Origin of the sequence: Pseudomonas sp. FH4 (genome assembly GCF_000510915.2) — a bacterium.
Lineage (GTDB): Bacteria > Pseudomonadota > Gammaproteobacteria > Pseudomonadales > Pseudomonadaceae > Aquipseudomonas > Aquipseudomonas brenneri.
On sequence record NZ_AOHN01000019.1, the window covers coordinates 1 to 57,671 of the forward strand.

The following is a 57,671-nucleotide window of genomic DNA, read 5'->3' on the forward strand; positions in this document are numbered from 1 at the left end:
GCGTTCAACGATAACGCGGGAAGCCTGAAGAAACGCGGCGACCTTGGGTTTTTCGCGAGCAAGCTCGCTCCTACAGGGAAAGTGCGGTATTTACACCACTTCCAGGTACGAGCTGTGGATCGCCCGCGCCAGTTCGCGCACGGTATCGATAAACTCGGTCAGCCGGCTGTGCAGGCCTTCCTCCAGGATTTCGTCGATGCCGGTATAACGCAGCCGCGCCTCGAACTCGGCAGCCAGGCGCTGGGCGGTACGGCCGTAGCTACCCGGCAGGTCGGCGAGGATATGACTCAACTCCTCGATACACGCATGCAACGAGCGCGGTACGTCGCTGCGTAGCAGCAGCAACTCCGACACCGAACGTGCGTTCAGCGCATTGGGGTACAGCTCGGTGTAGGCCTCGAATGACGACAAGGCACGGAGCAGGGCGCTCCACTGGTAGTAGCCGCGGGCCGAGAGGTCGCTGACTTCTTCGGACTCTTCGCCAAACATTTCGTAACGCGCATCCAACAGGCGCAGGGTGTTGTCGGCACGTTCGACAAAGGTACCCAGGCGGATGAAGCGATAGGCATCGTTGCGCATGATGGTGCCGGACGTGGCCCCACGGAACAGGTGTGAACGCTGCTTGACCCAATCACAGAAGTGGCTGATGCCATGACGCGCCAGGCCGCCAGCGGCGATGCTGCGCATTTCCAGCCAGGTAGCGTTGAGGTTTTCCCACATGTCGGCGGTGATCCGCCCACGCACGGCATGGGCATTACCCCGGGCAGCGCGCAGGCAGTTGTAGATACTGGCCGGGTTTTCCTCGTCGAGGGCGAAGAAGTGCAGCATGCGCTCGGCGTCCAGTTGTTGATGGCGCTCCAGGTAGCTGTCCAGGGTGCCACTGCTGAGCAGCGACATCGCCAGTTCGTCCAGGCCATCACTGCGCCCCGCCTGGGGCATCAGTGACAGCGAATAGCTGACTTCCAGCATGCGCGCCAGGTTTTCCGCGCGCTCCAGGTAACGTGACATCCAATACAGATCTGCGGCGGTTCTACTCAGCATACTCAGCCCTCCACCACCCAGGTGTCCTTGGTTCCGCCGCCTTGCGACGAGTTGACGATCAATGAGCCTTCGCGCAGCGCCACACGGGTCAGCCCTCCCGGCACCAGGCGGGTTTCCTTGCCCGACAGCACAAAGGGCCGCAGGTCGATATGCCGTGGCGCGATGCCGTTCTCGACAAAAGTCGGGCAGGTGGACAGGCTTAGCGTCGGCTGGGCGATATAGGCATGGGGCCGGGCCTTGATGCGTTGACGGAAGTCCTCGATCTCAGCCGCCGAGGCGGCCGGCCCCACCAGCATGCCGTAGCCGCCGGAGCCCTGGGTTTCCTTGACCACCAGCTCAGGCAAGTGCGCCAGTACGTGGGACAGTTCCTCGGGTTTGCGGCACTGGAACGTCGGCACGTTTTGCAACACCGGTTCTTCATCCAGGTAGAAGCGGATCATCTGCGGCACATAGGGGTAGATGGATTTGTCGTCGGCCACGCCAGTACCGATGGCATTGGCCAGCACCACGTTGCCGGCGCAGTAGGCGGCCACCAGGCCAGGAACGCCGAGCATGGATTCGGGGTTGAAGGCCAGCGGGTCGAGGAAGGCGTCGTCGATACGCCGGTAGATCACATCCACGGCTTTCGGGCCGTCAGTGGTACGCATGAACACCTTGAGGTCGTGCACGAACAGGTCGGCACCTTCCACTAGCTCCACCCCCATTTCCCGGGCCAGGAACGCGTGCTCGAAGAACGCGCTGTTAAAGCGCCCTGGGGTCAGCACCACCACATTGGGGTTGTCCAGGCGGCTGGCGCTTTTCAGGGTCTTGAGCAGCAGGTTGGGGTAGTGATCCACCGGCGCGATGCGCTGCTTGGCAAACACTTCCGGGAACAGGCGCATCATCATCTTGCGGTCTTCGAGCATGTAGCTGACGCCGCTGGGCGTGCGCAGATTGTCTTCGAGCACGTAGTAGGTACCATCGCCGTCGCGCACCAGGTCGACACCGGAGATGTGGGAATAGATATCGCGGTGCAGGTCCAGCCCGATCATGGCCTTCTGATAGCCTTCATTGCCGAGAACCTGATCGGCCGGAATGATCCCGGCCTTGATAATGCGCTGGTCGTGGTAGATGTCGGCGAGGAACATGTTCAGCGCAGTGACGCGCTGGATACAGCCGCGCTCGATGACGCTCCACTCACTGGCGGGGATACTGCGCGGGATGATATCGAAGGGGATCAGGCGCTCGGTGTCTTGCTCGTCACCGTACAGGGTGAAGGTGATCCCGGCACGGTGGAACAGCAGGTCGGCCTCACGGCGGCGCTGGGCCAGCAGTTCCGGTGGCGTATTGGCCAGCCAGCGGGAAAAATCCTGGTAGTGCGCACGGCAGACGCCATTTGCGTCATTCATTTCATCAAAGAAAGATCGAGCCATTCCAATTACCTTGTCAGTGCCGGGTGAAAGGTTGCAGGCACTGCCGCTTTAGAAAACGCATTGTTATGAGCCCGTGACTTTTGGCGCCAACGGACCGGGTCCTTACTTTCTTTTGGAGTCGGCTCTGAGTCGGGGGGTAACATTTACTCCTGTGTTCACCTGGGCAGGCAGGGTGTTTCAGGAGTAAAGCAATGGCTGTGCCGAAACCGTGTTTGTAGGGATTACACGGTGTATCAGCCCGTTACTGGAGCGGCCTGCGCACGTTCAGTGCGTGATGCGCGCGGTACTTGCTCCAGAACGGTGCAGGCGGTGGGATGGTGCCGGATCCAGGTGGATAACCGCGGAGGGTGATTGCGGTTTCAGGGCCTGAACCTCCAGAACGTCTGCCCGTTGAATTGCGCGGGGATGAAGCGTTGCCGTTCAGCAGGCGCGGCGTCATTGCGGATCAGGCTATGGATATCACTGAGCAAGGCATCGGCCTGGGCGAAATAACCATGGCCGAGCATGTCCACATCAAAATCCGGGACGGCCACGGTGTCGATATTTGCCGTGATGGTGTACGGACTGTAGTAGCCGGCGCGCGGTGAGTCGTGGAACTTGGCTGACATATGCACGGCCTTGTCGGCATCCGAGGCATACAGGGTGACCCGTTCGGCATGGGCGCTGTACAGGGCGGACAAATCAAGGAACAGGTCGCGATCAACATCGGGGGCGGCCAGGAAGATCTGCCCGAACTGCACGGCCGCACTGGTCTGTGCATTGCCGGCAATTCGCTGCAACGCTCGTAGCAGGCCGCGATTGCCCATGCTGTGGGCGATGATATGAACCTTGTCGGCGCCGCACTCGCGGGAAAACTTCACCAGGAACTCGGTGATCGCTGCCTCGCTGGCTTCGATGCTGGCTTCGTCGATGGTATAGGCCAGGGCTGAACCCCGGGAGGGCCAGCTGAAAAAGGCCGTCGCACCGCTGACATTGAGGTCAACCCCCAATTGCGCGGCGCGGATTGCGGCCTGCTCGAAGCTGGTGTTATAGCCATGCAAAAACACCAGGGCATGGGGCGTCTCGCCGTTTTCCCGTGCGGCCTCCATTTCATCGCGCAGTTCGCTAAAGAACGTGTCTTGATCCCGAGGGTCTGCGCATTGCAGGCGCAAACGGTCGTCGCGCAAATCAAAGCGGCGCATACGCTGCCAGAGGCTGGAGCCGGTCTCGCCGAAGCGGTGGGCCTCTGGGACATGCACCAGTGCTCTGCCGTAAGTCACCGTTGGGTGACGCTGGCCACTGAAACCATCGCCCGGTGGCTGACGATTGGTGCCGAACCAGACGGGGTAGACCAGGTCTGCGGCGCTGCGCTGCTGTTGCAAATCTTTGAGGGAAAGTGGCCTGTTGGCCTGGATGGGATGTTCCAACTCACTGAGCAGGGCGCGGACCTGGCGTTCGATATCGGCGCGGTCGCAAGCCTCCTGTAACAGGCGTTGTTCGATTTGACGGGACAGGTCCAAGGCTCGGGCACGGTTGCCAAAATGCACAGCGGTTTGGAGGTCTGCGAGCAGATCTTCCAGGGGTATAGCGGGGGCGGTGTCAGGCATCAGGGGCGGGCTCGGAAGAGGTGAGTTGGCTCAATATCGCGGCGTGACAATGTTCAGTGAAAGAGTCCGCTTGGGCTTGAAGGTCCTCAAGATTGATCTGGCGCGAATCAAGCCAGTGGCTCAGCGCTGAAAAACCGGGAGTATTTATTACTTCAGAGACTGTGGGCGGGGTCGTGTCTCTACCCGCGGCAATGGCGCGCCGCACATCCAAGGAGTACCCACGCATGGCATCAATCAGGTCCTGCCCTAGTCCGGCAGCTACGCAGTACGTAATGCTGGCAATTCGGTGAAGTGGCAATTCCTTCAGGTCCGCGGGTGTCCCTCGTTGGGAAAGATAATTCGCCAGGTTGCTATGGGAGCCCGCTCGGATGTAAGGATTGGGTAGCTGTTCGTGTAGAACCAGAGCCCGTCGTTCCTGGGCGATTGCTGACTTAAAATCACCTTGCTTTTGAGCCAGGTTGGCGAGTGCGGTCAGCGCCCTGGCACGCATATCCGGGACATTATGGAAATGCTTGCTACATTCCTCCAGCTCATCACGTGCCTCATCCAGATGGTTCGGTAGCTCCATCAGAATGTAGGCCCTGTCGAACCGAGTTGTCGTGATGTATTCCGGCGGTCGGGATATCGAACGTTCTATTTCCAGAACCTTATCCACTTTTTTCAGGGCGCCAGCCCAATCGCGCTTGTCAGCGTCGATACGAAGGGCGATGTTCAACGCACCGATGACCGCTCGCGCCAGCAACTCAGCGTTGGGTGCCTCAGGCACTGGTTGACCTGCCTCATGGCGGTTCCACCACTGCGTTACGATTTCAAGCCGTTCGGCCACCTGGGGCTCGGCGCGTTCGATGTAACCCTGGCGTACATCCAGATGCAGCATTTGTAACTCATTGATCATCAGGTTGACGATGGGGCGGGCGCCGCGTTTTTCTGCTTCGGTGCTTTCAACATAACATTCACGTGCATCGTCAAATTTGCCCAGCGTGGAGTACACGATTGCTCTGTTGCAACACACCACGGCGAGTCGTCCCCAGGCCTCCTGAGTATCGCCTTCATCGTCCTCAGTGGCAGCTCGGGCAAGGGACACAGCCTGAAGATAGGCCTGTAAGCTGGCATCCAATTGACCGGCAGACACCAGGACATCAGCCAGGCAGTTCAAAAAGAACAAGCGCTGCTGATCTTCAAGTACTGTTTCAGCGGCGGTTTGCAGATGTGGGATCAACGCATTAACCATGACAGGGTCACGGGTACTGGTGACAAGACTGCTGACGAAATCCTCCATCTGGTCCCACGCCTGGGCTTGTACGCAATAGATAAGTGCCTGGCTGCCAGCTTGGAGCGCCGACGCCATATCCTTATGACGCATGGCCAGAAAATAGCTTTTGAGCAAGTGCGCGTAAGCCAGCCGGATCACGTTTTCGTCCAGCCCACCACGCTCATCGGCAGACTGCTCCATCCACAGCTGAATACGTTCGCGAACCAGCTCATGACAGGTCAGGCGTGGGTTGTCGTCGACGGGATCTCGTCTGCTTTCATTGACCAGGCCTACGCTGACCAGAGTGCGAAGCAATGCTGCTATCTCTTCGCCCGGAGTTGATTCTTTAGCCAGCTTGAATTCGGCAGTGACGATCTTCAACAACACTAGGGTAACGGGGTCGTTTGCCAGGGAAACCACCCATAGCAACTGACGTCGTTCAACGCTCAAGTGCTGGATAAACTGGTCCAGCGATACAGCCAACGCATTATCAAGGTAACTGCGCTCCTGCTGGTTGTTGGGCGTGGTGGCGAAGAGATCCGGCAGGCTGGCGAAATTCCCGGTGTGCTCCAGGGTTTCCAAGGCTTCCAGTAACTGCTCATGCAGCGCCGGATCGGCAGCCAGTCGCGTCAGGCGATCCATCAGTAATGGATGAAAACGGCTGGCGTTGAGCAGACGCATGGCCAATGAACTGACGGTTTCATCGCTGCTGCTGGCCATCTGGCTAAGGACTGGATGGGCACGCAGATACAGCGCTGCTTCTTTTGCTGGCAATGGCCCCAGCAGTACCGCAAACGCACCGTCGCCGTCCAGCGCGCGAAGGGGCAGGCGCGAGGTGATCAACACCCGTGAGCGCGAGCCCTGCAGTTCGCTGCAAAGGGTGCGCAGGCATGCGTCCCACGCGGGATCCTGAGAGGCCCACAAGGTCTGCCCATTCACAGTCTCGCCGGCTGGCTTGAGGTTGCTCTCGAAGTTGTCGAAGACCAGCAGGATCGCCTCTTGCTGCAGCGCCCGGATCAAATTTCGGATCAGCCGTGTAACCCGTTGGGGCCCGGTGAACTCGGGAGTGGCCTCGCGATAAATCCTGTCGGCCAGATGGGCTCTCACATGCTCGTGGTAGACGCCTAGTTCGCCGTCCAGCTTGCAGTGGATATCCAGCAGGGTGGCCTCAAATGCCAGGGCGGTGGGTTTGGCCTGGTAGAGCAGGGCCCAGTCGAAACGATCGGTCCACAAGTCCAGCGCTTCGGCCACCAGGGCGGTTTTGCCCATGCCACCCAATCCCGTGATAACGGCGACAGGTTTGACCTCGTTACCCGTACGCGAACCGATAAAATCGGCGCCCAGGCCTGCCAGTTCCCATGTGCGGCCGACAAAGTGTTCATGACTGACACTGGTCAGTTCGCCAATGGCATGCAAGAGTCGATTCTGCGCCTGGATGTCGGGACTGGGGCCCTTTACCAGCGTCAGGCCAGGCTGTTCGACGCCATACAATACCGCTGTGGCGTGGTCACAGGAGGCGAACCGTGGCGTGTTGTTGCTATTACGATTGGCCAGTTCTTTACGGGCCTGATTGAGTGCCGCTGCTGCGTCCTTTGGCGTGGAGTCGGCAAGCAGGGCCCGGTAGAAACGGATTGCCAGCTCCCGTGCATAGTCGTCATTCACGGCAAAGCGCATGGCCACGACCGAAGGAATACCGCCATTAAGCAGCGCATACGCAGTGCCTGCGGCGCCCGATGGCTCGTTATCATGGGGCTTGATCGGCCGGTCATTACCCTGGGCGATACTGAAGAAGTCACGCCAGCCACTGGGTTGCAGGCTGTCCCCGGACTGGCATGCCCCGAGAAACACCAGCCTGGGCAGGAAGCCCCCAGCCTCATTGAACACTCGTACCAATTCGTCACCGCTGATGCTGTCCTTGGCACCACCGGGGCTGGCGAGTTCCAACTGGTTAAGCCGGCCGTGCCCGCTCCAGTGAACTATATGGTAGCCGGCATGTTGCTGGATCTGGTCGAACAGCCGTTGGCGGGTTACGCCATGGGTCAGGAAATGCACGATGACGCGTCGGTTGGGGTAGATCTCTTTCTTGAATAGCCGCAGCAGCTCGCGCCTTTCCAGCCGTGCACTCAATGGATGTGAGCCACGGGATTCGGCGAAGACAAACAGCACGCGCAGTGCTTCATCGGGTTTCAGGGGTACCGGTGAGGAGGGCTTGTGTGCGAGGGTGTGGGTGACCCGCACCAGTAGATTATGCTCACCCAGGGTCTTCGATAGGGCGTCGGGCCGGGCGATTTCCCAGGCGACGCGGGCCATCGTGGCGGCCAGGCTGTCTTGTTCCCCGGTCACCGCCGGCAAGTGCACGCACAGTGTGCGTTGATGATGCCCCTGCTGTAGCTTTTCGAAAATCTGCGGGCCCAACAAATGTTGGGCAATAGCGACACCAATGTCAGCAATCGCCAGGGATTGCTCGCTTGCCGCAACGTACTGATCCAGGTAGTCACGCAGGTCGAACAGGCCACGCTTTAGGCTTGCCCCCAACTGGCGCAGATCCGCCTGGTGGTACGCCACTTGGGCCCCACGCTCGTTCTGAAGATGGAAGTCGATGACGTCCTTTGTAGGCGTCGTGGTGATGAACAAATTAAATTGACTGGACAAACCGATCATCCGTGAAGAGCCTTAAGCGTAATTGCAACATGATGGCACAGCTGACGCAGGCATCGTAGTGCAAATCCCCCATCATCCATCTGACAACGGCGGCAGCCGGCGCTTGACCGGGGTTTTCTTGACAATGGCGGTGTTGGTTTCGGCATAGGCGTTGAGACGGTCAAGCAAGGTATCCAACTGATCCATGGTGCGCACGTGCAGGCGTGCGATAAAGCAGTCGTCGCCAGTCACCTTGTCGCATTCGGTAAATTGCGCGATTGCCTGGATCTGCCGCTCCACCTCCTGCAATTGGCCGGGCAGGGGACGGATACGCACGATGGCTTGCAGCAGGTAGCCAAAGTGTTTCGGGTCGATATCCACGGTGTAGCCCTTGAGGACGCCGCGCTCTTCCAGGCGTCGCAGGCGCTCGCCAACGCTGGGCGAGGACAGGCCGGTAATGCCTGCCAGGGTCTTTAGCGAGCAGCGTGAATCGTCCATCAAGGCTGCAATCAGTTGTTGGTCGATCAGGTCAATCATCGCGGTCTCCAAAAGAAAATTGGCCAATTTGCCTAATAAGAATAGGTGATCACGCGCTTTTGCCTTTTTGAAGGGCTGGAGGCGGATTAACGCAGATTGCCATAATCAAGCCTCATCCGAGGAGCTTGTTCATGGACAAATTGATGCGTCGCGGTTCGTGGGAAATGGTCGGCGCGATGCTGATCTCCGGCACGATCGGCTGGTTTGTATTGGTCTCTGGCGTGCCGGTGATCGAGGTGGTGTTCTGGCGCTGTGTGATGGGTGCCTTGACCCTGCTGCTGGTGTGCTGGCTGCTGGGCTATCTGCGCGTTGAACTGTTGAGTTACTCGACACTCGGCTGGGCCATGCTCAGCGGTGTGGCCATCGTCGGGAACTGGCTGTTGTTGTTTGCTTCCTATGACAAGGCCTCCATCGCCATCAGTACGGCGGTCTACAACGTTCAACCGTTTATGCTGGTGATGCTCGCCGCAGTGTTTCTCGGCGAAAAAATCACCCTGCAAAAGCTGACGTGGCTCAGCCTGGCGTTTGTAGGAATGCTGGCCATTGTCACCGCGCATGGCGAACAACCCGGCAGTGGTGGGGATTACCTGGTGGGTGTGGCGCTGGCATTGGGGGCGGCGTTTTTGTATGCCATCGCGGCGCTGATCATCAAGCGCTTGAAGGCCGTGCCACCGCACCTGATGGCCCTGATTCAAGTGAGTACCGGCGCGGTGCTGCTGGCGCCGCTGGTCTCGTGGCAGAGTCTATCGGCCCCCGTGGAGGCTTGGGCCGCGCTGTTGACGTTGGGTGTGGTGCATACCGGCTTGATGTACGTGTTGCTTTACGGCGCGATCCAAAAGCTGCCGACGGCGATGACCGGGGCGCTGTCGTTCATCTATCCCATTGCCGCGATTCTGGTTGACTGGATTGCCTACGGGCATCGCCTGGGCTGGGTGCAGTGGCTGGGCGTGGCGGCGATTCTGCTGGCGGCGGCGGGGTTGCAGCGTGGCTGGTGGTGGCGCATGAAGCACAGCAGAGTCCAACGGTTGTGGAACAAACGCTTGCGTTAATGCCACAACGCTTTTGGCTGAACAAGCAATCCTGTACAGCAGGTCAAACAAACCCTGCTGCGCGGGATCGCCCTATCGCCCATCAAGAAAGATAACTAGTGGGCGCCGCGAGGAATGGTCTTGAGTAGATCGGCAGGGCTGATATGCCCCACGACCTGCTGCACGCCACTGCCCGGTAACGGCAAGTCAAGGATATGCCCCTTGATCTTACCCACCACATGCATTTCACAAGGCTTGCAGTCGAACTTCAACGTCAGCACTTCATCACCGTGGATCAGTTGCATTGGCGCGACCTTGGTCCGCACGCCGGTCACGCCCTTGGCCTGCTTGGGGCACAAGTTGAAGGAGAAGCGCAGGCAGTGCTTGGTGATCATCACCGGCACTTCACCGGTTTCTTCGTGGGCCTCGTAGGCCGCGTCGATCAACTTCACGCCATGACGATGATAGAAGTCGCGTGCCTTCTGGTTATAGACGTTGGCCAGGAACGACAGGTGCGACTCCGGATACACCGGCGGCGGTGTGGTTTCGGCTTTGCGGCCACCACGGGGATGAGCCTCGACACGGGCGATGGTCAACGCCTCGATCACGTCGCGGCGCAGGGCCTTGAGTTGCGAGTTAGGGATGAAGTACGCCTGCGGTGCGTCCAGTTCAATCGCTGTGGCGTGATACTGGGTGGTGCCCAGTTGGCCAAGCAGGTCACGCAAGGTGTCCAGCGCCTGCTCCGGCTTGTTGGCCACGCCGAACGGACCGGGCAGGGTGGTGCTGGCACTCACGCCTTCTTCGCTGGTGGCGGTCAGTTGTAGTTGATCTTCACGCAGGCTGGCCTGCCAGGACACGCCAATCCGGCGCTCGGCCGACGTCTTGAGCAACGCTTGCTGCCAGTTATGGTCCAAGTTGCGATTGAGCGGGTGGTTCGCACGCAATTGGTGCAGGCCCGCCGGCATCTCGTTGGGCTCGACGCGGTAGCGGTAGCGTTTCTCACCGTCTTCCTCGAACTCACCCTTGGGCTCGGCGATATTGGCCCGAAACCCCACGACTTCACGCTTGATCAGCACGTTGAGACCATCACCGTTGGACAGCGGCTCATGGGTGATCACCTGCAAGTCGCGCTTGCCGGCCTTTTCCACCACGCCTACCGGCAGGCCGGTAAAGGTCGGGGTGTCGAAGGCGCCGATATCGATCTTGCGGTCACTGACAAAGTAGTCGGTGCTGCCACGGTGGAAGGTTTTTTCCGGGTCCGGCAGGAAGAAATGCGCGGTACGGCCGCTGGAAGCGCGAGCGAGGTCCGGGCGGTCTTCGAGGATCTCGTCCAGGCGCTGGCGGTAATAGGCGGTGATGTTTTTCACATAACCCATGTCCTTGTAGCGGCCCTCGATCTTGAACGAGCGCACGCCTGCATCCACCAGGGCGCGCAGGTTGGCGCTCTGGTTGTTGTCTTTCATCGACAGCAGGTGCTTTTCAAAGGCCACGACCCGGCCCTGGTCATCCTTGAGGGTGTAGGGCAGGCGGCAGGCCTGGGAGCAGTCGCCACGGTTGGCGCTACGGCCATTCTGCGCATGGGAAATATTGCACTGGCCGGAAAACGCCACGCATAACGCGCCATGGATGAAGAACTCGATGGCGGCCTCGGTCTCATCGGCAATCGCACGGATTTCCTGCAGGTTCAGCTCGCGGGCCAGTACCAGTTGGGAGAACCCGGCCTGATCGAGGAACTTGGCCCGGGCCAGGGTGCGGATATCGGTCTGGGTACTGGCATGCAGTTCGATGGGCGGGATATCCAGCTCCATCACCCCCAGGTCCTGGACGATCAGCGCATCGACGCCGGCATCGTATAACTGGTGGATCAGCTTGCGCGCCGGCTCCAGTTCATCATCGTGCAGGATGGTGTTGATGGTGGTGAACACCCGGGCGTGGTAACGACGGGCGAACTCCACCAGTTGGGCGATCTCGCTCACGTCGTTGCAGGCGTTGTGGCGCGCACCGAAGCTTGGGCCGCCGATATACACGGCGTCGGCGCCGTGCAGGATAGCCTCGCGCGCGATGGCGACATCGCGGGCAGGGCTGAGCAATTCCAGATGATGCTTGGGCAAGGACATAGTTTTTTAGTCAGGCTTGTCACGGTTGAGGGGCGCATTGTAGCCGTGATTCGCCTGAAATAGTGCGCTGGACTTAGCCCTTGGCTGCCATTGCCGTGACTTCTACTCGCATCCCCTCAACCGCCAGCGAAGCCACGCCAACGGCTGCACGCACCGGCCAGGGTTTGGCGAAGAAACGTTTGTACACCTCGTTGAAGGCGGTACGGTCGGCCATATCGGTCAGGTAAATGGTCAAGTGCATTACCCGGTCGATGGAACTGCCAGCGCGCTCAAGGGCGACCTTGAGTGCTTGCAGGGTACATTCGCTTTGCGAGGTGATATCGCCCAGCTCCAGGCTGCCGTCGGCGCGGGTGGGGATTTGCGTGGAGACGAGAATCCCGTTGAAACCGATGACATCGGAGGAGATGGAGTCCGGGTCGAGGTCGGGGGTAAAGCGCAGATCGTGATTGGCCATGAGGAACCCTGATTGAATTAAATGCACGCTATTAAGTAAGTTGTTTTCTGTTTTTTCAAGAAAGAGTTTCTGGGAGACGTTCATTGACGGTGGTTGACGTCACGGTAAGACTCGACTGCAACTAACACCGCCGAGAACAATCGGCATCACCATCGAGATGATCGTCGACTATGTGCCAGGCGTTCGGATGGTTGGCCAGGTGATGCCCAATCTTGCCATCGGGCACTCAGCAGAAGAGCCCCGTCTGTCGCCTCAGATCTATCCGTAGGACTGACTGAGACAAATCTTATTTTATGGTGCCTACCTCTTAAATACTATTGCACTCCCAGCCAACATGCGCTCAATTTCCACGGTGTGTAAAGTGTCAAAGTTTACTGTTGCTATAGTGTTCAGCTATTTGTTTTCTGATTATTTATTCGCTTCGACAAAACAAAGCCTCCCTGTTGAATCGGCGGAGGGCAGCCAGCACCAGGGTGTTGAACGTGACACTTCAGGTTATATGGAAAGTCTGGTAAGGCGTGCTCATGAATTGATTGGTACGCCTTATCAGTGGGGTGGCATCTCAGAGAGTAAGGGGTTCGACTGCAGCGGATTGCTTTTTTATCTGTTTCGCAGTGAAGTGGGAATTAAGATCCCCCGAACAACATCCTCGATGCTCAACTCTACGGCCACAACGGTTTTTCGTGATGATTTGAAAACCGGAGATGCCATTTTTTTCCAGCACAATGGTGGTAGCCGAATGAGGCATGTGGGGATTTATATTGGTGATGATCGGTTTATTCATGCCCCTAGAAAAGGCAAAAGTGTCCGTATCGATTCATTGAGTAATCAATACTGGAGTAAAAGTTATTTTTCCGCGAAGCGTTTTTACTGAATTATAATAATCCCTGAATAAATATTCGCATGTGTTCTGATTGTTTTTAATATTTGGTAACCCCTCCCCAAAGCTCGCTTGCGAGCTTTTTATATTGGCCTGTTCCAATCCTTTCTGTGGCTTCATCCCGCGTCACTCTACTCACGTCCAGTTAATGAGCCAGCGTGTGCTGCGTCTGTCTCTTATCCATTGACTGAGGCATTCAGGGTTACACGCGGCTATCACCTGTTCGGCAAGTGCTATTTTATGTATGGCAAGCTGTGACAGTCGGCTGACATCAGGTGAGTCAATATCGGTGTTGGATAACAGGTCGGCTTGGATAAGAACGGCAAAGGCTGCCTTGACCTCGCTGACGGCCACGGTGAACGACTCGGGTTTGTTTTGTAGTTGTGTAAAAAGCTCACGTGCTTCTATGAGGTCGGGATGTATCGTCGATTGGGTACATCCGGCAAGACTCAAACCCCAGACGATGATAAATGGTAAGCAGGCGTTCTTAATCATGACACAGTCTGCCGACTATCATTTACCGCGCTCTTTGTTCGGACCTTTTATCCACGCCAGATCTTTCAAACACGCCCAAGGGGAGGGCGGATCGATTTCTGCCATAAAGTGTTGTACAAGTTCAATATCAGGCGGGGAATCCAGGCAGTCATACAACAGCGTAGGGTTTGTTTTGTGGGGTATGGGCTGGAGCAGTGATGCAGAGGTGGTTTTAATATTCGATGCCAGCGCCTTGTTTGCAATCAGCACATCAAAATAGTCGATAAGGCTATGACTCATCAGCCGAAGGTCTTCGGAGCTTTGCAAGGCGAGGACCCTGTAGTAACCCAGTCTGTTCAAGTATTTTTCAATCTGGACCAGCCTCGGCAAGCTGGAGTCTGCGACGAGTATTTTCAATTGTTTATTGGGCATGGCGATTACCTTGTTCTAAGCTGTCGTCGCTGCCCGTTACGGGCAGCGGAACAGTTGCTCAGTCGGACAACTTCGAAGCCAATGACTGAACGCGAAACAGATCGCCTTTGACGATCTTAGTGACGCCAGTGCCGTACTCCGGATCAGCCTTGTAGAGGAAAGACAGAATTTTGTGCTTACTCTTGTCGTCGGCACTGGCCAGTGAGTTGCCGAAGCTTTCGATCAGATCCTGGCGTTCTTTGTGGCTGAATGAGCGATACAGATCGCCCGCTTGCTTGAAGTTCTGCTCACGCTGGATTTTGACCTGCTGGGTACTGCCCGACAGGGGCAGCATGCTGTAACGAGCCTGGGTAGACTCTTCACGCGGCAACAATCGACTTGGCTGGTAGTTGATGCCTGTCGTGGTGCTGGCTACGTTCATCGCCCCGTCCTGGTTGCCATTGTTGATGACATTTTTCGGCGTGTTGATTGGCAGTAACAGTGCATTGGCACCCAGGCGATACATCTGGGTATCGGCGTAGGAAAACAGCCGGCCCTGTAGAAGGCGATCTTCCGATGGCTCGATGCCCGGAATCAGATTGGAGGGGGCCATCCGACCGTGCCTCCATGGAAATAGCCGCAGGCGCTGCCAGAGAACTGCACAATCTGGTGGGTGACATTCTGGATGTAGTGCGCATCGAATCCGGCCAACTGTCATTGACGCCCTCCGGGGTGTTCCTGCATGAGGTGGTAGGTTCGGTCATGCGCATGTTTGCAGGCGGGGCTCGGCTGAAGGGGCTACACCTGAGCCTGCAGTTTGACCCGGCAGCGGATCACTACGTGTTGTTGGACGCGCTTCGATTCAAGCAAGTGTTGTCGAACCTGGTCAGCAATGCACTGAAATTCACCCACGAAGGCGAGGTGACCCTGAGTGTCCAGGCGCTACCCGCCAGTGATGAGGACCAACTGCAACTGTCGGTGCGGATCAAAGACAGCGGAATTGGCATCAGCGCGCAAGATCAGCAAAAACTGTTCAGCCCTTTTACTCAAGCGAGCAACAACACTTTGTCCGGGCGCAGCGGGTCCGGGCTCGGCTTGGTAATCAGCCGCAACTTATGCGAAATGATGGGAGGCAGCCTGGACCTGAGCAGCCAGCTGGGGACGGGAACACTGGTCACGGTGACGCTGAAGCTGCCCATTCTGCCGCCTCCCGCGCGAATCAGGTTACCCGTCGTCGAAGACCACACGTTGTCCCGGGCACTGAGCATTCTGGTGGTCGATGACTATGCCGCGAACCGTGAACTGCTGCGCCAGCAACTGGAGTACCTGGGGCACCGGGTGGTGGACGCCGAAGACGGGGCAGAAGGCTTGTCGGCTTGGCGCCGTGGGCACTTTGACGTCGTCATCACGGATATCAGCATGCCAGTAATGGCGGGCGGCGACCTGGCACGTATCATTCGCCACGAAGAGCGTACCTCCGGGACCGCCGCGTGCCGAATCTACGGTTTTACGGCGAATGCCCAGCCTGAAGCCAGGCTCAATTGCATTGAAAACGGGATGGACGATTGCCTGTTCAAACCCCTGAGCCTGATGGACCTCAGCAGCCGCCTGGGGACTGCCGCCGCGTATGAGCCTGACATAGCGCCAGCGCCACCTGCGCCAGCACCGTTGCCGAAGATCGACTTCTCTGGCATCGAACACATGGCCAGGGGTGACCAGGCGGCAATCAGTCGCCTGCTGGTTAAATTGGCCACCAGCAATCGCGACGACCGCCATGGCTTGGCCAGGCACGCACAAGCCCGTGACCTGAAGGGCCTGGCTACGTTGGCCCACCGTGTCATGGGCGGTGCGAAGAAGGTCCGGTACCAGGACCTGATCACGGCTTGCGAACGCATGGAGTCGGCGTGTGAAATGCAAGACGACACCGCGGTGCAGGGCGCTATCGATGCGCTCGAACAGGCGATGCTGCACCTGAGTGAGGCGTTGATTGCGCGCATCTAGCAAGGCTAGAAATTTCTTCGCATCACAGAGAAAGTTCATGGCTGATAAAACCTCAAAAAGATTGAGCATATGCACCTCGCTTGAGGGCTGGTGCGGTGCACTGGTCAATTCAATCGATGAGTGTCCACAATCCTCTGAGGTTCAGCTATGCAACGTAAAACCCTAGTTCTTGCCATGTTGGCAACCGCCCTGGCAGCGCCCTTTGCCAACGCATCGGACGGAACGGTCAATTTTAGCGGTACTGTCACGGATACCACCTGTACCGTGTCGGTCACCGGTGCGGCGACCAAAGTCACTACCGTGACCTTGCAGACCGTTTCCGCCACGGCCCTGGCAACTGCCGGCCAGACAGCAGGCCTTGCGCCTTTTACCTTGCGCCTGAGCAATTGCAGCTCTGCGAAAACCCTGGCCAGCACTTCTGCGGCTTACTTTGAGGCAGGCCCGGGGGTAGACCCCGCCACCGGCTATGTAAAGAACACCGGCACGGCAACCAACGTCGCCCTGCAATTGGTGGATGCAGCCAACAACAAAGCGATCAAGGCCGGTGACTACAGCCAGGTTGCCGGTAACAGCCGCGCGGCCATCGACCCCACCACCAAAGCTGCCGATATTCCTTATGCGGTCCAGTACATCGCGACACAGGGTGCAGGCAGTGCCGGTACGGTCGTCGGTTCTGTGACTTACGCCATCAACTACCAATAACAATCATGCGCTTGTCACGTGCGTCGGTTGCTCCGACGCAGGTGTACAAGCCGCAGGGGCTCGCTGTGCTCAACACAACATTTCTACGCGCCTGCCTCGGGGTAGTTGCTGCGCTGGGCTGCGTCTACGTCAAGGCCGAGGTGGTCATCACCGGCACTCGCCAGGTGTACCCGGCCGAACAAAAAGAAATCACGGTGCAATTGAACAACACCGGCACGCAACCGGCGTTGGTGCAGTCGTGGATTGACAGCGGGGATCCGCAGTCGAGCCCGACCAACGCCACCGCACCTTTTGTACTGTCGCCGCCGGTGGCGCGGATTGACCCGGGCAAGGGGCAGTCGCTGCGTGTGATGTTCGTGGGGGCACCACTGCGCCAAGACAAGGAGTCGGTGTTCTGGCTCAACGTGTTGGAAATCCCACCGAAATCGCCAGTGGTGGAGGGGCAGAACCAACTGCAAATGGCCTTTCGCTCGCGGATCAAGATCTTCTACCGGCCGATGCTTGAACCGCAAACGGCGAGTCAGGCACCGGACCAGGTGCAATGGCAAGTGCTGCCAAGCGCCTTGGGTAAAGGTTTTGTGCTGCAGGCCCACAACCCCAGTGCATTTTACGTGTCACTGATCGGTTTGACGCTGCTGCCCGACAACGGCCAAGGGCGGGCCGAGGACGGGATGATTGGCCCTGGAGAAACCCGTCAGTTTGCCCTGCCTGACCTGCGTTCGATGCCGCCTCCCGGCAGCCAGGTGCAGTTTACGGCGATAAACGATTACGGCGCACAGATCCTGGTCAAGCATGCGTTGGGTTCTTGAGTTCCTTCTTTCTTTTAATACAGGCTGATCATGAAAGACCTCATTCGCCCTGTGTCCTACGCAGGGCTTGGATCCCTTTGCGCGCAGGGTTTAGCGGGAGTCCTGCTCAGCTTATGCACACTGGCTCACGCCGAAGAAGTGCAGTTCAACGAAGCCTTTTTGCCGGCAGGATCGCGTGGCCTGGACCTGTCGCTGTATCAGAAAAACAATCCGGTGCTGGCGGGCATTTACCGTGCAGATGTGACGCTCAATGGCCAATTGGTCAGCCGTCAGGAAATCCGCATCAATGCCGACAAGAACGGCGGCAACCCGGTCGTGTGCATCAATCGCAAATTACTCGAGTTAGCCGGGGTCGATATGAATCGCTTGTCAGCGGATGCCACGTTGGCGCTCGACAGTGTCGACACATGCCCAGCAATGGCCGAATTGATCGAGAATGCCACGGCCAGTTTCATTCCGGCGACCCAGGTGCTCGACCTGAGCGTTCCACAAGTCGCGTTGCGCCTGAACCCACGCGGTTACGTCGGCCCGGAATTGTGGGACCGCGGGGTTACGGCTGGGACCCTGGGCTACAACTTCAACGCCAACCATAACCAGACGCGTGGCGGCAATTATGATTCTGCCTACCTCGGCTTGAACGCAGGCCTTAACCTGGGTGATTGGCGCTTGCGTCACAACGGTTCTCTGACGTGGCAGGGCCAGACCGGTCAGGACTATCAAAGCCTGAACACCTATGCTCAGCACGATGTCACCGCGCTCAAAAGCCAACTGACGCTGGGCGAATCCAACACCAGCGGCGAGATTTTCGATACGGTGGGCTTTAGTGGCCTGCAGCTGAATACCGACGACCGCATGTTCCCCGAATCCCAGCGCGGCTATGCGCCGGTGATTCGTGGCATTGCCCGCACGTCTGCGCGCGTGTCCATCCGCCAGAACGGCAACCTGTTGTACGAAACCATGGTGGCGCCGGGGGCGTTTGCGATCAACGACTTGTATTCGACGGGTTACGGCGGCGACTTGAGTGTCACGGTCACCGAAGCGGATGGCAGTACCCAAAGCTTTACCGTGCCTTACGCCCCGGTCAGCCAATTGCTGCGCCCAGGCACCCTGCGTTACAGCATGACGGCAGGGGAGACCCGCAACACTTTTGCGAGCCGCCAGGTTCGGTTGATGCAAGGCACCGTTCAATATGGCCTGAGCAACCTGTTCACCGGTTATGGCGGCATGCAAGCCAGCACCGACTATGGGGCTGCGCTGGCCGGGCTGGCAGTGGGCACTTCGTTTGGTTCGATGGCGCTTGACGTGACCCAGGCGCAGACGCGGCTGGCAACCGGCTCGGTCAATGGGCAAAGCGTGCGCCTGTCCTACAGCAAAGACATCACCCGCACCGGCACCCACTTCACCGTGGCCACTTACCGTTTTTCAACCAGCGGCTTCATGGACCTCAATACCGCCGTCCAGACGCTGGCTGCCCAGGAGGGCCAATACAGTGCCGTAGGTATCGCACACCCGCGCAGCCGCCTGTCATTGACGGCCAACCAGGACCTTGGCGACTGGGGCCAACTGGCCATCAGTGGCTTTACCCAGGATTACTGGACCCAGAGCGGCAGCGATGTGCAATACCAATTCAGCTACAACAAACAGTTGGGCAAGGTCAGCTATAACCTCAGCGCCAATCGCAGCCGGGTTGACGGAGGCGCCTTGCAGAACAACCTGTTGCTTACCATCAGCATGCCGCTGGATTTCGGCTCACCGGGCAATTCGCCGCAACTGTCCACGATGTTTGGTCGTAACACCGATGGCCGCTACAGCGAACAAGCGAGTCTCAGCGGCAGTGCCGGCGCAGACCGCCAGTACACCTACGGCGTGACTGCCGGCCATGACGGTGCCAGCGCCACCTCGACAGGTTCGGTGAATGGCCAGTACACCGGCAGCGATGCAGTGGTGGGGGCTTCCTACAGCCAGGGCGGTGGCTATAACAGCCTGTCATTAAGTGCCAATGGCTCGGTTGTGGCGCACCCGGGCGGCATCACGTTTACCCCGAATGCCGGTGAGACCATGGCGATTCTCAGCGCACCCGGCGCGGAAGGCGCCAAGGTGGTCGGCTATCCGGGGATCAAGCTCGATGATCGTGGTAACGCCGTGGTCACCTACTTACGGCCGTATGAGCTCAATGAGCTAGCCATCGACCCACTGGGAATTTCGCAAAGCATTGAGCTGAGTGAAACCAGCCAGCAAATCGCTCCACGGGCCGGCGCCGTCGTGATGGTCAAGTACGGCACACAACATGGCCAGGCGTGGTTGCTCACGGTGCGTCTGGAGGATGGCTCGCTGTTGCCCTTTGGCGCCACGGTGAGTGACGCTGCCGGCGGTTCCGTGGGTACGGTCGGGCAAGGTGGCCAGCTGTATGCACGGGTCAAGGAGGGCACATCACAGCTGTTGATCAATTGGGGGGCCGAGGCCGGTCAACAGTGTGTCGTCACGTTGCCAGCAAAGGTGGCTGATGATCCTGAATTGCATCCCACGGCGGTGCTGTGCACGCCGTCCGTCAAAATCGCGAAGGTAGCCCCATGAACACAAACAGAGCCCTGCGTGTTATCGCTGTTGGAATCGCTTTAGGGGGCAGCACAATGACCGTACACGCGGCTGGCACGTGCTATGTCCAAAATGCATTGGTCACGCCGGTCATGGCATTGAGGGCACAGAGCATCACCATCGGCCGTGATGTGCCAGTAGGTGCGGTGGTGTATCGACAGAAAATGGCTATCAATAATTTCGTCCAGTGCTACGCGACAGGTGGTCCCAGCTACGTCAAGTACGACCGGAGCATCAGCTATAGCAACACACCTGCATTGAGTTTGTGGGGCACTGGGGAGATGGCAGGTAAGGTCTACCAAACAGGCGTAAGCGGTTTGGGCGTGTTAATCAAAGGCGATCACGGAATCGCGCCTTATAGCAATTCCGCAATCTACGGTGTGCGCGAGGGTTCCGGTGGCCTGAACGCGGCAAATACGCTTGAACTGCAGCTCATCAAGACCGCTCCAACCGTTGCTGCAGGCACAGTCCAGGGTGCGTCTTTGCCGATAGCGCAATATGTTGCCAGTGTTGGCGGCGGTATGACTGCCGCCACGTTTCCTATTGCCAATGTGAGCATCACCGGCGCGTTGTCGATCGTTGCCCGAACTTGCCAGACCCCAAATGTCAACGTGCCCATGGGCACACATACGGTGGCTGAGTTCAATGGCGTAGGCACGGGTACAGCCTGGACCGATTTCACCCTGGCGCTCAACAACTGCCCGGCGTTCAACGGCGTCTACAGCAGCAGTGACGGCAGCGGGACGGCGAACAGCATCAAGTACCGTCTCGACCCGACTGCGGGGGTTGATGCCACCCAGCCAAATGTCTTGAAACTCAACCGTGGCACGCCTGAGGCTACGGGCGTGGGTATCCAGATTGCAGACAACCTGGGCACGCCGCTGGCTCTGCAAACGCTGTTGCCCAGCGGTATCGTACCCACGGCAGTCGAGGGCGCCAGCTACAGCATTGCGTTGAAGGCGCGCTACCTGCAAACCGCAGCGACCGTCAGGGGTGGGCCGGCCAATGCGGCCATGACCTTTACCATTGACTACCAATAAACCTTGGCGGGAAATCTCTTCTGTGGCAGTAGGGTTGTCGTTTGAGGAGAGAGGATGTCGGTGACGGGGTTATGGAACTGCTGTCTTATAGATACGTTATTTAACAGATGGGCGATTCAGGGTTTCGGCAGTTTAATCTTTGATTTAACATAATATACATTATGCGTAGTATCATATATCCCCACACCAGGCGTACCCCTGGAAAATCACGGACCATCCCCCTCGTATTTTCCCCCAGGCCAATGGCAACTCTTCCAATGCTCATCTTTACTCGTCCCAACGGATGTCGGGCCCCGGGAGGTTTTGCATGAAGCTATTTGCCGTCGTGTTGCTCAGCGCCGCGTTGCTCAGCGGTTGCGATGTCAGTTTCAACAAGAACACGCCCAGGGTCACGGCGTCCGATCCTGGTACGCAGCTACAGCAGCAACAGATATTCGATGCGGCATTGGCGTTTCTGGTTTTGCTTGATGCTGGTAAAGCTGACATGACCTGGTCCGTGGTCAGCCCGACGTTCCAGGCGAAAATCCCCGAGCCTGTCTGGGTCAATGGGCTCAAGGCCTTGCGTATTGGATTGGGTTCATTCAACAAGCGAGAACCCCTGGGCTTTGGTTTTACCGATCAGATGCCTGACGCACCTGCAGGACACTATGCAGTCATCGAGTTTGCCTCGACGTTTGCCACGACCGCCGTCAAGGAAAAAGTGATTTTGCGTGACGATGACGAACGCTGGGGAGTCGTCGGATATTTCGTGCATAAAAGCGTTACTTTTGGTGGTGATGACAAGAAGGCACCCTAACCCTTCATTTATTACCATTGAATATAACTAAACTAAATGATTGTTTAGTTTGGTTATATTAAGTATTGCCGAGCCGCCAGTAAATCGCAGCCACCCTGCCCCTATCGATTTAGCTGATTCACGCTATCGTCACGCATGCTTTCAGCCTCAGGCCACAGGCCTCGTAACATAACAACCATAGTCAGTCGCCACTGTCGTGGCGTTGGAGGTTGTCATGCGTTACCTGATTGTTGCCTTATTAAGCGTGTTCAGCACTTTGGCCTTGGCTCAGGGAGAAAGTGCCTCAAGTCCGGCTGTCCAGGCCTACGACTACTCCCAGAACCTGGATATCGCCAAGGTTGTGCAGATCAGCACCGACCCTTCTACCGAGTGTGGCCCGGTCAAAAGCCATATGGTCTACCTCGACAGCCAGGGCGTGCGCCATGGGTTGGACTACGTGCGCCTGAGTGATGCATGCCTGCAAGGCTGATTTGAAAAGTCACAGGTCAAACCGATCAATCGCCCGCCGCCGCTCGTTGTCATCACGCACATCGTAGCTGGCGGTGGTCTGGATATTAGTGTGGTGTGCCAGTTTCTGGGCGATCGACAGATCATGTTCCTCGATTACCCGGGTGATAAACGAGCGCCGGAAATCGTGGGGCATGATCTTCACTCCCACCTGTTCGCCGCGCTGGCGGGCGATGTAGTAAATCGCATGTTTGGTAATACGTTCGCGGGTGATATGGCTGCCCCGGCGGATGCGGTTGAACAGGAAGCTATCGTCCTGCTCTCCTTCCTTTAAGTGCTCACGGCGAAACTCCAGCCACGCCTGCAACTTGGCAAACGCCCAGGCCGGTGCGTACTTGACCAACTCTTTATTGCCCTTGCCGATCACCCGCAGGCTGCGCTCTTGAAAATTCACCTGGGCCAGGTCGAGGTTGACTGACTCCGACTTGCGCATTCCCGAGCCGTAGAGGATCCCGATCACTGCCGCATCCCGCAGGCCCTGCGGCCGGGGATCGGCGGCGCAGACGTCCATCAGTTCGCGGATCAAGGTGCGACGCAGGTTGCGTCCCTGGCTCAAGCGCGTGCCGGCGCTGGCCTTGACCGAACGCATTTTCAGCAAGTGTTCCTGGCTGATCAGGCTGATGCGCCAGGCTTCGTTCATCACCCCGCGCACGGCGTTGACGTACAGCGATGAGGTGTTGGGCGCGTACCCGTCTTCGCGCAATACGGCGACCAGCGCCATCACGTGTTCGGGCTGCAACAGATGCCAGTCGATATCTTCCAGATTGATCTCTTCGAAACCCAGGCGGTCGGCGGCATCCTGCAGCACGTAGCGCATGGTCAATTGGCTGGAAGGCGCCAGGCGTGAGAGATAAAGGGTCAGCGGGTTGCGGGAAATCTCAGTCAAAACAGATCGGCCTTGAGATTAAATAGTGATACTAAGCCTATGTTTAGTATCGATATTTAGTGGTTTGGCGAGCGTCGAGTCTAACGCAGGTCGGCGCTGTATACCAAACCAGGGCTCATCCTGCGCAGGCGCCTGCGGCCCTGCAACATTGCAGAATGCGGATTGAAAACCCGATTAATTCGCGGTGATCGCGCACTAAAACACTTACAGATAAGGATTACAGCGCAAACAGTTATCGTTTGTCTGTCTTCTTAATTGTCTAGCTGAACACTAGCTGTCTGCCCAACAAATAAACGAGTTTTTCATCCGCCTTTCATATTCGCTGGACAAATTTGCGCTTAACCTTGGCCCTAATACTTGAGGGTATGCCGCGTTTTGCTGACTAACCCGTTGATAATGCTTTACCTTTGGCGGTCATGGGCTTTACTGAGGATAGCTTTGCCATCGGCTGTTTTTTATTGCAGTGCCCGCACTTTCATCTGCTGTTTGTTGTCATCTCTACGCGCCAAGTTGCTCTAACCCGAGGTCATGAATCTTTGAAACCCTACCCTATTCATTGCGTGTCGATCGTTATCCCGGTCTACAACGAAGAACAGAGCCTGCCCGAGTTGCTGCGGCGCACCCGTGCTGCGTGCGAGCAGTTGGCCTATGAGTACGAAATCATCCTGGTGGACGACGGCAGCCGCGACAGTTCCGCGCAACTGCTGGAAGACGCGGCAAGCGAGCCCGGCAGCCACGTGGTCGCGGTGATCCTTAACCGCAACTACGGTCAGCACGCGGCAATCATGGCGGGCTTTGAGCAATGCCGGGGCGAGGTGGTGATTACCCTCGACGCCGATCTGCAAAACCCGCCGGAAGAAATTCCGCGCCTGGTCGAGCAAGCGGCCCTGGGCTACGACGTGGTTGCCACGGTGCGTAACAATCGCCAGGACTCGGCCTTTCGCCGCTGGCCTTCGCGCCTGATCAACCTGGCGGTGCAGCGCTCCACCGGCGTGGCCATGACTGACTATGGCTGCATGCTGCATGCTGCGTGCTTACCGGCGCACCATCGTCGACGCCATGCTCGCCTGCCGTGAACGCAGCACCTTTATCCCGATCCTGGCCAACGGCTTTGCGCGTCATACCACGGAGATCCTGGTACACCACGCCGAGCGCGAACATGGCGAATCCAAATACAGCGCCATGCGCCTGATCAGCCTGATGTTCGACCTGCTGACCTGCATGACCACCACGCCCTTGCGCCTGCTGTCCATCGTCGGTTTCAGCCTGGCGGCTTTGGGCATGCTGTTTGCGTTTGCCCTGATCGTCATGCGCCTGGTCTTCGGTGCCGATTGGGCCGGTGACGGCCTGTTCGTACTGTTTGCCGTGTTGTTTGTGTTTACCGGCGGCCAGTTCATCGGCATGGGCCTGTTGGGTGAATACCTGGGACGCATGTACAGCGATGTACGTGCCCGCCCACGTTTCTTTATTGAAAAGGTGCTGCGCAACGAGCCGGCAGCACCTGCACCGGTGGTCATCGTCGATGGCCTGCCCTCCTCCCCGTCTTCCACTTCCTCTTCCAGTCAGGTTTCGTCATGAGTTCAAAAGCTGTTGTCTTCGCTTACCACGACATTGGCTGTGCGGGCATTGAAGCCCTGCTCAATGCGGGTTACGAAATTGCTGCCGTGTTTACCCATGCTGATGATCCGAAGGAGAACACCTTCTACGGCTCGGTCGCTCAACTGTGCGCCCGCCACGGCATCCCGGTACACGCGCCAGAAGACGCCAACCACCCGCTGTGGGTCGAGCGTGTCGCCAAGCTGAACCCGGACTTCATCTTCTCCTTCTACTACCGCAATCTGCTGGGCGAGGCGCTGCTGGCTACCGCGCGCCAGGGCGCCTTCAACCTGCACGGTTCGCTGCTGCCTAAATACCGTGGTCGTGCCCCGGCCAACTGGGTGTTGGTCAACGGTGAAACCGAAACCGGCGTGACCCTGCACCGTATGGTCAAGCGTGCCGATGCCGGCGCGATCCTCGCCCAGCAAACAGTCATGATTGAGCGCAGCGACACCGGCCTGACGCTCCACGCCAAACTGCGTGAAGCGGCGACTCAGCTGTTGCGCGATGCGTTGCCGCAATTGGCCCAGGGCAAATTGAGCGAAACCGCCCAGGACGAAAGCCAGGCCACCTGCTTTGGCCGCCGCACACCGGCTGACGGCAAGCTGCACTGGCAAAAGCCCGCAGAGCAACTGTTCAACCTGGTACGCGCGGTTACCCAGCCGTACCCCGGCGCTTTTTGTGCAGTGGGCGAGCACAAGCTGATCGTGTGGCAAGCCGAAGTGGTCAAGGGCAACGAAGGCCAGGCGCCAGGCCGAGTGATCAGCGTCAACCCGCTGCGCATTGCCTGTGGTGAAGATTCCCTGGTCATCAACTTCGGCCAGCGCAACGACAATGGCCTGTACCTGACCGGCCCGGCCCTGGCCGACGAGTTGGGCCTGGTGGATGGCTCGATCCTGCGCGGCGCCGAGTCGGGCGGTAAACCGCGCCGCACCCGGGTGCTGATCCTGGGCGTCAACGGCTTTATCGGTAACCACTTGTCCGAGCGCCTGCTGCGTGATGATCGCTACGAAGTCTATGGCCTGGATATTGGCTCCGACGCCATCGACCGCCTGCGCAGCCATCCCAACTTCCATTATGTGGAAGGTGACATCAGCATTCACTCCGAGTGGATCGAGTACCACATCAAGAAATGCGACGTGGTCCTGCCGCTGGTGGCCATCGCCACGCCAATTGAATACACCCGTAACCCGTTGCGCGTGTTCGAGCTGGACTTCGAAGAAAACCTCAAGTTGGTGCGCTACTGCGTCAAGTACAACAAACGCGTGATTTTCCCTTCGACTTCCGAAGTCTACGGCATGTGCCAGGACCAGAACTTCGACGAAGACACTTCCAATCTGGTGGTCGGCCCGATCAACAAGCAGCGCTGGATCTATTCGGTGTCCAAGCAACTGCTGGACCGGGTGATCTGGGCCTACGGTGCCAAGGGCCTGAATTTCACCCTGTTCCGCCCGTTCAACTGGATGGGCCCGCGCCTGGACCGCCTGGACTCGGCGCGTATCGGCAGCTCCCGCGCGATTACTCAGTTGATCCTCAACCTGGTGGAAGGCACGCCGATCCGCCTGTTTGACGGCGGCGAGCAGAAACGCTGCTTCACCGACATTGCCGACGGTATCGAAGCCCTGGCGCGGATTATCGACAACGATAACGACGCGTGTAACGGCCAGATCATCAACATCGGTAACCCGGACAACGAAGCCAGCATCCGTCAGTTGGGCGAAGAGCTGCTGCGCCAGTTCGAGGCTCACCCGCTACGCGGCAACTTCCCGCCGTTTGCAGGCTTTCGCGAAGTGGAAAGCAAAGCGTTCTACGGCGCGGGCTACCAGGACGTGGCGCACCGCAAACCGAGCATTGCCAACGCCAAGCGCCTGCTGAACTGGGAGCCGAGCGTGGAAATGAGCGAGACCATCGGCAACACCCTGGACTTCTTCCTGCGTGAAGCGATGCTTGAAATCGCCCCGTCCAGCGAAGCAGGCGAATAATGAAGGCAGGTCTGCGCATCGACGTCGACACCTACCGGGGCACCCGCGATGGAGTGCCGCGGTTGCTGGAATTGTTGGATGAAGCGGGGATCAAGGCGACGTTTTTCTTCAGTGTCGGGCCGGACAATATGGGCCGCCACTTATGGCGCCTGATCCGTCCGCAGTTCCTGTGGAAAATGCTGCGCTCCAACGCGGCCGGCCTGTATGGCTGGGACATCCTGCTGGCCGGCACCGCCTGGCCGGGCAAACCCATTGGCCGCGACCTGGGGCACCTGATGCGCCACGCCAAGGCTGCCGGGCACGAAGTGGGCCTGCACGCCTGGGATCACCATGGCTGGCAGGCCAATGCCGGCCGCTGGAGCGATGCACAACTGGTGGCGCAGGTGCGCCGTGGGCTCGACACCCTGAGCGCAATCCTTGGCGAACCCGTGGACTGTTCCGCTGCCGCCGGCTGGCGTGCCGACGAGCGTGTGGTGCAGGCCAAGCAAGGCTTTGGCTTGCGCTACAACAGCGATTGTCGCGGCACCGGCCTGTTCCGTCCGATCCTCGCCGATGGCAGTGCCGGTACGCCACAGGTCCCGGTGGACTTGCCGACCTTCGACGAAGTGGTTGGGCCACAGGTGACGGCCAAGGACTTCAACGCATTCATTCTTGATCGGTTCACCGAATCGACACTCAACGTCTATACGATCCACGCAGAAGTAGAAGGGATTCTGATGGCCAATGAATTTCGCCAGTTGCTTGCCCAGGCCAGGCAGCGCGGCATCCAATTCCAGCCCCTGGGCAATTTGTTGCCGGCCGACCCGGCGAGCCTGCCCCAGGCGCATCTGACACGTGGCGTACTCAGTGGCCGCGAAGGCTGGCTGGGAGTACAAAAGGCATGATCCGACGTTGGGCGCTACCCCTGCTCCTGCTGGTTTTCGGCCTGTGTTACCTGCTGCCGATGGCCACCCATGGCCTGTGGATCCCGGATGAAAGCCGCTACGCGCAGATCAGCCAGGAAATGCTGCTGACCGGCAAATGGGCGTCACCGCACTTTATGGGCCTGCGTTATTTCGAAAAACCGGCGGCCGGTTATTGGATGATCGCCCTGGGCCAGGCCGTGTTCGGCCAGAACCTGTTCGGTGTGCGCGTGGCCTCGGCGCTGGCCACGGGCTTGAGCATCCTGTTGGTGTACTTCATGGCCCGGCGCCTGTGGAACGATCCACGCAAGAGCCTGGTGAGCGCTGTGCTGTACATGAGTTTTGTCAGTGTGGCGATGTCGGGTGGCTACGCCAACCTCGACCCGCAGTTCAGCTTCTGGGTCAACCTCAGCGGCGTAGCGTTATGGCTGTGTATCGACAGCCGCAGCCGGCGCGCCCGCCTGGGCGCCTGGGCATTGCTGGGCCTGGCCTGCGCCATGGGCTTCATGACCAAGGGATTCCTGGCGTGGCTGCTGCCGGTGTTGATCGCCCTGCCCTACATGGTCTGGCAAAAACGCTTTCGTGAGTTGCTGACCTATGGCGTGGTCGCGGTGGTGGTGGCGATTGTGGTCAGCCTGCCCTGGGCGCTGATGGTGCATGCCCAGGAGCCCGACTACTGGAACTTCTTTTTCTGGCACGAACACATCCAGCGGTTTGCCGGTGAAGATGCCCAGCACGAAGAAGCCTGGTGGTACTACTTGCCGTTGCTGGCCGCGTTCAGTCTGCCGTGGCTAGCGCTGTTGCCCTCTACCCTGAAACAGGCGTGGCAGGAAAAGCGCACGCACAAGACCGGCTTCCTGTTGTTGTGGCTGCTGATGCCCCTGGCGTTTTTCAGCCTGAGCAAGGGCAAGCTGCCGGCTTATATCCTGCCGTGCCTGTTGCCTTTGGCATTGCTGATGGGCCATACCCTGGCGGACACATTGGCCCAGGCCCGTGGCCGGGTGTTGCAAGTCAATGGCGGGCTCAACCTGATTCTCGGGGCGCTGGGGCTGCTGGCAATCGTGTATTTCCAGTTGAAGAAGCCGATTTTTGCCCACCAGCAGGAACTGTTGAGCCTGGTGCTGGTGTTTATCGTGCTGCTGGGCTGGATCATCGCCAACCTGCTGCAGGTAGCACGCCCGTTGCGTTTGTGGGCAGCGCCTGCCCTGGGCAGTTGGTTGCTGGTGGCCCTGGTGCCGGCGGCGTTGCCGCTCTCGGTGGTTTATAACAAGACCCCGGACCGGTTCATTATCGGCCACGCCGAAGAGCTGGCAGGCACCACCCGTTTACTGAGTAATGACCTGGGCGCCGCCTCGGCCCTGGCGTGGCGGCTCAAACGCCCGGACGTGACGCTGTACGACGCCCTGGGCGAAGTCAAATATGGCCTTGCCTACCCCGACAGCGTCAATCGCCGGGTCGACACCACGCAAGTCCAGCAGTGGATGAACGAGGCCCGCAAGCAGGGCTCGGTGGGCGTGGTGATGCGGGTAAAGGGCGAGAGTGAAGTGCGCGAAGTCGAGTTATTGCCAAAAGATGGCAAGCGCTATGAGCAAGGCAACATGGTGATCCTGGTGTTCCCACAGGTGGCGCCTTGATCACCCTGCTGCTGCTCCTGGCCGCGTGCCTGCTGACCTGCATGGGCCAGATCGCGCAAAAGTACGCCGTTGAAGGCTGGCGTGACCAACCTGCGGGCTGGGCCTTTAAACTGCGCTCGCCCTGGCTGTGGCTGGCCCTGTTATGCCTGGGGCTTGGCCTGCTGGTGTGGCTGCTGGTACTGCAGCGCCTGGAGGTGGGGATTGCCTACCCGATGCTCAGTCTTAACTTTGTGCTGATCACCCTGGTAGCGCGCTTCGTATTCCATGAACCGGTGGACCGTCGCCACTGGATCGGTGTGGCCCTGGTGATAGCCGGTGTGCTGCTGCTGGGTGGCCAGATATGAGCCGATTGCGTGGTTTCACCCTGGCGTTATCCAGCGTAGCGCTGGTCAGCGCGGCCCAGTTGGGTATGCGCTGGAGCATGACGCGCCTGCCATTACCTGCCGACTGGCTCACTGCCCTGGCCAGTGCCGCGGTGGATCCGCTGGCGCTGGGCGTGGTGGCCCTGGCGATTCTCGCCTACGCGCTATCGATGCTCTGCTGGCTCGGCGCGCTGCAGCATTTGCCACTGGGCCGCGCCTATTCGTTGCTGAGTATCAGCTACGTCCTGGTGTACCTACTGGCGGCCAGCCTGCCTGGTTTCCACGAACCCTTTTCACTGTCACGGACCTTGGGGGTGGCCCTGGTCATCCTCGGCGTCCTGACCATCAACTCTCGTCGTATCGGTAATACAAGCCCCAGGAATGTCCCATGAAAATCAGCGTATTTGGTAGTGGTTACGTTGGCCTGGTACAGGCCACCGTATTGGCCGAGATCGGTCACGATGTGATCTGCATGGACGTTGATGAAAGCAAGGTGCAACTGTTGCAACAGGGCCATGTGAGCATTTTCGAACCGGGGCTTACCAGTCTGGTCCGGGAAAACTTGGAAAACGGCCGGCTGACCTTTACCACCCAGGAAAAGCTCGCGGTCGAGCACGGTGAAGTGCTGTTTATCGCGGTCGGTACGCCCTCGGACGAGGACGGCTCGGCAGACTTGAAATACGTGCTGTCGGTGGGCGATGCGGTGGCCCGCCATCGTGTCGAGCCGGTGATCCTGGTGGAAAAGTCCACCGTACCGGTCGGCACCGGCGACACCCTGCGCGCCCATATCGACAAGGCCCTGGCCGGGCGCAAGCTGGTGTTCGATATTGTCTCCAACCCCGAATTCCTCAAGGAAGGCTCTGCCGTGGCCGACTGCCGGCGCCCCGACCGGATCATCATCGGCTGTGAGCGCGAAGAGGTGCGCGAGGTGATGCGTGACCTGTACGCGCCGTTCAATCGCAACCACGACCGCATCATTTTTATGGATGTGCGCAGTGCCGAGCTGACCAAGTACGCGGCCAACTGCATGCTGGCGACCAAGATCAGCTTTATCAACCAAATCGCCGAACTGGCCGAACACCTGGGCGCCGATATCGAGTCGGTGCGCCTGGGCATCGGTGCTGACTCGCGGATTGGCTACCACTTTATCTACCCTGGCTGCGGCTACGGTGGCTCGTGCTTTCCCAAGGACATGCGCGCCTTGATCCATAGCGCTCGGCAAGCCAACTGCTCCAGTGACCTGCTCGAGGCGGTGGAAGCCATCAACCAGCGGCAGAAAAGCAAACTGTTCGAACGGATCCGCGCGTTCTACAAAGGCGAACTGCGCGGCAAGACCTTCGCCTTGTGGGGCCTGGCGTTCAAGCCCAATACCGACGACATGCGCGATGCGCCCAGCCGCGTGCTGATGGAATCGCTGTGGGCCGCCGGGGCCAATGTGCGGGCCTTCGATCCCGAAGCCATGCAGGAAACCCAGAAGCTGTATGGCGATGATCCGCGCTTGATGCTGATGGGTACCCCTGAGTCGACCCTGGGCGGCGCCGATGCCTTGATCGTTTGCACCGAGTGGCAGCAATTCAAGGCGCCGGATTTCGACCTGCTGCACGCACGCCTCAAGGCGCCGGTGATCTTTGACGGACGTAACCTGTATGACGCCGAGCGCCTGGCGCGCAAGGGCTTCCATTACTTCCCGATGGGTCGTGGGCAGTCCTGTGACTTGCCGATCCCCCAGCAACAGTGGCTACCACGGTTGCTGGAGGCCTGAGGCGTGGACAAGAGGCTCCTGCGCCGCCAGTCCTGGGGCATCGGTTTGCTGGCGCTGCTGCTGTTTATCGCGGGTAATTGGGATCAGGCAATTATCGGCTTCGATTCGCGCTTTGTGCTGTTCGCCCAGGAAATGCTGCGCCACGGGCCGGGATTTTTCCCCACCACCTATGGTCAGCCGTATGCCGATTATCTGTCCACCTCGACCCTGTTGACCTGGCTGTTGTCGCTGCCTCTGGGGCGCGTCACCAGCTTCAGTGCCTGGCTGCCCACAGCCATCGCTTCGGCGGCCATCGTCGCCCTGGTCTATCGCCTGACCGCGCCCTACTCCCGGCGCTGGGCGCTGCTGAGCATCGCGCTGTTGTTGCTCAGCAGCACGTTTATCAGCGAAACCCGCTCGGTATCCCTGGACCAGATGCTGGCGGCGGTGACTCTGGCGGTGTTCTATCTGGGCTATGCCCACGATCATTTCTCCAGCCCCCGGCGCCTGCCCTGGGTATTGCTCCTGTTATTGCTCGGCTTTGCGATTCGCGGGCCCATCGGCCTGGTGATCCCTACTGGTGTGTTGTGCAGCTATTACCTGCTCAACCGCCAGTGGCGCCCGTTGTTCAGTGTCGGCCTGCTGGCCCTGGCATTGCTGGCAGCGTGCGTCGGCCTGCTGCTGTTGCTGGCCAAGCTCAGTGGTGGCGAAACCTTCCTGCAAGACGTGATCCGCATGCAGTTCCTCGGGCGTATGGACGGTCGCGAAGGCTCCAGCAGCGTGTGGTATTACTTCACCAGTTCCGTGGGCAACTACGCCCTGGCGTACCCGTTGGCATTGCTCGCGCTGCTGGCGGTGCTGCTCAATGGACGACGCACTGGCGATGGCGGGTGGCCGTTGTTGCTGGCGTGCATCGCCGCAGGTTTGATCGTGATGCTGGGGCTGTCGATCCCCGAGGCAAAGAAAGCCCGCTATGTGTTGCCGATGATGCCCATGGTGGCGATCATCGCCGCGTACCCGTTCCATAGGCCCGATGGGCATCTGTTCAAGGGGCTGCGGGGCCTGATGCTGGGATTATGGACGGTAACCCCGGGCTTGTTGATCGGCGCGTTGCTGGTGGCGCGCCATCGCTTCGGGGCGCAGTTGGAGCATTTCCAGGGCCTGCTGGGCCTGTTGATCGGCTTGCAGGTCTTTATCATCGGAATGCTTGCCAAGTGGCGCTTGCACCCCGTAGGCCCAGCGTTTGGCGCGGTGCTGGCGGTGTGGAGCAGCTATATCCTGGTGGTCGAGCCCCTGGAGCGCAGCCTGTATGACACTCGTACATTTAGCCGTGAGGCTCATGCGCTGATCCGGCAACAGCCAGCGCCGTTGGTGTTGCATGGCCTGGGTAAAGACGCCAAGGCCATCAAGTTCATGGTCAACGTTGAGTGTGACCGGGTTCCGCTGTTCACCCAGGCACCTGCCGACCTGGCCTTGATCCATGGACCGGCGTGGCTGGTGATGGACAAGGCAGATTTCACCCGTCTCGACGAGCCACGCTGGCGCGCATTGGCACCGGTATTGACCGGGCAGTTCGATAAAAACACCTATGTGCTCCTGCACCTGAACGGGGCTGGACCCTGAGCACGAACTATCAAGAAAGCTCCTACGTTTGTATCCGTAAATGCCGGTACCGGCTCCCTTACCGGCCCTATGACCCCAACGGTAAACTCGCCTCACATTTGCATTACATAGTTACCGCCCGCCTCCGAGGATCGCTGCCGTGCCTGATGAGCAATTGCCTGTTGTCCCTGCTATCGAGCCTGTACACGTCGGCTATATCCCGGTGTTCCCTCTCGATCGGCTGATGGAATTGCGCGATGCCCTTGTCGCGCTCAAAGGGCCATTGGCCAGCGATCCACAGCTGCGCGAAAGCGTGCAGAAGTCGCTGATCAATTCAGAGAACCACGAACGGGTGTTGGGCAAGGCCAGCTCAAGGCATGAACAGTATTGATGCAAAATTACTGCACTTAACCTGCATTAATATGCATTGGCGGCGATAGTTTTTGATCGGCACACTGCGCCGGTTCCTCCCCCAAATGTTGGAACTTTCGAAGGGCTTTGCGGGTAACCGCAAAGCCCTTTTTTTGCCCTCTCCCTTTTTTCCGATTGGACTGCCCCGCAATGCTTGCTCGCTGGTTCCCCGCTGCCATCAATACCCGCCCCGCCGAATGGAGCCGTGCCGCCATCGGCATGGCCCTGGGCACCCTGTTTACCGTATGGCTGTGTGCCCAGGTGTATGGCCTGGAAGTGGCCATGCACCTGCTGGGCCCGTTGGGGGCCTCCGCCGTGTTGTTGTTTGCGGTGTCATCGGGTGCCCTCGCCCAGCCGTGGTCGATCATCGGCAGCTACCTGTGCGCCTGTGTGGTGGCTTTGCTGGTGGCCCGTGTCTTGGGCCGGACCCTGGGCAGCGCCTGTCTCGCGGCGGGTATGGCCTTGATCCTGATGTGCTGGCTGCGTTGCCTGCACCCGCCTTCGGGAGGCCTGGCCATGACCCTGGTCCTGGCGGACCCGGCCACCATCGCCCTGGGCTGGCAGGAAGTCGGCCCGGTGATGCTGGGAGCCGGCACCTTGCTGCTCTCGGCCTTGGCCTACAACAACCTGACCCGTACCCGCTACCCCAAGGGCCCCGCCGAAACCCCAGTCGTGGTGCCATTACTGTCGCCGCAGGTGGACGCAAAAATCACCGCTGCAGACCTGGAACAGGCATTGGCACAAATGGAGCAGTTTTTCGACGTTACCCCCAGCGAATTGGAAGAACTGATCCATATTGCCGAAGACCATGCCCGCCGCCGCAGCATTGGCCAGGTCCTGGCCAGCCGGGTCTAGACGCGCCTGCCCTGGTTTTTTATCGAATACCCCCTGCATAAATGCAAAGATGACCTGCACGATTCCGGCTTGTACTGGGCAAATTTGCACTGGTACGATCCGGAGATGGTTCGCCCGCGAACATTTTGATAAAGAACAATAAAAGCAGGGAGTTACAGATGACTGCTCAGGCTCAGTCCCAGGCGACAAGCACCGAGTCCCCCCAGAACAGTGTCCTGGCCGAAGTACGCAACCACATCGGCCACCTGACCCTCAACCGCCCCGCCGGCCTCAATGCCATCACCCTGGACATGGTCCGCAGCCTCTCTACGCATTTGCGCGCCTGGGCCGATGATGCCCAAGTGCACGCCGTGGTCTTGCGCGGCGCCGGTGAAAAGGCCTTCTGCGCCGGGGGCGATATCCGCTCGCTGTACGACAGCTTCAAGAGCGGCGACACGCTGCATGAAGACTTCTTCGTTGAAGAGTACGCCCTCGACCTGGCCATTCATCACTACCGCAAGCCGGTCCTCGCGCTGATGGACGGCTTTGTCCTGGGCGGTGGCATGGGCCTGGTCCAGGGGGCCGACCTGCGGGTGGTGACCGAACGCAGTCGCCTGGCCATGCCGGAAGTGGCCATCGGTTACTTCCCCGATGTGGGCGGCAGCTACTTCCTGCCGCGCATTCCCGGCGAGCTGGGGATTTACCTGGGCGTGACCGGGGTGCAAATCCGCGCCGCCGACGCCCTGTATTGCGGGCTCGCCGACTGGTACCTGGACAGCGCCAGGCTGGCGGAGCTGGACCAGAAGCTCGACCACCTGCAATGGCACGACTCGCCACTCAAGGACCTGCAAGGCCTGCTGGCCAAGCTCGCGGTACAACAATTGCCGGATGCACCGTTGGCGGCACTACGCCCGGCCATCGACCACTTCTTTGCCCTGCCGGACGTGCCAAGCATTGTCGAGCAACTGCAGCAAGTGACCGTCGCCGACAGCCATGAATGGGCTGTGAGTACAGCGCAACTGATGCAGACCCGTTCCCCATTGGCCATGGCCGTCACCCTGCAGATGCTGCGACGCGGGCGGCACCTGGCACTGGAAAACTGCTTTGCCCTGGAGTTGCACCTGGACCGCCAGTGGTTCGCCCGTGGCGACCTGATCGAAGGGGTGCGTGCGCTGCTGATCGACAAGGACAAATCCCCGCGCTGGAACCCGCCAACGTTAGCGACATTGGATCAGAACCACGTCGACAGCTTCTTTCAAGACTTCGCGAAGTACGGGAACTAAGCCATGCAAGATATTGAATTTACAGAAGAACAAGTAATGATTCGCGACATGGCGCGCGACTTTGCCCGTGGCGAAATCGCCCCCCACGCCCAGGCCTGGGAAAAAGCCGGCTGGATCGATGATGGCCTCGTGGCCAAGATGGGCGAATTGGGCCTGCTGGGCATGGTGGTGCCGGAAGAATGGGGCGGCACCTATGTGGACTACGTGGCCTATGCCCTGGCCGTCGAGGAAATCTCTGCAGGTGACGGTGCGGTCGGCGCACTGATGAGTATCCATAATTCAGTGGGTTGCGGCCCGATCCTCAACTACGGCACACCCGCGCAGAAAGAGACCTGGCTGGCCGAACTCGCCAGTGGCCAGGCCATCGGCTGCTTCTGCCTGACTGAACCCCAGGCCGGCTCCGAAGCCCACAACCTGCGCACCCGCGCCGAACTGCGCGATGGCCAGTGGGTGATCAACGGCGCCAAACAGTTTGTCAGCAACGGCAAGCGCGCCAAACTGGCGATAGTGTTTGCCGTGACCGACCCGGACTTGGGCAAGAAAGGAATCTCTGCGTTCCTGGTGCCCACCGACACCCCAGGCTTTACCGTGGACCGTACCGAACACAAGATGGGCATCCGCGCCTCGGACACCTGCGCCGTGACCCTCAGCCAATGCACCGTGCCCGAAGCCAATCTGCTGGGCGAACGCGGCAAGGGCCTGGCCATCGCCCTGTCCAACCTGGAAGGTGGGCGCATCGGCATCGCCGCCCAGGCCCTGGGGATCGCTCGGGCGGCCTTTGAAGCGGCATTGGCCTACGCCCGTGATCGGGTGCAGTTTGACAAGGCCATCATCGAACACCAGAGCGTGGCCAACCTGCTGGCAGACATGCAGACCCGGCTCAATGCCGCGCGCCTGCTGATCCTGCATGCCGCGCGTTTGCGCAGTGCTGGCAAACCGTGTCTGTCCGAAGCCTCCCAGGCCAAGCTGTTTGCGTCGGAAATGGCCGAGAAGGTCTGTTCATCGGCGATGCAGATCCATGGCGGCTACGGTTACCTGGAGGACTACCCGGTGGAGCGTTACTACCGTGATGCCCGGATCACCCAGATCTATGAGGGGACCAGCGAGATCCAACGCATGGTGATTGCCCGGGAGCTGAAGAACTATCAGCTATAGCGGCTGCTGAAAAAGCGTCGAAAAAAGCCTGGTGACTCCCGTGCGTTGTGCGGGAGTGCGACTATTCTGACAGTTCCTAGCCACACAGGAGGTGTGTCATGAATGCAGTTGAACACCCGGTTCGTGTCGAACGAATCAGCCAGGAACGCTATATCCAAGCCCCCATCGAAACCGTCTACGACTACGTGACCCAGCCGGATCGCTGGCACGAATGGCACCCCACATCCTTGAGCGCGGACACCGGCACCAGCGGTTCACTGCCGGCCGGCCAGCGCTTCACCGAGACGATCGACCTGCTTGGGGTGCGCGTACCCATGAGCTACCGCGTGCAGATTGCCTTGCCGCCCCGGGAGTTCAAGACGGTTTTCACCTCCCTGGCCGTCGATGGCTGCATTCACTACCTGCTCCAGCCCCATGGCAGCGGCACCCTGTTCAAACGTGTGCTTAGCTATGAAACCGAATTACAGCTCACCACGCTGCAAGCGCGCATGGTAGAGCTGTCGAACCAGGCCATGGACCAACTCAAGCAGCGCCTGGAGTCGTCCTGAGCTGACAAATTTGTCATCTTTCTCTCAGTTTGCTGACAGTTGCAGGCACTAAGCTCCGTGGCTGTCGCGTGCTCGTATAATTTCGAAACATAACCACCTCACCTAGTGCGTAAAAGCGCGGAGAATGCGCCCTCTTTGCGCACTCCGTAACCGATGGGACCTGTCTATGAAAACCACCCTGCGCCTGACTTTGCTGTCCGCCCTGTTCATGACCACCCTGGCCCAGGCGGCCGAACTGATCCCGATTGACGTACACCGCGATGCCAATTGCGGCTGCTGCAAGAAATGGATCAGCCATCTGGAAACCAACGGCTTCAAGGTCAACGACCATGTTGAAACCGATATGAGCGCGGTCAAGCAACGCCTGGGCGTGGCTCCTCGCCTGGCGTCCTGCCATACCGCCGTGATCGACGGCAAATTCGTCGAAGGCCACGTGCCCGCTGAGCAGGTGTTGGCCCTGCGCAAGCGCAGCGACCTGTTGGGTATCGCGGCACCGGGCATGCCCATGGGCTCTCCGGGCATGGAGATGGACGGCATGAGCGACGCGTATCAAGTCATTGGCCTGACCCGCGAAGGCAAAGATGTGGTGGTAGCCGACTACCCGGCCCACTGATCAATGCTTGCAGGGTATGCAGGGCTGTTTTTCAGCGCCTTTGGCGCGGCCACGCTGTTGCCGCTGCAATCGGAAGCGGTGCTGGTCGCGCTGCTGCTCAATGGCAGCTACTCACTGTGGCTGCTGCTCGGCATTGCGACACTGGGCAACGTGTTGGGTTCGTTGGTCAACTGGCTGCTGGGACGTTCGGTCGAACTGTTCAAGGACCGGCGCTGGTTTCCGGTCAGTGCAACGCAGCTGGAAAAGTCCCGCGGCCACTATCGACGCTGGGGGCATTGGTCGCTGCTGCTCAGTTGGGTGCCGATCATCGGCGACCCGCTGACCCTGGTGGCCGGGGTGATGAAAGAACCGCTGTGGCGTTTTGTGTTGATCGTCAGCATCGCCAAGGCGGCCCGTTATGCTGTGGTGGCGATGCTCACGCTGCATTGGATGTAACAGGTTAATTCCCGCTTAATCCGCCCGACACAGCATCCGGTAGCCTCTTCTCTGGAGCTCTCCCATGCCGCTGACACGCTCGTTTCTTCTTACCGGTCTGCTGGCCACTTGCGCTCTTCCTGCCATGGCAGCCACGCAAGACCCAAGCTATGGCCCGCAGTTGCAAGGTTTCCAATACCCCTATCCGGTCGAACATTTCGATTTCCAGTCCCAGGGCCAATCAGTGCAAATGGGCTATATGGACGTGCCGGCCAAAGCTCCCGCCAATGGTCGCAGCGTAGTGCTGATGCATGGCAAGAACTTCTGCGGCGCGACCTGGGAGGCGTCGATCAAGGCCTTGAGCGAGGCCGGCTACCGAGTGATCGCCCCGGACCAGATCGGTTTTTGCACCTCCACCAAGCCTGAGCACTATCAGTACAGCTTTCAGCAGTTGGCAATCAACACCCATCAGCTCCTGCAAAAGCTCGGCATCCAGAAGGCCACCCTTCTCGGCCATTCCACTGGTGGCATGCTGGCTACCCGCTATGCCCTGCTCTACCCCACACAAACCGAACAACTGGCACTGGTCAATCCTATCGGCCTGGAAGACTGGAAAGCCCTGGGTGTGCCCTATCGCACGGTCGATCAATGGTATGCGCGCGAGTTGCAACTGAGCGCCGAAGGCGTACGCGAGTACGAGCGCAAGACCTACTACGTCGGGCGCTGGAAGCCCGAGTACGAACGCTGGGTGGACATGCTCGTCGGCCTGAACAAAGGGCCCGGCCATAAACAGGTGGCGTGGAACTCGGCGTTGATTTACGACATGATCTTCACCCAGCCGGTGTACTACGAGTTCAAGGATTTGCAGGTGCCGACCTTGCTGCTGATTGGCACGTCTGATATCACCGCCATTGGCAGCGATAGCGCACCACCTGAGGTCAAGGCCAGGATCGGCCACTACCACGAACTGGGCAAACAGGTAGCCAAGCTCATCCCCCGCTCGACTCTTGTGGAGTTCCCGGGCCTGGGCCATGCGCCGCAAATGGAAGAGCCCGCGCGCTTTCACCAGGCGCTGTTGCAAGGGTTGAAGACGTTCTAATCCCACTAAACGCGAGGCATTGGTGTATGTCGGTACAGATCGCAGTCATTGATGATTGGCAAGACGTAGCACGGGGCGCGGTGGATTGGTCCGCCCTGGAGGCTATCGGCCAGGTGCATTTTTTGCACGAATACCCTGCCGACACCGCCACGATGATCGAACGCTTGCAGGGTTTTGAGGTGGTTTGCGTGATGCGCGAACGCACGGTCTTCGACCAGGCGCTGCTACAAGGGCTGCCGAGCCTCAAACTGCTGGTCACCGGTGGGATGCGCAATGCTGCTATCGACCTTGCTGCTGCCAGGGCCCTGGGCATTCAGGTCTGTGGCACCGACAGCTACAAACACGCGGCGCCGGAACTGACCTGGGCCTTGGTCATGGCGTCCACCCGCAACCTACTGGCCGAGGCGGCCTCCTTGCGTGCCGGCCAGTGGCAGCAAGGGTTGGGCGGCGATCTGCATGGCAAGACCCTGGGCATCCTCGGGCTGGGCAGCATTGGTCAGCGGGTGGCGCAGTTTGGCCAGGTGTTCGGCATGCGGGTGATTGCCTGGAGCGAGAACCTCACTGCCGAGCGTGCCGCAGCTTCCGGCGTGACCTGGGTCAGCAAGCGTGAATTGTTCGAACAGGCCGATGTGCTGTCGATTCACCTGGTGCTCAGTGAACGCAGCCGTGGCCTGGTGGATGCCCAGGCCCTGGGCTGGATGAAACCCACTGCGCGGCTGGTCAATACCGCACGCGGGCCGATCGTCGATGAGGCGGCGTTGATCGACGCGCTCAGTCATGGGCGGTTGGCGGGCGCGGCGCTGGATGTGTTTGGGCAGGAGCCATTACCTATAGATCATCCATTTCGCCATTTGCCCAATGTACTGGCTACGCCCCATGTGGGCTATGTCAGCGAGCAGAACTATGGGCAGTTCTATGGGCAGATGATTGAGGATATTCAGGCGTGGGCGGCGGGGCAGAGTTTGCGCAGCCTTACTTAATGTCAATTCTAATAAATATCTCTTAATTAATTGATTTGTATGGATATATCATCCTGATAAATCACTTTAAGTAGCAGCTCGCACTACTATCGAGCAACCCAGCCCCAATGCCCCATCAAGAGGCAATCCCCCTGTAGGAGTCGGCTTGCCGGCGATAGCGACCTTGAGTCATGTGCCGATGCCAAGGCCCTCATCGCCGATAAGCCGGCCACAGGGTGGTGACGTTACAAAAAATATTGTCCTACAAAACTTTCCGACAACCCTTGCAGGCTCTGGGGTCTGTCCTAGACTGATGACCGATGGGTCACGATCAGAACAAAAGCCCCCGCAATAAATCGAAACTTTCCAACTCTGCCGCAGGTCAGGTTTAAGGTAGGACGCACGCTACCGGCTTGCGCCGGACGTCCGCCCATCCAATCTATTTATCAGTTCGGTGCAATTGGCATAAGCCTTGCCAGTCTGTGCAGTGCTAGTGCGCGTGACCGCAGGACGCGGTTGACTTTCGCTGAGGGCGCCAGGCTCTCAGCTGACCAACACATGGGAGATAATTATGATCAGTGCCGCCTCGGGAGTTCAGGGACAGCGTTTTAGTCAGTCGGTCGATGGGCCAACCAGCTTGGTTGACCTTCCCGGCACGGTGCGGCCGGTCTCGTCTCAAAACCCCAATCGCAAGAAAGTCCTGTTTGTGACCTCGGAACTGGCCGATCTGGTGAAAACCGGTGGCCTGGGGGACGTGTCCGCGGCCCTGCCCCGTGCCATGGCGCATCTGCACGATGTACGGGTACTGATTCCGGGCTACCGTCAGGTGCTGGACAGCGACAACCCGATCCATATCATTGGCGAACTGGGTGGTCATGCGGCGCTGCCGCCCTGCAAGATCGGGCGCATGGACCTCAAGGACGGCCTGGTCATCTATGTGTTGATCTGCCCCGAGCTGTACGAGCGCGAAGGCACACCCTATGGCGCCAACAATGGTCGCGACTGGCCCGACAACCATATCCGGTTTGCCCGCCTGGGCCTGGCGGCCGCCGATATTGCCGCCAACCTCGCGCAAATCCACTGGTGCCCGGACCTGGTGCACGCCCATGACTGGCCTGCTGGCCTGGCCCCGGCATACATGCACTGGCGTGGTTCACGCACACCCACGCTGTTTACCATCCATAACCTGGCCTACCAGGGTGTAGTCAGCCTGGCCTCGTGCCCGGAACTGGGGATTCCCGAGCACGCCTTGCAACAGGAAGGCATGGAGTTCTACGGCAAGATGTCGTTTCTCAAGGCCGGTATGGCCTATTCCAGCCATATCACTACAGTCAGCGCCACCTACGCCCGGGAAATCACCACGCCTGAGTTCGGCTGTGGCCTGGATGGGTTCCTCGCCAGCAAGACCCAGCAAGGCCTGCTCAGTGGCATCCCCAATGGCATCGATGAAAGCTGGGAGTCCTCCACTGACCCGCACCTGGATCACCCCTTCAATATCGGTGACTGGCAAGGCAAGGCCATCAATGCCGGCCACGTCCGCACGTTGTTCGGCCTGGATGCGTCCACTGGCCCGCTGTTTGCCGTGGTGTCACGCCTGGTGTACCAAAAAGGCCTGGACCTGACCGAAGCCGTCGCTGCGTTTATCGTGGAAAACGGCGGGCAGATTGCGATCATCGGCCGTGGCGAACCGGAAGAAGAACAGGCCATGCGCGCCCTGGCCCTGCGTTTCCCGGGTCGCATCGGCGTGCGCATCGGCTTTAACGAAACCGACGCCCGCCGCATGTTTGCCGGCAGCGACTTTTTATTGATGCCCTCGCGCTATGAGCCGTGTGGCCTGAGCCAGATGTACGCCCAGCGCTTCGGTTCGCTGCCGGTGGCGCGTAATACCGGTGGCTTGGCTGACACCATTGAAGATGGCGTGACCGGTTTCCTGTTCGATGAATCCACCGTGCAAAGCTACGAAGCCGCCCTCGCCCGCGCCTTCAAGGTGTTTGCCTTCCCCGGCCTGCTCAATGCGATGCGCTGCAGGGCTATGGCTGCGCCATTCAACTGGTGCCAGGCGGTAGAACCCTATGCCGAGCTGTATGAACAACTGGTAGCGAAAGCGTTGGGCAAGTCGGGGAAAGCCTAAAAGAGGTCGGGATAGATGCCGTTACGGACTCTGGCAACATGGCCCCACGGCGCGATCCTGCAGGATGCGCAACACACCCGCTTCGCCCTGTGGGCGCCTGATGCGTCTTATGTCAGCGTTGAGCTGCACAATGCTCAGTCAGTGCCCATGCAGCCCCAGGCAGAGGGCTGGTTTGTCGCACAGGTGCGCTGCGCGGCCGGCACCCGCTATCACTACACCATTGATGGCGAGCAGGAGGTGCCGGACCCGGCGTCACGCCTGCAGCACGGGGACGTGCATGGCGACAGTGTGGTGGTCGATCCCCTGGCCTACCCCTGGCGTCACGGCGCCTGGCAAGGCCGGCCTTGGCATGAGGCGGTGATCTACGAGCTGCATGTGGGAATACTCGGTGGTTATGCCGCTGTGGAGCAGCACCTGCCGCGCCTGGCAGAGCTGGGCGTCACCGCCATTGAGCTGATGCCCCTGGCTCAATGCCCCGGCGAGCGCAACTGGGGCTACGACGCAGTCTTGCCCTATGCGCCGCAAGCATCCCTGGGGACTCCCGATCAGTTGAAGCACCTGATCGACAGTGCCCATGGGCATGGCCTCGCGGTGATCCTTGATGTGGTCTACAACCACTTCGGCCCCGACGGCAATTACCTGGGCCAGTATGCCAAAGGCTTTTTTCGCGAAGACAGTCACACCCCCTGGGGCGCCGGGATCGATTTTCGCCGCCGCCAAGTGCGTGACTTCTTTATCGACAACGCCCTGATGTGGCTTGTCGAATACCGTTTCGACGGCCTGCGCCTGGATGCGGTGCATGCCATCAACGACCCGGCGTTCCTGAAGGAGCTAGCCCAGCGGGTACGTGAGCAAGTAGATCCAGGCCGCCACGTATGGTTGGTGCTGGAAAACGAATTCAACCAGGCCCGCCTGTTGCAGCAGGGCTTCGATGCGCAATGGAACGATGACGGGCATAACGCCCTGCACGTGCTGTTGACCGGCGAGACCGACGCCTACTACGCCGATTTTGCCGACGATCCCACGGCCAAATTGGCCCGCTGCCTGGGCGAAGGGTTTGTCTACCAAGGCGACACTACCCGCCACGGCATCCAGCGTGGCGAGCCCAGCGGGCATTTGCCGCCCAGTGCCTTTGTGCTGTTTTTGCAAAACCATGACCAGATCGGCAACCGCGCCCTCGGCGAGCGCCTGCACCAACTGTGTTCGCCCCAGGCGTTGCAGGCGGCGACCACTCTGTTATTGATGTCGCCGATGATCCCGCTGCTGTTCATGGGCGATGAAGTCAATGCCGAACAGCCCTTCCTGTTTTTTACCGACCATCACGGCGAATTGGCCGAGGCCGTGCGCGAAGGCCGACGCAATGAATTTGCCGACTTCACCGCCTTCAGCGATCCCGAGCGCCGCGCACGGATTCCCGACCCCAACGCAGTGCAGACCTTTCGCCGCTCCATACCACTGTTTAGCCAGGCGCCTGCTGCGCTGTATCGCCAATTGCTGAGCCTGCGCCAGCAGCACATCGTGCCCCACTTGCCCGGCAGCACCGCCCTCGGCGCGCAAGTCCTGGGCCAGGGCGCAGTGTCTGCACGCTGGCGCCTGGGCAATGGCAGCGTATTACAGATCGACCTCAACCTGGGCCCGACCGCCGTGCTGCACCCGGCAGGCATCAGCGAGTTGTTCAGCACCAGTAGCGACCCCGCGTTACTCACACCCTTCTCTGCCCGCGTCAGTCTGGCGCCGGGTAAAACCCCATCCTCTGTTGGAGAGCACTCTTGAGCGAAGCGCAACTGGAAATACTCGCCAGCCGTGCGGGCCTGGCGGTGGACTGGATCGACGCCAACGGCCGCCCGCAGCATGTCAGTGCTGACGCGTTGCGCGCCGTGCTCCAAGGCCTCGGCCACCCCGCCGACACCGACGCCGCCATCGCCTCCAGCCTGCAAGAGCTGGAGCGCGAGCAGCAAGACAGGCATCTGGCGCCGCTGTTGACCGTGGACGTAGGCACCGGCCTGGACCTGGCCGCTTACTTCGCCCCCGGCACGCCGTGCCAGGCTCATCTGGAGGACGGCAGTAGCCTCAATCTTGAGCTGGATACCGAGGCCGTCCTGCCCGGCGCCCTGCCCGTGGGCTACCACCGGGTGCAGATCGCCGACCAGTCCTTCACCCTGGCCGTTGCCCCCCATCAGTGTTTCAGCGTCGCCGAGGCGGTGGACAGCCAACCCGCCCGCGCCTGGGGCCTGAGTGTCCAGTTGTATGCCTTGCGCCGCAGCGGCGATGGCGGGTTTGGCGACACCCAGGCCCTGGAGCAGTTGGCCCGCGCTGCCGCAGAACGAGGTGTCGATGCCCTGGCAATCAGCCCGTTGCACGCGATGTTCAGTGCCGATACCGAGCGCTATAGCCCCTATTCACCGTCCAGTCGCCTGTTCCTCAATAGCCTGTATGCCTCCCCCGGTTGCATCCTCGGTGAGCGGGCGTTGCGCAGTGCCATCGAATCCAGCGGACTGGCCGATGAGCTACAAGCGCTTGAGCAACAAAGCCTGATCGACTGGCCGGCCGCCGCCAAGGCCAAGCAGCGCCTGCTGCGTGCCCTGTATGAAGATTTTCGGCAGGGTGAACACCCGCAGCAGGCTGACTTCCTGAGTTTCCGTCAGGCCGGTGGCGAGGCCTTGGAAAACCATTGCCGCTTCGAAGCCGTGCAGGCCGAGCGCGCCGCTCACGGTGAAAGCCTCGACTGGCGCCAGTGGCCCGAGGACTGGCGTGATCCTGGCAGTGCCGCGCTGGCGCAATTTGCCGTCGAGCAAGGCGATGCCATTGGCTTCTACGTCTTCAGCCAATGGCTGATTGCCCGGTGCCTTGCGCGCGCGCAACACGCTGCGCGTGGCAGTGGCATGGGCATCGGCCTGATTGCTGACCTGGCGGTGGGCGCCGATGGCGCCGGTAGCCAGGCCTGGAGTCGCCAGGATGAATTGTTGGCCGATCTCACCGTTGGCGCACCGCCGGATATCCTCAACCGTGCCGGCCAGGGCTGGGGCATCTCCGCGTTCTCCCCCGAGGGTCTCAAGCGCAATGGCTTTCGGGCGTTTATCGAAATGCTGCGGGCTAATTTCGCCCATGCCGGCGGCCTGCGCATCGATCATGTGATGGGGCTGCAACGGCTATGGGTGATTCCCCGTGACGCTTCGCCCAAAGACGGTGCGTACCTGTATTACCCGGTGGATGACCTGCTGCGGCTATTGGCCCTGGAATCCAGCCGGCACCAGGCGATTGTACTGGGCGAAGACTTGGGCACAGTCCCCGAGGGCCTGCGGGAAAAACTCAGCGCCCGCGCGATGCTCGGCATGCGTGTGCTGTTGTTCGAACAGGACCATGGCGGGCGGTTCACACCGATCCTCGACTGGCCGGATAACGCCCTGGCCACCACCAGCACTCACGACCTGCCGACGCTCAACGGTTGGTGGCACAGCCGCGATATCGATTGGAATGTGCAACTGGGGCTGATCGACACACCGACGCTAGAGCACTGGAGTGAACACCGCCAGCGTGAACGCCAGGCACTGCGCCAGGCCCTGGCCCGGGACCCGCAGAACTTTCGCGATGAACTGCGCAACGAAACCGACCAGGTGCTCGATGCCAGCGTGCGCTACCTCGGCCACACCCGTGCGCCGCTGGTGTTGCTGCCCCTGGAGGATGCCCTGGGCATCCTGGAGCAAGCCAACCTGCCCGGCACCCTCGATACCCATCCCAATTGGCGGCGGCGCCTGCCGGGGGATGCCGCCTGCCTGCTCGATGACGACAACGCAGCCCGGCGCCTGGAGCTGCTGGCAGTGGCGCGCAATCAAGCCCTGGAACGTGACCGGTGAACAGCATCGCGTTACGGGCCACCCAGCGCCTGCAATTTCACCAGGGCTTTACTCTGGATGATGCGGTGCCACTGGTGCCGTATTTCGCCAGCCTGGGCATCAGCCACCTGTATGCCTCGCCCCTGCTCAAGGCCCGCGCCGGTTCCATGCATGGCTACGACGTGGTCGACCCGACCACCGTCAACCCGCAACTGGGTGGCGAACCGGCGCTGCGCCGTCTGGTGGCAACCCTGCGTGCCCACGACATGGGCCTGATTCTCGACATCGTGTCCAACCATATGGCCGTCGGCGGCAGCGACAATCCCTGGTGGCTGGACCTGCTGGAATGGGGGCGCCTGAGCCCCTACAGCGAATTCTTTGATATCCAGTGGCACTCCCCGGACCCGCTGCTCAAGGGCCAATTGTTGATGCCCTTCCTCGGCAGCGACTACGGCGAGGCCTTGCAAAGCGGCACCCTGCCCCTGCGTTTTGACCCGACCCAAGGCCGTTTTTTTGTCGAGCACTACGAACACCGCTTCCCGATCTGCCCCAGCGACTACGGCGATATCCTGCGCGCCCATCCTCCCCTCAAAAACCTGGCCGATCGCTTCAGTGCCCTGGCCTACCAAGCCGATGCCTGGCCCCTGGCGGCCAGCCTGAAACAGGAACTGATGCAGCAGGCTCGCGACCCACTGATCCTGGCAGCCATCGAACACGCCCTGGGCGGGTTTGATACGCGCGAGCCCGAAGGTTTTTCGCGCCTGCACCAATTACTGGAACAGCAAGCCTATCGCCTGGCCAGTTGGCGCACGGCGGCAGATGACATCAATTGGCGGCGTTTTTTCGACGTCAACGAGCTGGGTGGCCTGCGGGTGGAGCGAAGCACGGTGTTCGAGGCCACCCACAGCAAGATTTTCCAGCTGATCCGCGAAGGTCTGGTGGATGGCCTGCGCATCGACCATATCGATGGCCTGGCCGACCCACGTGGCTACTGCCGCAAGTTGCGCCGGCGTGTGGATGCGTTGTCGCCAGACCGGCACTTGCCGATCTTTGTCGAAAAGATCCTCGGTGCCGGCGAAACCCTTCCCACAGACTGGCGAGTAGATGGCACTACCGGCTATGAATTCATGAACCAGGTGTCGCTGCTGCAGCATGATCCCCAGGGCTTCGAGGCGTTGACCCAACTCTGGAGCGAGGCCAGCGAACGGCCCTCGGCCTTTATCGAAGAAGCCTGGCTGGCCCGCCAGCAAATCCTCAACGGCTCCCTGGCCGGGGATTTTGAAAGCGTGGCCCAGGCCCTGCTACAAGTGGCCCGTGCGGACGTGATGAGCCGTGACCTGACCCTGGGCGCGATCCGTCGCGCCTTGCAGGCACTGGTCGTGCACTTCCCGGTGTACCGCACCTATATCAGCGCCTGCGGCCGTAGCGCCACAGACGAGGCCGTGTTCCAGCAGGCCCTGGCCGGCGCCCGTGTGACCTTGAGCGAAGCCGACTGGCCGGTACTCGACTACCTGCAACAGTGGCTCGGCGGCCAACCCTGGCGCGATCGCCCAGTGGGGCAGCCGCGCAAGATCCTCAAGCATGCCTGTGTGCGCTTCCAGCAACTGACCTCGCCGGCGGCCGCCAAGGCCGTGGAAGACACCGCCCTCTATCGCTCGGCGGTACTGCTCTCGCGCAACGATGTGGGCTTCAATACCGAACAGTTCAGCGCGCCCCTGGCCGACTTCCATGCCGCCAACCGCCAGCGCCTGGCAACCTTTCCCGACAACTTGCTGGCCACCGCCACCCACGACCACAAACGCGGCGAAGACAGCCGAGCGCGCTTGGCGGTGCTTAGTGAGTGCGCGCCGTGGTATGCCGAGCAGGTGCAACAGTGGCGTAGGCTGGCGGTGCCCTTGCGCGATGACCCGGCCACGCCTTCGGCAGGCGATGAACTGATCCTCTATCAGGTGCTGCTGGGCAGTTGGCCCCTGGACCTCCAGGACACCCGCGACTATCAACAGCGCCTCTGGCAGTGGCAGCAAAAAGCCCTGCGTGAAGCCAAACTGCACAGCAGTTGGAGCGCACCCAACGAGATCTATGAGCAGGGTGTCGAAGCCTTCCTCTCCCGGTTGCTGCTCGAACCGTCCGGTTTAGCCTTGCGTACGGCGATCCACGCCGCAGCCGAGGCCATCGCCCCCGCCGGCGCCTTGAACGGGCTGGCGCAATCCTTGCTGCGCATCACCGTGCCAGGCGTGCCGGACCTGTACCAGGGCGATGAGTTCTGGGACTTGAGCCTGGTGGACCCGGACAACCGGCGAGCAGTGGATTTCAGCGCCCGCCAACGGGCACTTGCGGCAGAACCACAGGCCTTGCTTGAGCGCTGGCGTGATGGGCACTTGAAGCAGGCCCTGATTGCCCAGGTGTTGAACCTGCGCAAGGCCCACCCACTGCTGTTTGCCAGGGGCCGCTATGAACCGCTGGAGGTGTTGGGCCGACATGCCCAACGGGTTGTTGCCTTCAGCCGTGAGTATCAGGGCCAATGGCTGTTGGTGGTGGTGCCACGCTGCGCCCACGCGCTGCTTGAAAACAGCGCCCAACCCCGGGTGGATGCGCAGGTTTGGGGCGATACCCGGGTCACATTACCGTTCGACGCCACGCTGCAAAACTGGAAGGGACTTTTGCAGACAGGCGCAGTCACACCCAACAAGGCGCTAATGGTCAGCGCTGCCCTGGGGGATGTCCCGGTGAATGTCTTTATCCATTCTGACGATCAAGAAAGCTGAAATTTTCTGTGAGGAGCATTGCGATGAGCACCGAAGACAAGCGCGTTCGTGAATTTGCGTATCAGATCTGGGAGTCCGAAGGTAAGCCCGAAGGCCAGGAAGCGCGCCATTGGGAAATGGCCCGCAAATTGGCCGAAGCCGAGGCGTTGACCCCCAGCAAGCCCAAGACAGCGACCAAGGCCAAGCCAAAACCGGTCGCAGAAAAACCCGCCGTCGCCAAAAAGCCACGAGCCCCGCGCAAGCCAGCCGGCTGACCACTCTCCTGTAGACGCCGGCCAGCCGGCGCCTACAAAAAGCTCAACTGTTTACCTGAGCCGATGTCAGCACGGCCTCATTCGGCCTGAAAAAACCTTGCAGGAGCAACGCCATGAGCACGACACCCAATACCGAGCCGTCGCGGATTCGTGAAGGTCTGCCCTTCCCCCTCGGCGCGACCTGGGACGGTCTGGGGGTCAACTTCGCGCTGTTCTCGGCCAATGCCACCAAGGTCGAGCTGTGCCTGTTCGACGATACCGGCGAAGTCGAGCTGGAGCGAATCGAACTGCCGGAATACACCGACGAGACCTTCCACGGCTACTTGCCCGATGCCCACCCGGGGCTGATCTATGGCTACCGCGTATACGGTGCGTACGACCCTGCCAACGGCCATCGTTTCAACCCCCATAAATTGCTGATCGACCCCTATGCCAAGCAGTTGGTCGGCGAACTCAAGTGGTCCGAAGCGCTGTTTGGCTACACCATCGGCCACCCGGATGCCGACCTGAGTTTTGATGAGCGCGACAGCGCGCCCTTCGTGCCCAAATGCAAGGTCATCGACCCGGCCCATACCTGGGGCAACGACCAGCCGGTGCGTACGCCCTGGGATCGCACCATCATCTACGAGACCCATCTGCGCGGCATCAGCATGCGTCACCCCCAGGTGCCAGAGGCCGTACGCGGTACCTGCGCCGGCTTGATGGTCGACGATGTGCTCAAGCACATTCGCCACCTGGGCGTGTCGTCGGTGGAGTTGCTGCCGGTCCATGCCTTCGTCAATGACCAGCATCTGTTGCACAAAGGCATGACCAATTACTGGGGCTACAACAGCATTGCCTTCTTTGCCCCCGACCCACGCTACCTGGCCAGCGGCAAGATCGCCGAGTTCAAGGAAATGGTCGCGCACCTGCACGAAGCCGGGCTGGAGGTGATCCTCGATGTGGTCTACAACCACACCGCCGAAGGCAACGAGCAAGGCCCGACCCTGTCCATGCGTGGCATCGACAATGCCTCGTACTACCGCTTGATGCCCGACGACAAGCGCTTCTATATCAACGACTCCGGCACCGGCAACACCCTGGACCTGAGCCATCCTTGTGTGCTGCAAATGGTCACGGACTCCCTGCGTTACTGGGCCACGGAGATGCATGTCGACGGTTTTCGCTTTGACCTGGCGACGATTCTGGGGCGTTATCACGATGGTTTCGACGAGCGTCACAGTTTCCTTGTGGCCTGCCGCCAGGACCCGGTGCTGCGTCAGGTGAAAATGATCGCCGAGCCCTGGGATGTGGGCCCCGGCGGTTATCAAGTGGGTAACTTCCCGCCCGGCTGGGTGGAATGGAATGACCGTTTTCGCGACACCGTGCGCGCCTTCTGGAAAGGCGATGACGGCCAACTGGCCGATTTCGCCGGGCGTATGACCGCCTCTGGCGAGATGTTCAACCAGCGCGGGCGCCGCCCCTACAGCTCGGTGAACTTCATCACTGCCCACGATGGCTTCACGCTGCACGACCTGGTGTCCTACAACGACAAGCACAACGAAGCCAACGACGAAAACAACCAGGACGGCAGCAACAACAACCTGTCATGGAACCATGGCGTCGAAGGCCCGACCGACGATCCCGCGATCAACGCGTTGCGCCTGCGCCAGATGCGCAATTTCTTCGCCACCCTGCTGCTGGCCCAGGGCACGCCGATGCTGGTGGCCGGTGACGAGTTCGCCCGCACCCAGCACGGCAACAACAATGCCTACTGCCAGGACAGCGAAATCGGCTGGGTCAATTGGGACCTGGATGAAGATGGCAAGGCCCTGCTCACCTTCGTCAAGCGCCTGATCAAGTTGCGCCTGGCCTACCCGATCCTGCGTCGCGGGCGCTTCCTGGTGGGCGACTACAACGAAGACATCGGGGTCAAGGACGTGACGTGGCTGGCCCCCGATGGCAAAGAAATGAGCATTGAACAGTGGCAAGACAGCCAGGGCCGTTGCCTGGGGATGCTGATGGATGGCCGCGCCCAGGAAACCGGAATTCGCCGGCCAGGAGCCGATGCCACCCTGTTGCTGGTAGTCAATGCGCACCATGACTTGGTGAATTTTCGCTTGCCCCAGGTGCCGGATGGTGGTTTCTGGACCTGCATGGTCGACACTAACCAGCCGGCTGTGCATGGCCAGGAGCGCTTCGAGTTTGACCACGAATATGCAGTGACCGGGCGCTCGCTGCTGCTGTTCGAGTTGCAGCAGGCCCCCTGAAAAAAATACGATTTTGCCCGCAGACGGCGCGACGAATCCCGAGCTATGAACAATACTCAAGCTTGGCAATCCAGGATTCGGAACGCCAACGTGCCGCACGAGCCTTGCGCCAGTGCGACAAAAAAGGAGAGTCGACCCGTCAACGGGATACGACCTGCATCATCAGGACAAGGACGTGACATTGATCAAACCCGCCACTTTAAACGACGGTCGCCGCAAGTTGGCGCAAATTTGGAACAGTGCGCCACAATTGGCGCAAATCCCCACCATCAGCCCTTCCCTACTGGTACCTCCCGGCTCGCGGGTGGTGGTAGTCGCCCCTCATCCAGGTGACGAAGTGTTGGCCTGCGGCGGCTTGCTGCAACTGCTCAGCACCCTGGATTATCCCTTGAAGTTGATCTCCGTTACCGACGGCAGTGCCAGCCATCCGGGTTCCAACCAGTGGTCAGCCCAGCGTCTGAGCGTGTTTCGCCCCCAGGAAAGTGTCGAGGCCCTGCGCCGCCTCGGCTTGCCCTTGCACAGCCTGAAGTGGATTCGCGGTGGCTTTTGTGACAATGCCCTGGCGGGCCGCGAACAGCTCTTGAGCCAATTTATCGCGCGCTACCTGCAACCCGGCGATGCCGTGTTTACCACCTGGCGCAATGATGGCAATGACGACCACGATGCCGTTGGTCGCGCCACTGCCATCGCCTGTGCGCTAACCGGGGCGCGCCTGCTGGAATTACCGATCTGGGCCTGGCACTGGCCCGCCCGCGACGCCGGCCGCATGCCCTGGCAATGCGCGCGCAAGGTACGCCTCGACACCTGGAGCGTGGCGCGCAAACGCCACGCGGCCCATGCCTACGCCACCCAGTTGCTCGGCGATCCGCTGATCGGCCTGGCGCCGATGATGCCTGCGGTACTGCTGGAGCGGATGCGGGAGCCGTACGAGATTGTGTTCCTGTAACGGGTTCATACCTGTTAGTTCTGACAGTGGCAGCCCTTTGCGGCTATTGCTAACGTGGAACAAGCACTGCACAGGTTCAAGTGCAGTCGAGAAAGCCATGCCAACTCGATGCGTCCGGCACTATTGGAACACCTGAGCCTCGCCATCGACGGTCGCCGTTATCCAGCGTGGTTCCATGGGGTCACTCCAGACTGAACTGGGTGGCGTCGCCCCATCGCTGATCAGGATGCGCCGGCCCGACAGGCTCCACTCCTGCATACGCGCCTTGAACTGGGCCGGATAATCCGCCGCTCGGCAGGTGATGCCGGCCCAAGGGTCGACGACCCACGCCTCATCCCACTCCGGCCCGACGAAACCTTTGCTCCGAGGCTGGCCAGGAGGCCCGCCGACGACGGCGAACGTATGGCCCTTGACCTGTGCGATCCGTGCATTGCCGCCACTGGCATTGATCGTATCAACGGCCACCTTGGCCATCTGGTCACAGTTGCCGGCCCCAGTCTTCAGGACCATTTCGGAATAGTTGGGGGCGCCTGTGCGTGTGTAAAGCCAACCCACCATTTCCGACGCAGTCTGGTTGCGCGTGACCTCCCCCGCAAGACCAGGGACCTGCTGATTGGCAGATCTGATGCCTGTGGCCTTGAACTGCTCGTCAACCGCTTTCCGGCCCCCCTCTGCATATAAACGGTTCTGCTGTTCAGTCGGCAGTTGGGCAAAGTCAGCCTGTTTCTTGATCGGCGCAAGCCGCACCGGTTTTGCCGCGACCACCACATGTCCAGGATTACTCCCCGCCGCATACACCCCCATCAGGACTTCGCGCTGTTTCTCGGGGGAAAGCCCCTGCAGTACTTTAACAAGATGGTCCACTTCCGCAGGCGACATGGGCTCATCAGCGACGATTTTCTTGACCAGTCTGTCAAGACTGGGCAGTACCACCAACGGATTGTCTGGAAGACCTTGCGCCACAAAGCCGTAGACATCCTTGTATTGGTCGTACTGCTTGATGAATTGAACGTCCAGCGGGTCATTACGGGTCATACGATGAAAGTCGAGCTGGCCGTTGCCGTTCAGTTCGGCGTAGTAATAAACACCGGTATCGGCCTCGACCACCACGTATTGCCGATTGTCGTGGTTGATCTTAAAACCTCTGACAACACGCTGGTCATTGCTCAAATCGCTGATCGCATCCATTTTGATCACGACCGTTTCCTGGTTGATTGGCCGAGGTACACCAAAATCGTCATAACCAAAATCCGGCTCGTTGACCTGAGAGCCAGTGGTACGACTCTTGTAAGTCACAGGTTCCACGCTTGCCATCGGCAACAGTTCCTGATTCCCCGCTTCATTGACGCGGTAACGTCGATGTTCATGAATCACCGTACGTGGTCCTTTCCCTGGCCCGGCCCCCGGAATCAGTCGTCGATGTTCCAGTGCCTGTGCATCCTGGAAGACCGACGTTCCACCAGGCTCGATCTGTTTGGTGTAGCACAGGTCGCTCAGGTCACGCTTAAGCCGCCGCCCCCCGCCGCCACAGGTCATCACAAAGCCTTCAAATGGCCCTGTATCTTCGGGCCCGCCCAGTTTGACCAGGCTTTCGGGTTTGGCCGGGTTATAGCGATAGACATCATCGCCGACCACCACATCGCTGTACTTGTGCCTGTTCAATACCCGGGCCTGGTCACTGGAAATACCTTCGGGCACCCGTAATATCTGCCCTTGGGCAACGGGCCTGGGAGTCAGGGCGATTTTCGGGGAGACATCGTAACGACCTCGGCCGAGCAATTTCAGCACGCTGGACTGTTTGAACTGCGCAATGCCGGCCTGAACATTCTGCAGGTGCGTCCCCCCGAACTTCAACAGCCTGCTCCCACCGCTACTCAGTGCAGGCATCACAGGATCAAGGGGGTTGATATTACGCAGCGAAGAAACCGCAAATTTTTTGACCAGTGAGCCAAATTTAGGCAACAGCGCACGCACACCGATCTTGCCTGCGCTAGAAATCAAACGCACCGAGCCCGAAGCGAATTTGCCCGCAGGGCCGGCAAACGTTAGCAGCCCATCGGCAACGAGATCCAAAATACCCTGCTTGGTGTCACCCTTGACGAGACTTTCAATGCCGCTCCAAAACGGAATCACCATCTGAGCTGTACCTTTGACGCGCGTCCAGAAAGTCTCATCTTTTTTCTGTGCCGCACTTTCTCGCTCAGGATCGGACTCGGCCCACTCCTTCAATTGGTCTTCATCGACATAGAACAGATCATCAGTAACGGTCTTTGCGATGGCCGTAGACCGTTCAGACGTGATGGTTTGCGGCACGGTCGTTTTAGACGCAGTGGAAGATGATGAAAAGTGAGCGAGCTGTTGCGGGACAACGATAGAAAAATTGGGAGGTCTGGGGCCCTTGCCTGACTTGTAAGCCGTCCACTTTTTCTTGAATTCAGCCCTGCTACCTGCGCGGGTGTTGCGGACAACCAACTCTTCGGAAGGTACACCGTCATCGGAGTGCTCGATCGAAATGAAGTCTTTGTCGTAGCTTTTATCGGCCGGATTATAGGTCTCCAGAATCGGTTTCAAGTCGTCACGACGCCGGGCAATACCCTTTACCGGATTCATTTCGTAGTAGTTTGCCTCGCCCTCATGCACCGTCTTGAGAATGAACGCCGGGCGTGTGATTGCTGCCCTTCTCTCGTCATCTGTCTCATTGGCGGAGTTGGGTCTTGTCCTAAGTGCATATACCGTGACGTCACCCTGGTCGATGGCCCTGCGGTCTTTTAGCGGGAGTTGGGACAAGTGGCTGGTGACCAGCTTTCCATAAGCTGACTTTGTATCCCCCAGGTACTTGTCGAACGTGGTTTTGAACGTGGCGTCATCATAGACAGGGTATTGGTAGCTGATTTCGGCAGGTGTGATTTTCTCGCCATTGAGATGCCTATACAGAAGAAAAAGCGGGCTGAACAGGCTCAGCACTTCGGTGCGTGAAGTGCCCCTCTCCATACGCTCGAAAAAATCCTTGCGCACTGGCACATTCGCGGCCAATTGCTGGGTTGCCGACACCACCGTATCGACATGCGCATCAAGTGCGGCGACCGCTTTATTGATCTCCTCCTGGGAGTAATCTTGTTTTTGCGGGAGCACTCCTTGTGTCACGGCCCAATTCAACGTCGCGGGAATGCGGGTCGATGCAATGAGCGCCCACTGTTCGTCTGTGGTCGCTTGCTCGCTGAGCTTGCCCGGCAGATCAACCAGTTCCTGGAAACTCATGCGCCGCGAAGAGCCCGGCTCGATCGCTTCAGCCAGGCTGACACCATGCTTGAAGTTCACCCACACAGCCGTTCCCTGGTAAGGCAGTTCTGCGGGGATATCACGTACAGCAAAGTCCGCCGGGAATTGTGGCCGCAGAATATAGGCCGCCACATTCGCCTCGGCGGCGGACAGCTTCTGTGAGTCGACAAGATGTTGCCTGAACGCCTTGCCGATGGCCGGGTAATTCATATTCCATTGTTCACCCGACGCCAGCGGGAAACCGGCAATCTGCCCGGGCTTGCGGGTCTGTACCGGGTCCAGGCTCAAGCCCAGCGCCTTGATCAACAACTTGACCTTTACCCCTGGAGCAATGACCCCGTCCAGCGGAAACTCTGCACCGCCCAGTTTCTTCAGCAACAGTTGCACAAGTTCATCTGCCTTGGGTGACGCGAGTATCAGTTCCAATACCCCAGCCGGCGTGCCCTGCGCTTTCTCAAGCGCCTGGGTGGAGAGTCCCTCGGTCAAATGGCTCAACAAAGGTTTTTTGTACTTTGCCTCTAGCTCGCCAACCCAGTCGCCGATGGCCTGGTCATTGCTAGCCTGCAACAACCCATCGAGGTCACTTGAGGCATCATCCAGGCCCAGAGAGATTTCGCTGCGGGTCTCTTCCACGGCATTGATCGCCGCTTGCAGTTGCACTGGGGTCTTGGGGTCGGACGGCACAATGCCGTAGAACCTGAGCATGTTATCGAGACGATTAGTGCCCGGCTGGGTTGAGCCGTTCAGCGGTATGAGTGGTGAGTCTTTATTGAGGAACAAGCTTTTGTTCGCGGTGGTATTCGAGGCGTTAAGCTCGCGCAGGACCCTGAGTATTTCGTCCAGATCCCCCAGCTTTCCCCGCACCTCGGCCCGTTGCGAACCGATGGGTAGCCCTGGTGTTTGCTGCACCAGGGCCAGGCTGGATTTGCCCTGGGCTGCAGGCGGCGCATCAACCGGGGGCGCGACGGGAGAGGAAAGAGGTGTGTGTCGGGTATTCAGATGGACAGGCATCATGGTTTTCGTCTCTGGCAGTGATACACACGTACAGCAACGAAACGCGCGGGACTGGGAAGCTCCGCCTGATCGCCGACAGTCTTGTGTGGATCACACGTAAGAAAATGTTCCAGAGGGATTGGTAACAGTGTTCGTCAGGCCAACGGGCGGGCTCCTACAGTGTTTACTCCTGGCGCAGAATCAGCACAGCGAGCGGCGGCAGATTCAGTGCCAGCGACACCGGTTGCCCATGCTGCGGCTCGTCCAGGGTAAAGGCTGCGCCGCCATTGCCGTAGTTGGAACCTGAATAGGTGTCGGCATCGCTGTTGATCACCTCTTTCCAACTGCCGGCAAAGGGCACGCCCACCTTGTACGCCTCACGGGGCACCGGAGTGAAGTTGGCCACTACCAGTACCGCCTTGCCGTCCTTGCTCCAGCGCAGCCAGGCATAGACGCTGTTGATTGCATCGTCGCCAATCAACCACTGAAAGCCTTGGGGTGCAGCGTCCTGTTCATGCAGTGCTGGTTCTTCGCGGTACAGGCGGTTGAGGTCGCCCACCAGTTTCTGCACGCCCCGGTGTTCTGGGTATTGCAGCAGGTACCAGTCCAGTTGCTGGTCGTGGTTCCATTCGCGCCATTGGCCGAACTCGCAGCCCATGAACAGCAGCTTTTTGCCCGGATGCATCCACATGAAGCTCAGGTAGGCCCGCAGGTTGGCGAATTTTTGCCAGCGATCGCCGGGCATTTTGTCGATCAGCGAGTGTTTGCCATGCACCACTTCATCATGGGAGATCGGCAGCACAAAACGTTCGGACCAGGCATACACCAGGCCGAAACTCAGTTCATTGTGATGATGGGCGCGGTACACCGGGTCTTGCTGGATGTAATGCAGCGAATCGTGCATCCAGCCCATGTTCC

Annotated in this window: 44 protein-coding genes and 2 pseudogenes (1 of these 46 running past the window's edge); 33 read left to right on the plus strand and 13 right to left on the minus strand. The window is 59.7% G+C overall.

Annotation, left to right across the window (positions count from 1 at the left end):
- Nucleotides 1-90: 90 nt before the first annotated feature.
- The 5 genes from H097_RS13520 to H097_RS13540 all read right to left on the minus strand — a co-directional run bounded on the left by H097_RS13520 (nt 91) and on the right by H097_RS13540 (nt 8,468).
- Nucleotides 91-1,041, minus strand: coding sequence for an alpha-E domain-containing protein (locus tag H097_RS13520; RefSeq protein ID WP_029299950.1), 951 nt, complete (start codon nt 1,039-1,041; stop codon nt 91-93).
- 2 nt (nt 1,042-1,043) lie between these two features.
- Nucleotides 1,044-2,453 carry a circularly permuted type 2 ATP-grasp protein gene (locus H097_RS13525; RefSeq protein WP_032860316.1) on the minus strand — a complete coding sequence of 470 codons (1,410 nt, stop codon included), beginning with the start codon at nt 2,451-2,453 and terminating at the stop codon, nt 1,044-1,046.
- 359 nt (nt 2,454-2,812) lie between these two features.
- Nucleotides 2,813-4,039 (minus strand): alpha/beta hydrolase, encoded by a 1,227-nt coding sequence (locus tag H097_RS13530; protein WP_050593353.1) that lies wholly within the window; start codon nt 4,037-4,039, stop codon nt 2,813-2,815.
- Nucleotides 4,032-7,952: a CHAT domain-containing protein gene (locus H097_RS13535; protein ID WP_032860317.1), complete on the minus strand. Its 3,921-nt coding sequence runs from the start codon at nt 7,950-7,952 to the stop codon at nt 4,032-4,034. Before H097_RS13535 ends, H097_RS13530 begins: the two co-directional genes overlap by 8 nt.
- Nucleotides 7,953-8,024: 72 nt before the next feature.
- Nucleotides 8,025-8,468, minus strand: a complete 444-nt coding sequence (locus tag H097_RS13540) for an Lrp/AsnC family transcriptional regulator (RefSeq protein WP_032860318.1) — start codon at nt 8,466-8,468, stop codon at nt 8,025-8,027.
- Between the two features lie 131 nt (nt 8,469-8,599).
- Between H097_RS13540 and H097_RS13545 the strand changes: the two genes are divergently transcribed.
- Complete coding sequence (locus tag H097_RS13545; protein WP_032860319.1) at nt 8,600-9,517, plus strand: DMT family transporter; 918 nt, start codon at nt 8,600-8,602, stop codon at nt 9,515-9,517.
- A 95-nt stretch (nt 9,518-9,612) separates the two neighbouring features.
- Here H097_RS13545 and H097_RS13550 read toward each other — a convergent pair whose 3' ends face one another.
- Both H097_RS13550 and H097_RS13555 read right to left on the minus strand, forming a co-directional pair.
- Nucleotides 9,613-11,613 carry a U32 family peptidase gene (locus H097_RS13550; RefSeq protein WP_032860320.1) on the minus strand — a complete coding sequence of 667 codons (2,001 nt, stop codon included), beginning with the start codon at nt 11,611-11,613 and terminating at the stop codon, nt 9,613-9,615.
- Nucleotides 11,614-11,686: 73 nt separating this feature from the next.
- The gene (locus tag H097_RS13555; RefSeq protein ID WP_032860321.1) at nt 11,687-12,067 is read right to left on the minus strand and encodes a RidA family protein; all 381 of its coding nucleotides are present in this window, start codon (nt 12,065-12,067) and stop codon (nt 11,687-11,689) included.
- Nucleotides 12,068-12,428: 361 nt separating this feature from the next.
- On the opposite strand from H097_RS13555, the gene H097_RS27735 reads away from it, so the two are divergent.
- Complete coding sequence (locus H097_RS27735; RefSeq protein WP_241495431.1) at nt 12,429-12,941, plus strand: C40 family peptidase; 513 nt, start codon at nt 12,429-12,431, stop codon at nt 12,939-12,941.
- Nucleotides 12,942-13,082: 141 nt separating this feature from the next.
- Here H097_RS27735 and H097_RS13560 read toward each other — a convergent pair whose 3' ends face one another.
- From H097_RS13560 to H097_RS13570, 3 genes and pseudogenes are all read right to left on the minus strand, one after another.
- Complete coding sequence (locus tag H097_RS13560) at nt 13,083-13,442, minus strand: hypothetical protein (protein WP_050593354.1); 360 nt, start codon at nt 13,440-13,442, stop codon at nt 13,083-13,085.
- Between the two features lie 18 nt (nt 13,443-13,460).
- Nucleotides 13,461-13,853, minus strand: a complete 393-nt coding sequence (locus H097_RS13565) for a hypothetical protein (RefSeq protein ID WP_032860323.1) — start codon at nt 13,851-13,853, stop codon at nt 13,461-13,463.
- Between the two features lie 58 nt (nt 13,854-13,911).
- Nucleotides 13,912-14,445 (minus strand): annotated as a pseudogene (locus H097_RS13570) (catalase); the annotation flags it as partial.
- A gap of 14 nt (nt 14,446-14,459) precedes the next feature.
- Here H097_RS13570 and H097_RS13575 point away from each other — a divergent pair.
- From H097_RS13575 to H097_RS13605, 7 genes are all read left to right on the plus strand, one after another.
- The gene (locus H097_RS13575; RefSeq protein WP_050593355.1) at nt 14,460-15,833 is read left to right on the plus strand and encodes an ATP-binding protein; all 1,374 of its coding nucleotides are present in this window, start codon (nt 14,460-14,462) and stop codon (nt 15,831-15,833) included.
- A 147-nt stretch (nt 15,834-15,980) separates the two neighbouring features.
- Nucleotides 15,981-16,535 (plus strand): fimbrial protein, encoded by a 555-nt coding sequence (locus tag H097_RS13580; RefSeq protein ID WP_032860325.1) that lies wholly within the window; start codon nt 15,981-15,983, stop codon nt 16,533-16,535.
- A 65-nt stretch (nt 16,536-16,600) separates the two neighbouring features.
- Nucleotides 16,601-17,344 carry a molecular chaperone gene (locus H097_RS13585; RefSeq protein ID WP_032860702.1) on the plus strand — a complete coding sequence of 248 codons (744 nt, stop codon included), beginning with the start codon at nt 16,601-16,603 and terminating at the stop codon, nt 17,342-17,344.
- 30 nt (nt 17,345-17,374) lie between these two features.
- Nucleotides 17,375-19,918: a fimbria/pilus outer membrane usher protein gene (locus H097_RS13590; RefSeq protein WP_050593356.1), complete on the plus strand. Its 2,544-nt coding sequence runs from the start codon at nt 17,375-17,377 to the stop codon at nt 19,916-19,918.
- 56 nt (nt 19,919-19,974) lie between these two features.
- Complete coding sequence (locus H097_RS13595; RefSeq protein ID WP_032860326.1) at nt 19,975-20,979, plus strand: fimbrial protein; 1,005 nt, start codon at nt 19,975-19,977, stop codon at nt 20,977-20,979.
- A 307-nt stretch (nt 20,980-21,286) separates the two neighbouring features.
- A complete protein-coding gene (locus H097_RS13600; RefSeq protein ID WP_032860327.1) occupies nt 21,287-21,775 on the plus strand; it encodes a DUF4019 domain-containing protein in 489 nt (162 codons plus the stop codon).
- 214 nt (nt 21,776-21,989) lie between these two features.
- Complete coding sequence (locus tag H097_RS13605; protein WP_032860328.1) at nt 21,990-22,244, plus strand: DUF2790 domain-containing protein; 255 nt, start codon at nt 21,990-21,992, stop codon at nt 22,242-22,244.
- 9 nt (nt 22,245-22,253) lie between these two features.
- Here H097_RS13605 and H097_RS13610 read toward each other — a convergent pair whose 3' ends face one another.
- A complete protein-coding gene (locus tag H097_RS13610) occupies nt 22,254-23,168 on the minus strand; it encodes a tyrosine-type recombinase/integrase (protein ID WP_032860329.1) in 915 nt (304 codons plus the stop codon).
- A 536-nt stretch (nt 23,169-23,704) separates the two neighbouring features.
- Between H097_RS13610 and arnC the strand changes: the two are divergent.
- The 24 genes and pseudogenes from arnC (at nt 23,705) to H097_RS13730 (ending at nt 52,481) form a co-directional block, all read left to right on the plus strand.
- A pseudogene (gene arnC, locus H097_RS13615) lies at nt 23,705-24,746 on the plus strand (undecaprenyl-phosphate 4-deoxy-4-formamido-L-arabinose transferase).
- A complete protein-coding gene (arnA, locus tag H097_RS13620) occupies nt 24,743-26,746 on the plus strand; it encodes a bifunctional UDP-4-amino-4-deoxy-L-arabinose formyltransferase/UDP-glucuronic acid oxidase ArnA (protein WP_032860331.1) in 2,004 nt (667 codons plus the stop codon). Before arnC ends, arnA begins: the two are co-directional and overlap by 4 nt.
- Nucleotides 26,746-27,630: a 4-deoxy-4-formamido-L-arabinose-phosphoundecaprenol deformylase gene (gene arnD, locus H097_RS13625; protein ID WP_032860333.1), complete on the plus strand. Its 885-nt coding sequence runs from the start codon at nt 26,746-26,748 to the stop codon at nt 27,628-27,630. The genes arnA and arnD overlap by 1 nt, the downstream gene beginning before the upstream one ends.
- A complete protein-coding gene (arnT, locus tag H097_RS13630; RefSeq protein WP_032860335.1) occupies nt 27,627-29,282 on the plus strand; it encodes a lipid IV(A) 4-amino-4-deoxy-L-arabinosyltransferase in 1,656 nt (551 codons plus the stop codon). The genes arnD and arnT overlap by 4 nt, the downstream gene beginning before the upstream one ends.
- The gene (gene arnE / locus H097_RS13635) at nt 29,279-29,626 is read left to right on the plus strand and encodes a 4-amino-4-deoxy-L-arabinose-phosphoundecaprenol flippase subunit ArnE (protein WP_032860337.1); all 348 of its coding nucleotides are present in this window, start codon (nt 29,279-29,281) and stop codon (nt 29,624-29,626) included. The genes arnT and arnE overlap by 4 nt, the downstream gene beginning before the upstream one ends.
- The gene (arnF, locus tag H097_RS13640; RefSeq protein ID WP_032860338.1) at nt 29,623-30,036 is read left to right on the plus strand and encodes a 4-amino-4-deoxy-L-arabinose-phosphoundecaprenol flippase subunit ArnF; all 414 of its coding nucleotides are present in this window, start codon (nt 29,623-29,625) and stop codon (nt 30,034-30,036) included. The genes arnE and arnF overlap by 4 nt, the downstream gene beginning before the upstream one ends.
- The gene (locus tag H097_RS13645; protein ID WP_032860339.1) at nt 30,033-31,406 is read left to right on the plus strand and encodes a UDP-glucose/GDP-mannose dehydrogenase family protein; all 1,374 of its coding nucleotides are present in this window, start codon (nt 30,033-30,035) and stop codon (nt 31,404-31,406) included. Before arnF ends, H097_RS13645 begins: the two co-directional genes overlap by 4 nt.
- Before the next feature lie 3 nt (nt 31,407-31,409).
- On the plus strand, nt 31,410-33,008 hold the full coding sequence (locus H097_RS13650) for a glycosyltransferase family 39 protein (protein ID WP_032860340.1): 1,599 nt from the start codon (nt 31,410-31,412) through the stop codon (nt 33,006-33,008).
- A 202-nt stretch (nt 33,009-33,210) separates the two neighbouring features.
- Nucleotides 33,211-33,378: a type VI secretion system contractile sheath small subunit gene (locus tag H097_RS28420; RefSeq protein WP_223232684.1), complete on the plus strand. Its 168-nt coding sequence runs from the start codon at nt 33,211-33,213 to the stop codon at nt 33,376-33,378.
- 170 nt (nt 33,379-33,548) lie between these two features.
- Nucleotides 33,549-34,253, plus strand: coding sequence for an HPP family protein (locus H097_RS13660; RefSeq protein ID WP_032860342.1), 705 nt, complete (start codon nt 33,549-33,551; stop codon nt 34,251-34,253).
- Nucleotides 34,254-34,411: 158 nt separating this feature from the next.
- Nucleotides 34,412-35,515 (plus strand): enoyl-CoA hydratase/isomerase family protein, encoded by a 1,104-nt coding sequence (locus H097_RS13665; protein ID WP_032860343.1) that lies wholly within the window; start codon nt 34,412-34,414, stop codon nt 35,513-35,515.
- Between the two features lie 3 nt (nt 35,516-35,518).
- A complete protein-coding gene (locus H097_RS13670) occupies nt 35,519-36,670 on the plus strand; it encodes an acyl-CoA dehydrogenase family protein (RefSeq protein ID WP_032860344.1) in 1,152 nt (383 codons plus the stop codon).
- 98 nt (nt 36,671-36,768) lie between these two features.
- Entirely contained in the window at nt 36,769-37,218 is a 450-nt protein-coding gene (locus H097_RS13675) for an SRPBCC family protein (RefSeq protein ID WP_032860346.1), read from the plus strand.
- Nucleotides 37,219-37,384: 166 nt separating this feature from the next.
- A complete protein-coding gene (locus H097_RS13680; RefSeq protein WP_032860347.1) occupies nt 37,385-37,831 on the plus strand; it encodes a DUF411 domain-containing protein in 447 nt (148 codons plus the stop codon).
- A gap of 3 nt (nt 37,832-37,834) precedes the next feature.
- Entirely contained in the window at nt 37,835-38,266 is a 432-nt protein-coding gene (locus H097_RS13685) for a YqaA family protein (RefSeq protein ID WP_032860348.1), read from the plus strand.
- A gap of 64 nt (nt 38,267-38,330) precedes the next feature.
- Nucleotides 38,331-39,344 carry an alpha/beta hydrolase gene (locus H097_RS13690; protein ID WP_032860349.1) on the plus strand — a complete coding sequence of 338 codons (1,014 nt, stop codon included), beginning with the start codon at nt 38,331-38,333 and terminating at the stop codon, nt 39,342-39,344.
- Nucleotides 39,345-39,370: 26 nt separating this feature from the next.
- Nucleotides 39,371-40,324 (plus strand): D-2-hydroxyacid dehydrogenase family protein, encoded by a 954-nt coding sequence (locus H097_RS13695; RefSeq protein ID WP_032860351.1) that lies wholly within the window; start codon nt 39,371-39,373, stop codon nt 40,322-40,324.
- Between the two features lie 550 nt (nt 40,325-40,874).
- The gene (gene glgA / locus H097_RS13700) at nt 40,875-42,434 is read left to right on the plus strand and encodes a glycogen synthase GlgA (protein WP_032860353.1); all 1,560 of its coding nucleotides are present in this window, start codon (nt 40,875-40,877) and stop codon (nt 42,432-42,434) included.
- Between the two features lie 15 nt (nt 42,435-42,449).
- Entirely contained in the window at nt 42,450-44,207 is a 1,758-nt protein-coding gene (treZ, locus tag H097_RS13705) for a malto-oligosyltrehalose trehalohydrolase (protein ID WP_032860355.1), read from the plus strand.
- Nucleotides 44,204-46,288, plus strand: a complete 2,085-nt coding sequence (gene malQ / locus H097_RS13710) for a 4-alpha-glucanotransferase (protein WP_032860357.1) — start codon at nt 44,204-44,206, stop codon at nt 46,286-46,288. The genes treZ and malQ overlap by 4 nt, the downstream gene beginning before the upstream one ends.
- Complete coding sequence (locus H097_RS13715) at nt 46,285-49,032, plus strand: malto-oligosyltrehalose synthase (RefSeq protein WP_032860360.1); 2,748 nt, start codon at nt 46,285-46,287, stop codon at nt 49,030-49,032. Before malQ ends, H097_RS13715 begins: the two co-directional genes overlap by 4 nt.
- A 23-nt stretch (nt 49,033-49,055) precedes the next feature.
- Nucleotides 49,056-49,286 carry a DUF2934 domain-containing protein gene (locus H097_RS13720; RefSeq protein WP_032860362.1) on the plus strand — a complete coding sequence of 77 codons (231 nt, stop codon included), beginning with the start codon at nt 49,056-49,058 and terminating at the stop codon, nt 49,284-49,286.
- Between the two features lie 113 nt (nt 49,287-49,399).
- Entirely contained in the window at nt 49,400-51,535 is a 2,136-nt protein-coding gene (gene glgX / locus H097_RS13725) for a glycogen debranching protein GlgX (RefSeq protein ID WP_156356798.1), read from the plus strand.
- A 184-nt stretch (nt 51,536-51,719) separates the two neighbouring features.
- Nucleotides 51,720-52,481 carry a PIG-L family deacetylase gene (locus H097_RS13730; RefSeq protein WP_032860704.1) on the plus strand — a complete coding sequence of 254 codons (762 nt, stop codon included), beginning with the start codon at nt 51,720-51,722 and terminating at the stop codon, nt 52,479-52,481.
- 120 nt (nt 52,482-52,601) lie between these two features.
- Here H097_RS13730 and H097_RS13735 read toward each other — a convergent pair whose 3' ends face one another.
- The gene (locus H097_RS13735; RefSeq protein ID WP_156356799.1) at nt 52,602-56,771 is read right to left on the minus strand and encodes a hypothetical protein; all 4,170 of its coding nucleotides are present in this window, start codon (nt 56,769-56,771) and stop codon (nt 52,602-52,604) included.
- A gap of 166 nt (nt 56,772-56,937) precedes the next feature.
- Nucleotides 56,938-57,671 carry the 3' end of a 1,4-alpha-glucan branching protein GlgB gene (gene glgB / locus H097_RS13740; protein WP_032860365.1) on the minus strand. 1,495 nt of this gene lie beyond the right edge of the window, so only the last 734 of its 2,229 coding nucleotides appear in the window; its start codon lies off the right edge, out of view; its stop codon occupies nt 56,938-56,940.

Coding starts and splice junctions, on each gene's coding strand:
- H097_RS13520 (WP_029299950.1), bottom strand. CDS start 1,041: ATGCTGAGTAGAACCGCCGCAGATCTGTATTGGATGTCACGTTACCTG.
- H097_RS13525 (WP_032860316.1), bottom strand. CDS start 2,453: ATGGCTCGATCTTTCTTTGATGAAATGAATGACGCAAATGGCGTCTGC.
- H097_RS13530 (WP_050593353.1), bottom strand. CDS start 4,039: ATGCCTGACACCGCCCCCGCTATACCCCTGGAAGATCTGCTCGCAGAC.
- H097_RS13535 (WP_032860317.1), bottom strand. CDS start 7,952: ATGATCGGTTTGTCCAGTCAATTTAATTTGTTCATCACCACGACGCCT.
- H097_RS13540 (WP_032860318.1), bottom strand. CDS start 8,468: ATGATTGACCTGATCGACCAACAACTGATTGCAGCCTTGATGGACGAT.
- H097_RS13545 (WP_032860319.1), top strand. CDS start 8,600: ATGGACAAATTGATGCGTCGCGGTTCGTGGGAAATGGTCGGCGCGATG.
- H097_RS13550 (WP_032860320.1), bottom strand. CDS start 11,613: ATGTCCTTGCCCAAGCATCATCTGGAATTGCTCAGCCCTGCCCGCGAT.
- H097_RS13555 (WP_032860321.1), bottom strand. CDS start 12,067: ATGGCCAATCACGATCTGCGCTTTACCCCCGACCTCGACCCGGACTCC.
- H097_RS13560 (WP_050593354.1), bottom strand. CDS start 13,442: ATGATTAAGAACGCCTGCTTACCATTTATCATCGTCTGGGGTTTGAGT.
- H097_RS13565 (WP_032860323.1), bottom strand. CDS start 13,853: ATGCCCAATAAACAATTGAAAATACTCGTCGCAGACTCCAGCTTGCCG.
- H097_RS13575 (WP_050593355.1), top strand. CDS start 14,460: ATGGAAATAGCCGCAGGCGCTGCCAGAGAACTGCACAATCTGGTGGGT.
- H097_RS13580 (WP_032860325.1), top strand. CDS start 15,981: ATGCAACGTAAAACCCTAGTTCTTGCCATGTTGGCAACCGCCCTGGCA.
- H097_RS13590 (WP_050593356.1), top strand. CDS start 17,375: ATGAAAGACCTCATTCGCCCTGTGTCCTACGCAGGGCTTGGATCCCTT.
- H097_RS13595 (WP_032860326.1), top strand. CDS start 19,975: ATGACCGTACACGCGGCTGGCACGTGCTATGTCCAAAATGCATTGGTC.
- H097_RS13600 (WP_032860327.1), top strand. CDS start 21,287: ATGAAGCTATTTGCCGTCGTGTTGCTCAGCGCCGCGTTGCTCAGCGGT.
- H097_RS13605 (WP_032860328.1), top strand. CDS start 21,990: ATGCGTTACCTGATTGTTGCCTTATTAAGCGTGTTCAGCACTTTGGCC.
- arnA (WP_032860331.1), top strand. CDS start 24,743: ATGAGTTCAAAAGCTGTTGTCTTCGCTTACCACGACATTGGCTGTGCG.
- arnD (WP_032860333.1), top strand. CDS start 26,746: ATGAAGGCAGGTCTGCGCATCGACGTCGACACCTACCGGGGCACCCGC.
- arnT (WP_032860335.1), top strand. CDS start 27,627: ATGATCCGACGTTGGGCGCTACCCCTGCTCCTGCTGGTTTTCGGCCTG.
- arnF (WP_032860338.1), top strand. CDS start 29,623: ATGAGCCGATTGCGTGGTTTCACCCTGGCGTTATCCAGCGTAGCGCTG.
- H097_RS13645 (WP_032860339.1), top strand. CDS start 30,033: ATGAAAATCAGCGTATTTGGTAGTGGTTACGTTGGCCTGGTACAGGCC.
- H097_RS13660 (WP_032860342.1), top strand. CDS start 33,549: ATGCTTGCTCGCTGGTTCCCCGCTGCCATCAATACCCGCCCCGCCGAA.
- H097_RS13665 (WP_032860343.1), top strand. CDS start 34,412: ATGACTGCTCAGGCTCAGTCCCAGGCGACAAGCACCGAGTCCCCCCAG.
- H097_RS13670 (WP_032860344.1), top strand. CDS start 35,519: ATGCAAGATATTGAATTTACAGAAGAACAAGTAATGATTCGCGACATG.
- H097_RS13675 (WP_032860346.1), top strand. CDS start 36,769: ATGAATGCAGTTGAACACCCGGTTCGTGTCGAACGAATCAGCCAGGAA.
- H097_RS13680 (WP_032860347.1), top strand. CDS start 37,385: ATGAAAACCACCCTGCGCCTGACTTTGCTGTCCGCCCTGTTCATGACC.
- H097_RS13685 (WP_032860348.1), top strand. CDS start 37,835: ATGCTTGCAGGGTATGCAGGGCTGTTTTTCAGCGCCTTTGGCGCGGCC.
- H097_RS13690 (WP_032860349.1), top strand. CDS start 38,331: ATGCCGCTGACACGCTCGTTTCTTCTTACCGGTCTGCTGGCCACTTGC.
- H097_RS13695 (WP_032860351.1), top strand. CDS start 39,371: ATGTCGGTACAGATCGCAGTCATTGATGATTGGCAAGACGTAGCACGG.
- glgA (WP_032860353.1), top strand. CDS start 40,875: ATGATCAGTGCCGCCTCGGGAGTTCAGGGACAGCGTTTTAGTCAGTCG.
- treZ (WP_032860355.1), top strand. CDS start 42,450: ATGCCGTTACGGACTCTGGCAACATGGCCCCACGGCGCGATCCTGCAG.
- H097_RS13720 (WP_032860362.1), top strand. CDS start 49,056: ATGAGCACCGAAGACAAGCGCGTTCGTGAATTTGCGTATCAGATCTGG.
- glgX (WP_156356798.1), top strand. CDS start 49,400: ATGAGCACGACACCCAATACCGAGCCGTCGCGGATTCGTGAAGGTCTG.
- H097_RS13735 (WP_156356799.1), bottom strand. CDS start 56,771: ATGCCTGTCCATCTGAATACCCGACACACACCTCTTTCCTCTCCCGTC.